Raw genomic sequence first — 55680 nt, 5'->3', positions numbered from 1 at the left:
GCTCACCCGCGGAAAGGGGATCGAAGTTCTCCCCTCTCCGTGAGGAACGAACGGGGAGGGGCCGGGGGAGGGGCACCGCGCGGCGGCGGACCAGCGCGGACAACACCACGGGAGGCGGAATGCGGGGCGACAAGGACGGGGCGCGGGGCAGGGAGGGACGCGGCGAATGCTGACGCTGATCGAAGGCGGGCGCGTATACGACCCCGATCCGCGCGGCGTGCAGTCGGTGCTGCTGGCCGACGGACACGTGGGCAAGGTGGGCGACATCAACCGCAAGGCGCTGGAGTCGCTGGGCGCGGAGTACCAGATCATCGACGCCAGCGGCTGCATCGTGGTCCCCGGCCTGATCGATCCCCACATCCACCTGCTGGGCGGCAGCGGCGAAACCGGCTTCAGCACGCAGACGCCGGAGTTCTTCATCAGCGAGATCGTCCGCTTTGGCATCACCACCGTGGTGGGCACGCTGGGCGTGGACACCACGATGAAGACCATGCCCGGGCTTCTCGCCAAGGTCAAGGCGCTCAAGGAGCACGGGCTTAACGCCTTTTGCTGGTCCGGCGGCTACGACGTCCCGCCCGAATCCATCCTGGGCACCGTCCGCGAAGACATCATGTTCATCGACGAGGTGATCGGCGCGGGCGAGGTGGCCATCAGCGACGAACGCGCGCTGGAGCCCGACACCCGCGACCTTGCCCGCACCGCCACGCATGCGCACATCGGCGGCATGCTGGCGCGCAAGGCGGGGCTGATGCACGTGCACGTGGGCGAAAGCAAGCGGCGCCTGGAGCCCCTGCGCAAGGTGTTCGATGAACACGACGTGGCGCCGTGCTGGGTGTACGCCACCCACATCGAACGCACCGAAGCGCTGATGGATGAGGCCATCGAGCTGGCCAGGCGGGGGATGCCGTGCGACATCGACGTGGTGGAGCGCGACCTGCACCGCTGGCTACGCCACTGGCGCAAAAACGGCGGCCCTACGGATCTGCTCACCGTCTCCTCCGACGCGTCGATGACCAGCCCGGCCGGCGTGTGGATGCAGCTGCGCGACTGCGTGCTGAACCACGGCTTCACCCTGGAGCAGGTGCTGCCGCTGGCCACCCGCAACACCGCCCGCATCCTCAAGCTGCGCGAAAAAGGCGAGCTGCGGAAAGGGTGCGCCGGCGACATCCTGCTGCTGCAAAAGGATACGCTGGAGATCGTCCACGTCTTTTCCCACGGCAAGGTGGTGGTGCAGGACGGCGAGGTGGTGGAGACGGAGGCGTGGCTGGAGGATTCCGATCGCCACATCCACCTCATGGGGACAAAGGACGAGGAGTGACCGGTGTGAGCGGGATCGGCGCGACCCTCGGGGCCCTCTCCCCCGACCGGCCTTTTGCTCGTTCCTCGCAACGGCGGTTGACCCTTCCCCCAACTTCGGGGGAGGGGTGGTGACGGAAGGTTTTCTCGCGCTTCGACCCGCGGAAACGGGATCGAAGTTCTCCTCTCCCCCCTGCAGTTCGGGGGGAGAGGCCGGGAGAGGGGGGCGCCCGCGGACGAAGTTCGATCCTGTTCGACGTCACCCGAATCCAGCGGCAACATGCAGTTCTCCCCTCTCCGTGAGGAACGAACGGGGAGGGGCCGGGGGAGGGGCACCCCGCCGACACAGTTCAGTGCTGGTGAGCGAGCCGCGGATACACACAACGGAGGGCTGAATGCCGGGTGGCGAAAACAAGGTGGAGGCGCGGGCCAGGGAGGAGCAGATGCGGACGGAGCGCGACGAGCTTCCCGCCCGCGGCGCCCGCCTGCTGGTGATTGGCGGGGCGGAAGACCCGGACGAGGACGACATGACCATCCTCCCCAGGCTGGTGGAGATGGCGGGCGGCAAGAACGCGCGCATCATCATCTGCTCCTCCCCCTCCGAAAACCCGGAGGAAAAGGTGGATACCTACGGCGCGCTGTTCGAAAAGAAGATCGGGGTGGCGGAGATCATCCCCGCGCCCATTACCGACCGGCACCAGGCCGAGGAGCCGGAGCTGGTCGATGCGGTGCAGCGGGCCACCGCCGTCTTCTTTACCGGTGGCGATCAGCTGCGCCTGACCGCCCTGATCGCGGGGACGGATTTCTGCGAAAGCATCCGCTCGCGCCTGTACGGGGATGGCCTGGTGGTCGCCGGCACCAGCGCCGGCGCCGCCGCCATGAGCAGCGTGATGATCATCGGCGGGCCGGAGAAGGGGACGGTCAAGCGCGAGGACGTGAGCCTGGCACCCGGGCTGGGCTACTGGCGCGACACCGTGGTCGACACGCACTTCAACCAGCGCGGCCGCGTAAGCCGGCTGATGACCATCTTTGCCCACAACCCCAACGTGCTGGGGATCGGCATTGACGAGAACACGGCCATCGACCTGGTGCCCGGCGACCGGTTTACCGTGGTGGGCGAGGGGGTGGTGATGGTGTTCAACGGGCGCGTAACACACAGCAACGCGCCCGATGCCGGCGACGCCGACACGCTGGCCATTACCGACGCCGCGCTGCACACGCTGCCGCACGGCTACGGCTTCAACCTGCGCACCAAGCGCCCCATCCTCCCCTCCGGCGACGAGATCGCCCCCAACCCTCCGCGCTGACGGCGGAACAGCGGTCACGCGGAGGCGCGGAGAAGGCGGAGGCGCGGAGGAAAAGAAAAGGGGACGTGGATGATGAGCATCATCCGCGTCCTCTGGCGTTGTGACGGGCATCGACCTGCGTCCGCGCGGGGTGCCCCTCCCCCGGCCCCTCCCCGTTCGTTCCTCACGGAGAGGGGAGAACTTCGATCCCGTTTCCGAGGGTCAGCCGAAGCGCCCCGCACCCTCCGCCGCCACCCCTCCCCCGAAGTTGGGGGAGGGGTCGACCGCCGTTGCGAGGAACGAGCAAAAGGCCGGTCGGGGGAGAGGGCCCCCGCGGGTCGCGCCACCCCCGCTTCCTTCACCCCTTCCCTTCACCCGCTCACCCGTTCACCCGTTCACCTTCACCCCTTCCCGCGCCGCCCGCAGCAGCCCCCGCAGGCGCAGCTCCGAGCCGGCCTCCCAGTCCGGGGGAATGGGGACGAGACGGAACTTTTCGCCTTCCGTCTCGAAGCTCAGCCAGCCGTGCTCGAAGCCCGGCGCCACGATCTGGGGCTTTTGCGGAAAGGTGTCCCACACGCGCCAGCTGCGTCCCTGCTCGTCCTGGAACTCCCGGTAGGCCATCGCTCGTCTCGTCGGTGCGCGCGGGGCGCGGTCAGGGGTGCAGGTCGGGGTCGGCGGCGGCAACCAGCAGCGCCAGCTTCAGCTGCACGGCGCCGTCCAGCGAGCGCGGGTCCAGCCCCGTAAGGTCGAACACGCGTTCTAGGTGGTTGCGAACGGTGTGGCGGTGCACGCCCAGGCTGGCGGCGCTGTCGGCCACGGACATGTTGCTTGCCAGGTACACGCGCAGCGTTTCCACCACGGCGGGCTGGTCGCGCAGGGGCTCAAGCACCAGCGCCGCCAGGTTGCGCCGGCTGGGGCTGCTGGGGGCAAAGAACGCCGCCGATCCCAGTCCCCGCAGTTCGTGCACCCCGTGCCCCTCACGCAGCCGCGGGCCCAGCCGGGCGGCGTAGATGGCCTCGCGGTACGAGCGGCGCACCGCCAGCACCGGGCTTACCGGCAGGTGCGGCTCGCCGATCCCCACGTGCACGTCGGCCGGGGACAGCTGCGCACGGATGCTTTCCGCCATCTCGCGCAGCCGCGCCTTGGACTCGCGCGGATGGTACTCAGGCAGCACCACCCACTGCGTATCGTCCAGCTGGCCAAACGGGGTGGTGCGCGCGGCGGGGCCCAGCAGGCGTTCCAGCAGTTCCAGCGGATCGGTGGCGATGGCCCGCCCCGCCGGCTGCGCGGGCGCCATCAGCACCACCGCCACGCGCTGCACGCACAGGTTCCAGCCATAGATGGCCGCCACCACCCGCGCGTGCATGGCCTCTTCGCGCGAGCCGCGCAGCAGCCGGTACAACAGCCAGCCGGGGTTGATGTGCTCGCGCCCCAGCGACGAAGCCGCCTCGGCAAAGTCCAGCGCCAGGCCAATGGCCACGGCGCAGGTGCGGGCCAGCGCACGCACCCGTTCCGGCGGCCCGTGCGCCATCAGCACGCCCGCGATGCGCCCCGACAGGCGCACGGGGACAAACACGCCGGGCTCGTCGCCGGGGGCGCTCCACTCGCCACCCGTCTGCAGCGCCTGCCCGTCTTCCAGCACGGGCACCACCCGCCGCTCCACCCGGCCGGCCAGCCGCCCGCCGGTGGAAGCCACTACGGTGCCGTGCAGGTCCGTGAGCGTGAACGGCACATCCAGCTCCGCCGTCAGGCGGTCAAGCAGGTCGCACGCGGGCGCCGGGAGAATTCCCCCTTTGCGTGCAGGGCGGTCCATGCGCTCTTCTTCCCCTGATCCCGGGTCTACGCGGGCCCGAACGCCCGGGCCCGATCCGTTTCCTGCGCCACGCGACACTAGCCCCCGCGCCGCGCGCCAGCAATGGCCCCACGGGCGACGGATGGCGCAATCCCCCTCACCGGAGCGGCGAACCGGCGCGGTGTGACGCCGCCGGCGCGCGCTCGAGGGCGGGCTCGAGGGGAGCAGAATGAGGCGGACGACGCAGCTTCAGGGAACACCTTCATCCAAAGTGCCGTCCGTGTGTTCAGCCGCGCAGATACAGGGGTTTTGGCTTGCTGATCGTCTCACCGGCGGCCGCTTTGGGGGGTGTGCGCGACGCGTGTGCCCAATGTTTGCAAAGGTCCGCCGCCCCCGATCTTTTCGGCGGATGATTCTGGGCCGGGCGCGGGTGCCCGGCCGGCGGTAACCACGAGGCAGGAGGATGCAGGGATGAGGTTGCAGGGATTGATGATCGCCATCGCGGTGGCGGCGCTGCCGATGGGTGCGGCTGCCCAGGACCGTGAAGCGAGCGACGACAACGACCGTGCGGTGCACGCGTTCCTCAGCGCGGTGGACCTGGGCGAGGTGCAGAGCTCCATGCTGGCCACCCAGCGCGCCACCAACGCCGAGGTGCGCAGCTTTGCGCAGAGCATGATCGGGGACCACAGCAACGCGCTGCACACCCGTGAGATGCTGATGCAGACGGAGAACAGCGGCCTGGTGCAGCGCATGGCGCCCGGCCGCGAGCCGGGGGTCATGCCCCACTCCAGCCCGGCGGCCGGCGGCATCGCGGGAACGCCCAACTCGGTGAACGCGGCGGCCGGCGTGCCGGCCTCCAGCGGCGGCAACGGCGCCGAGGTGGCCAGCGGACAGAACGCCCACAGCAGCCCCACGGCCGCGGGCGTGGCCGGGCAGGTGGCGGCTTCCGGCGGCAACGCCCACACCGGTGGCGAGCACGCGGGGCACGGCAACATGCAGGGCGGCAGCGCGCAGGCGAACGGCGCCATGCACGGCGGCATGGCGATGGGCGGACTGCCCCCGGGCGTGACGCCGGCCATGGTGCAGCAGCTCGAGGCCATGCTGGCGGCGCACCCCATGAGCCGTCCGGTGATGGAGGCCAACATGCGCAACATGCAGGTGCTGCAGGGCGTTACGGGCCCGCAGTTCGACAAGTCGTACATGGACGCGCAGATCGGCGCGCACCGCTACGCGCTGTCGAACATCGACCGCATGCTGGCGCAGACCGGCGCGCTGGGCGACGACATCCGCGCCTCGCTGCAGGGCATGCGCACCGCCGTCGCGTCGCACCTGCAGATGGCCGAGCAGATCCGCGGCCGGCTGCAGTGAGGTGAACGGGTGAACGGGTGAACTGGTGAGCGGAATCACTCGTTCATCCTACCTCGCCTGATCGACCGTCTGGATGAAAAGCGTGGCGGCGGTCCCGGGGTCCGCCGCCACGTTCGTCTTTGATGACCCGTTCCGCGCTCCGCCCGCCTCGATCAAACCCCTTCTTCCACGCTCGACATTGTCATTCTTAAGGAGGCGCCTCGCCACACCTGGCCGATGCAGAGAACCCTGGCGCCGGCTGAGAAATCTATGCCCTGCTGCGCGTGATCTGCCGCCGCACGCCAGTCCTTTCCGCACCGCCGATACCGCGAAACCAGCCTTCGGAATTGGATCAGATTTAACCATCTCGAAACGAACTGCGACTTGCGCCGCGTCATCAATCCTTGCGAACGTTCGTTTAAGGAGCTGGGCCCGCGGATGCGGGTGCAGGCCATCGAAGGCCGGGGCGTGACCACCCCGGGCCAGACATTCCACGTTGGTTCAGGAGCCGGGAATGAGGATGACGATCGGAGCACGCACCCTGGCGTTCGCCGCCGCGCTCGCCGCCACGCCGGCAGCCGCGCAAACGGTGACGCCGCAGGAGAACGACCGCACGGTGCACGCGTTCATGAGCGCGGTGGACGTGGGCGAGGTGCAGACGTCCACGCTGGCGCAGGAGCGCGCCGCCAATGCCGAGGTCAAGGCGTTCGCCGCGGCCATGGTGACGGAGCACGCGGCCGCGCTGCACGCGCGCGAGGCGCACGTGGCGGAGGAGGGCACGGGGCTGTTCGAGGGGCAGATGACGCACGGCGCCGCGGCCGGTCCCGCGGGCGGCGACGCGCACGCCGGGCACGGCGCCGCCGCGGCGGCCCTTGCCCCCGCGCAGCTTCAGGCGATGCAGGCCACGCTGCAGCAGCACGCCGCCAGCCGCAATCTGGCGACGGCCGGCGGCACCAACCTGCAGGTGCTGCAGGGCATCAACGGACCGCAGTTCGATGCCACCTACATGGACGCGCAGATCGCCGGCCACCGGTACGCCCTGAGCGCGCTGGACCGCATGATCGCGCAGGGCGGCGTGACCGACGAGATGCTGGCCATGATGCGCGCCACCCGCACCAGCGTCGCCGCGCACCTGGAGCAGGCCCAGCTCATCCGCGGCCGGCTGCAGTAGGTGTGATGGTGTGATGGTGTGATGGTGTGATGGTGTGATGGTGTGATGGTGCGGGCGGCGGATGAATGTCCGCCGCCCGTTGTTCGTGGATGCAGATGACTCGCTGGCGCGACGGGAATCGGACTGCATCCACAGGGGTGCCCCTCCCCCGGCCCCTCCCCGCTCGTTCCTCGCGGAGAGGGGAGAATCGATCCCGTTTCCGAGGGTACGTCGAAGCGCCTCGCGCCGTCCGCCACCACCCCTCCCCCGAAGTTGGGGGAGGGGTCGCCAGCCGTCGCGAGGAACGAGCGAAAGGCCTGGCGGGGGAGAGGGCCCCCGAGGGTCGCGCCACCCTTTCCCCCTTCACGCTTCCCCCGTCCGCCTGCCCTCGCTCTGGACCTGATCCTGCAGCACCGACCGTCTCACGGCCGAACGAAACGACGCGCAGGAGACGACATCCGATGGCCGACGCAACCATGCCCCCGAGCGGCGCCGAGCTGATCGCCGAGCTCAACGACCTGCTGGCGCTGGATCACGACGCGGTGCAGGCGTACTCGCTGGCCATCGGCGCCATCAGCACCGCCGAGTACCGGGAAACGCTGGCGGGATTCCGCGGCGACCACCAGCGGCACGTGGATCAGCTTACGCAGCTCATCCAGAACCATGGCGGCGTCCCCGTGCAGATGCCGCATCTGCCCACCGGCGCCTTCAAGCTGGCCGTGCAGGCGCTGGGCACCCTGGGTGACGACCGCGCCGTGCTGATGACCTTCAAGGCCAACGAGGCGCAGGTGCGCGACAAGTACCGGCGCCACGCCAACCGCCCCCACACCGAGGCCGTCGCCGTCATCCTCCGCGCCGCCGCCGCGGACGAGGAGCGGCACTACACCTGGGCCCAGCAGGCCGTGGAGCACCTGGGCGTGGATCGCGGCGGCCTGCTGGACACCGTGCAGGAGGTCGTCGAGAACGTCCACGCCCGCACCGCCGACGCCGTGGAAGCCGCCGGCCGCCGCGTCGCCGAAGCCGTCGACGGCGTCCGCCCCGGTGGGCCCTCCCCCGGCGGCGCCTGAGAGCGCGCCACCCCCTCCCGCAAACACCGCGGGAGGGGGGACAAACGGCACGGGCGGCGGTGTGTTGCGGAGGATTAGCCTGGATGGTGCGCCGCCAGGTCCGAACGTCCCGGTCCGCCGACCTGCCGGGCCGTTTCGCGCGGAATACTGGGCGCGCACCTGGCCTGCCTTCACGACCGGGCCGCCAATCCACGAAGGTGGATTTCGTGTAGTTGTTGCTGCGAATTTATTCGCCCGTGCCGAGGCGTGCGGATATCTCACCTCGGATGGCCTACCCAACGTGGCCTCCTCCGCACTCTCGCACTCCATCACCCGTTCACCCGTTCACCCGTTCACCCGTTCACCCCTTCACCCGTTCACCCCAGTCTCCCAACTGGCCCACCCCTTGCGGCCCGCCGCGCGAACCGCCGGTTGGACCCATCGCCGGACCACTCACAGAATCCCGTCAGCGAGCCACGATGCCGGAGCAGATCGACGCAAGCCGCAGGGTCATCATCGAGTACGTCGAGCCCGAGCTGGACTGCGGGCGCTACCCCGTAAAGCGCGAGGTGGGCGACACTGTCACCGTGTTCGCCGACATCTTCAAGGAAGGCCACGACGCCATTTCCGCCGCCGTCTGGTACCGCCCGGAAGACGAGGAGACCTGGCTGGAGTCGCGGATGAAGTTTCACGACAACGATCGCTGGACCGGCGCGTTCACCGTGGACCGCAACTGCCGCTGGCTCTTTACCGTGGTGGCGTGGACGGACGTGTTCGGCACCTGGCAGAGCGACCTGCGCAAGAAGTACGACGCGGGCCAGGAGGTGCTGCTGGAGCTGTTCGAAGGCGCGCAACTGGTGGCCGCGGCCGCCAGCCCGCTGGCGGCGGGGCCGGACCGCGAGCGGCTGATGCAGTTTCTGGAAGAGATCGTGGGCGATCCGGGGCTGGCGGCCGGCGGCATCATCCCCCGCGGCGCCTGGGAGACCTTTCGCGCGGACGTGGAGGAAGGGTCGCACCTCACCCTGGCCGAGCGCGTGGCGGCGGCGCTGGACCCCGCGCTGCTGGAGCTGATGGAGCGCTATCCCCTGCGCAACGACCTTACGCGGTACGAGCGCGAGGTGCCCATCCAGGTGGACCGCGTGGCCGCGCGCTTCGCCGCGTGGTACGAGCTGTTTCCGCGGTCGATGTCGGACGATCCGGCGCGCCACGGCACCTTCGACGACGTGATCGCCAAGCTGCCGTACGTGCGCGACATGGGCTTCGACGTTCTGTACTTTCCGCCGATCCACCCGATCGGCTTCAAGTTCCGCAAGGGAAAGAACAACACGCTCAATCCGGGTCCGGACGAGCCCGGCGTGCCGTACGCCATCGGCAGCGAGGCGGGCGGGCACAAGGCGGTGCACCCGGAACTGGGGACGCTGGAGGACTTTCGGCGGATGATCGCCGCGGCGCGCGAGCACGGGCTTGAGATCGCGCTGGACTTTGCCATCCAGGTGTCGCCGGACCACCCGTACGCCGCGGAGCACCCGGGCTGGTTCTACATCCGCCCGGACGGCACCATCATGTACGCCGAAAACCCGCCCAAAAAGTACCAGGACATCTATCCCCTGAACTTTTACGGGGAAGACTGGGAGGCGCAGTGGGCGGAGTGGCGCGACGTGATCCTGCACTGGGTGGAGCAGGGCGTGAACATCTTTCGCGTCGACAACCCGCACACCAAGCCGGTGCAGTTCTGGGAGTGGATGATCCGCGAGGTGCAGCGCCTGCATCCGCAGGTCATCTTCCTCTCCGAGGCGTTCACGCGCCCCAAGATGATGCGCGTCCTCGCCAAGGCAGGGTTCACGCAAAGCTACACGTACTTCACCTGGCGCAACTTCAAGGGTGAGCTGATCGAGTACTTTACCGAGCTCACGCAGGGCTCCATGAAGGAGTACTACCGGGGCAACCTGTTCCCCAACACGCCCGACATCAACCCCGAGTTTCTGCAGCGGGGCGGACGGCCGGCGTTCATGATCCGGGCGATCCTGGCCACTACGCTGTCGTCGGTCTACGGCATCTACAGCGGCTTCGAGCTGTGCGAGGCCACGCCGCTGGCGCCGGGCAAGGAAGAGTACCTGGACAGCGAAAAGTACGAGATCCGCGCGTGGGACTGGGACCGCCCCGGCAACATCCGCCCGCTGATCACACGGCTCAACGAGGTGCGCCGTCAGAACCCGGCGCTGCACGAGTACGACAACCTGCGCTTCTATCCGGCGGACAACGACAACATCCTGTTCTACGGCAAGATGACGGAGGACCGGACGTCGATGGTGTTCGTGTGCGTGAACCTGGACCCGTTCGCCGCGCACGAGACCATGCTGCACTTTCCCCTGCCCGACATGGGGATCGGCTGGCACGACCCGTGGGAGGTGGAGGAGCTGCTGACCGGCCAGCGCTTCTTCTGGCACGGCGGCAGCCAGCACATTCACCTGGAGCCCGGCGCACCGGGGCGGATCTTCCGCGTGCGTGCCTGGCGCAGTTCGGAGAAGGGCTTCGACTACTTCATGGAGCCGACGCTGGTGTAAGGGTACGAAGGTACGAAGGTACGACGGGACGAGGGTACGGTACGTGGCGGCGGGAGCCTTCTCCATGGCTCCCGTCGCCACGTTGCGTAAAGGGGGGCTGGAGAGAAGAAAGGCTTGCAGCACTCGTGTAATGCTAGTACACTAGCATGTGCTAGTGTACTAGCAGGCATTCCCTGCCGCCCCACACCCAGCCTTCCACGCGAAATGATCTCCATCATCCACAGGACGACCGCCCTTCTGGCCGCGCTGCTGCTTGCGGCGTGCACTGGGGGACGCACGCCGTCCGCCGCCTCATCGTCGTCGTCCCTCCCGCCCGCGCTGGCCATCACCAACGTGACGGTGGTGGACGTAGCCGGCGGACCGTCCCGCCCCGGCGAGACGGTGGTCGTCTCCGGCAACCGCATCACCCATGTGGGGCCGGCGGCGGGCACGACGGTGCCCCGCGGCGTGCGCGTGGTGGACGGGACCGGCAAGTACGTGATCCCGGGGATGTGGGACATGCACTCGCACGTCGTGGGCTACGGGCCGACGGCGCTGGAACTGTACCTGGCGCACGGCATAACCGGCATCCGCGACATGGGTGCGGAGCGGTTTGCCGACGCCAGGGCGCTGCGAGACAGCATTGCCGCGGGGCAGCGGCCGGGACCGCGCATGCGCATCGCCAGCCCGGTGGTAGAGAACCAGCGCTGGCTGGCGTGGACCCAGCGGATGAGCCAGCAGGCGGGGACGCCGTGGCGCCTGTACGAGCGCTTTGGCGCCGGGTCGCCGCAGGACGCGGAGCGGTGGGTAGATTCCGTCGTGGCGCTGGGCGCGGACCACATCAAGGTGCGCAACTGGCCTGATACGGCCATCAGCCGCGCATTGATGGCGCGGGCGCGCCAGCGTGGGCTGCAGGTGGCCGCGCACGCCAACGAGCCCTTTCCCCGCACCGGCGTAAGCAGCTACGAGCACGGCATCTGGCCACCCCTGCGTGTCTCCGACGCCGCGCGCGACTCGCTGTGGCGCCACTTTGCGGCCAACGGCGCGTCCGTCGTCCCCACGCTGGTCACCTGGCCCATCCGCCTGGATTCCCCCGACACGCTGCTCGCGAAGCTGGCTGAGGGGCGCGTCGCCGGGCTGTGCTACGTGCCGGCGGACGCGCTGCGGGAGTGGCGGGACCAGCTTGCGGAGCTCAAGCAGGAGAAGGGGCAGATCGACTGGCGCGAGGTGTACCGCGGCGAGGTGCGCAACGTCGCCGAGATGCACCGTGCCGGCGTGCCCCTGATGACGGGAACGGACATCGGCGCGCCGCTGCTGGTCCCCGGCTTCAGCCTGCACGACGAGCTGGCGCTGCTGGTGCGCGACGCCGGGATGACGCCGCCTCAGGCGCTGCAGGCCGCCACCCTGACCCCCGCGCGCGTGATGGGCCTGGCCGACTCGCTGGGGACGGTGGAGGCCGGAAAGCTGGCGGACCTGGTGCTGCTGGATGCCGACCCGCTCGCCGACATCGCCAACACCCGGCGCGTGCACGCCGTGGTGGCCAACGGCCGCTTGCTGGACCGCGCCGCCCTGGACCGCCTGCTCTTCGGCGCCCGCAAAGGCACCCCCGAAGCCTGCGCCCGCGAAGGCGCCGCGGCTGCCGGTACGTGAATCCGGCCTCCTCTCGGCGCCTTCCCACGCCAGGTCATCCTGAGGCTGCGGGAGGCGCCGCGTTGTGCTCTATCGTCGCGGCGTGCCCTGGCGCCGGCCGAAGGACCTTGCCGGCAACCGTGGGGCTGGATCTCTGCCTGGAAACCTGCGCTTCGATCGCCGCGAGAAGGTCCTTCGGTCGCGCGCAAATGTTTGCGTAACTGCAGGGTTGCCGGTGGTGCTCCCTCCGGATGACCGGCTTTTCTGTGTACTTCCGAGGCCTGGATGCCGGATCCGCGGCGGAGGCGTGTGCGACGTGTATCCCCTCTCCCACGCAGTTTGTGGGAGAGGGGCAGGCGAGGAACGAGCCGGGGTGAGGGTCCCAGCGGCGCGCGGCGTGCATCGGCAGAGTGGCGTCCGCTGGATGAACCCGAGAACACGAGACGATACCCGAAATGCGCACGCATCGCTGGATTCCCACGCTGGTCCTGCTCTCCGCGCTTTCCCTGGCCGCCTGCAACGGCGATGACGCCGAGGGGACGGAGCGCGGTGGCACGCAGGTGCAGGACCCCGAGGCCGGTGCCGAGAGCGACGCCGACGGCCGCCCGATGATCGGCAGCGAGTCCGCCCAGCAGCACGGCACCATCGTGAACGACACCGCCCCGCACCGTCCCGGCACGCCTTCGACGCCGTGAGCTGAGCCGAAAGAAGGATCTCACGCGGAGACGCGGAGGGCGCGGAGACGCGGAGAAGTGCGCGCGGTTATTTGCCCGTCTCCCGGCGCAATCTGCCGGAGAGAGGGCGACCGTGAAGGAAATGAACGAGCCCCTGCGGCCAGCCAGGCCGCGGGGGCTCCGTTCGTCATCCACCTTCACCATCACACCATCACACCATCACACCATCACACCATCACACCCGTTCACCCCCTCACCGTCGCGGACTTCGGTTCTGCGCGGGGTTGCTGGGGTTCGTCTGTCCGCCGGCGGCTGGCGTGCCGGTGGCGGAGGGCGCGGCCTCGGCGGGGGCGTTCTGGCCGGGCGCTACGTCGTTCTTGGGCGCGCCGGGCTCCGCCGGCTCCGGACGGCCGGCCTTGGCGGCCTGCGCGGCGGCGGGGTCCGTCACGTCGCCGCGGGCCTGCGCCACCGCCTTGGCGCGCGCCGCGCTCACGCCCTCGCGCTCAAAGCGCTGCAGCCAGCTCATCACGTCCGCGGGGGGCGTGTAGTTCTGCTTGCCCTGCGGCTGCGCCTCGCCCGTGGCCAGCCCGGCGACGATGTGCTCGTAGTTGCTGCCGGGGTGCCAGAGCACCCAGTCTTCCAGCCCCACGTCATACACGCCCTGCTTTTGCTGGCGCAGCTGCTCGGGGCCGTACTTCTGGTGGTTGCGCCCCAGCCACGGCGCGCTGAACGCCTGCAGCCAGGGCATGATGCGCGCGGGCTGCACCCCCGCGTCGCGAAGCTGGTCGCTGCGCCAGCGCGCCATTCCCGCGCTCTTGAACAGCACCTCGTACGGCATCAGGTCCGGCCGCTGCACGCCGGGCAGGTGCGTGGGAAAGTAGTGCGACGGGTACATCATGGGCAGAATGTGGTCGGCGATGGCGCTGATCGTCTCCCACTGCTGCCCGATGTTCACGTCGCCGCCCTCGTTGGGCGACAGGCCGAACACGTCGGCCGTCACCGTGACGCCCAGCGGATGCAGCCGGCGCTTGGCCTCGTTCAGGAACGCGGCGATGGCGTCGGTGCGGTCGCCCTTGGCGCGGGGATGCACCTGGTTGGGAAGCGAGCGGTACGGCTCGGCAAAGCGCACGTAGTCGAACTGGATCTCGTCGAAGCCCAGCCGCGCCACCTCTTCGGCGATGTCGAGGTTGTAGTCCCACACCCGCTCGTCCCAGGGGCTCACCCAGGTGTTCCCCGCCTTGTCCACCCACAGCCCGCCGCTGGGGTTCTTGACCGACCAGTCGGGCTGCGCTTTGGAGAGGATGGGATCCTTGAAGACGACGATGCGGGCGATGACCCAGATGCCATGCGCGTGCAGCGTGTCGGTGAACGCCTTGGGGTTGCGGATGGTGATCTCGCTGTCCTCCGTCATCTCGTTCTGCAGCGTGAGGTTGCTCACGTAGTGCAGTCCCCGCTCATCCTTCACGTCGACGACGAACGCGTTGATCTCCGTCTGGTCGGCGATCTCGATCAGCCGCTTGCGGTGCGTGCCGCTGCCGGCCTTGTACGCGTTCACGTACAGCCCGCGGATGATGGCCGGTGCCTTGGTGCGCGGCGACGGAACCGCCGCCTGCCTGGGTGCACCTGCCGCGCTGTCCCCCGCGGCGGCCGCGGCGCTGTCGCCGCCCTTTGCGGCGCCCTTTTCCCCGCCCGATTCTCCGCCGCACGCGGCCAGCAGCACCGCAAGCGAAGCGACCGCCAGATGGCGGATGGATACGATGGACATGCCTGCCCCGTCTGGTGTTGGAGGGTCCCGCCGAGTTCGCGCGTCAAACTTCGTGCGCGGGGCGGGGGGCGGCAAGGTTCACGCCGAAGGGGCGTGCGGAGAGTGCGAGAGTGCGTTAGTGCGTGAGTGCGTTAGTGCGGAGGACGGAAACGATGGCGGGCTTCGGCGGGGGCCCTCACCCGCTCGCTTAGGCTCGCACCCTCTCCCGCAAGCGGGAGAGGGTATAAACGTCGCAAATTCCGGCGGCGCGAATCCGCTGTTGCGATGCCTTCGACGCACCCACGCCGCGCGCAGGCCCTTGCCGCTTCGAGCGGGTGAAGCCCCGCCGGGCGAGCTCCGCGAGCCCAGGGCGGGGCTTGTGGCCGTCATAGCCGCGGGTTTTAACCCGTGGTGGGCGAGGGACAAGGCTTTCCGCACACGGAAGAGGGCGGCCCCCCACACCGGGAAGCCGCCCCATCCACCGTCATCCATCAACCGTACTTTCGTACTCCGTACTCTCGTACTTCCGCACTCACGCACTCACGCACTTCCCTACCGCCCACCCGGCGTCCAGACGTTGTTCCGCCGGTTCACGTCGGGAAAGTACACCTCGGGATCCAGCTCCACGCGGGCTACCGGGCCATCGACCGGGATGGTCACCGTCACCGAGCGGGTGGAGGGGTTCAGCCACCGCTCGATGGGGATGGTCTCCGTCACCCGCTGTCCGCTGGCCGTCGTGACCAGGATGTCGGTGGGGGCGGGGACCTGGCCCAGGTCGCGCACCGTCACCTGGATGCCGTTCGGGGTCTGCGTCACGCTGCCGATGGTCTGGTCGAAGGTGACCGTGCGGTACCAGAACGGGTAGAAGAACCAGTCCAGGTCGCGCCCCGACACGCGCTCCATGGTGTTGAAGAAGTCCCACGGATAGGGGTGCTTGAACATCCACTCGTTGGCGTACGTGCGCATTGCCTGCGACATCACGCTGTCGCCCAGCACGCGCTGCAGCGAGCGCATCAGCGTTCCCGGCTTGAAGTACGCCGACACGCCGAACGGCTCGCCGAACACCAGGTCGATGTGGCGCATCAGCGGCACCTCGCCCTTGTCGCCGGCGATGTTCAGGTACGCTGTGCGCGGCTGCTCCCACGGGTCAAAGTCGGGGAACAGGTCCTCCACCGCCCGCGACTCGTTGTAGGTGGTGAACCCCTCGTCCATCCACGCGTACGCCGCCTCGTCCTGGCCCACCATCATGGGGAACCACTCGTGCCCCACCTCGTGCGAGATCACCTGGTACAGCTCCAGCCGCGCCGTAGGCCGCCCGATGAAGACGATCATCGGGTACTCCATGCCGTAGATGGGCCCTTCGCTCACCGTGATCTGCGGATACGCGTACGGCACCAGCGCCTCGCTAATGAACTCGGTGCTGTGCTCGCCGAACATGGCCGCCTCGTTCCAGTTGGGCGCGCCGGGACGGAAGAGCGAGTTGACCATCACCGTGCGCCCCGCCACCTGCGCGCGGCGCGCGTCCCACTGGTAGCGGTTGCTGGTGGCCCAGGCAAAGTCGCGCACGTCGCGCGCGGCAAAGCGCCAGGTGACGCTGCCGTTCTCCCCGTTGGTCGTGGCGCCGGTGGTGCCCCACTCGGCGCTGGGAAGGACGGTCACCGTCTCGTTGCCGGCGGCGGCTTGCGCCAGGCGCTGCCGCACCTCGGGGCGAAGGATCTCGCTGGCGTTCACCAGCTCGCCCGTGCCGCCCACCGTCCAGCCCGCGGGAAGGGTAAGCGCCACGTCAAAGTCGCCGTACTCCAGGTAGAACTCGCCGTTTTCGCGGTACGGCGTAATGTCCAGCCCCACCACGTCGTCGTACACGGCGATCTGCGGATACCACTGCGCCACCTGGAACACGCGCCCGCCCAGCGCGTCCTCGAAGCCGGTGCGCGGCGCGTTCATCGGCGGCACGCGGTAGTTCCAGTCGATCTCGAACACCGCGCTGTCGCCCGCCGCGATGGGGCTGGGCAGGCGCACGCGCGAGATGGTGCCCGTGGTCAGGTAGCCAGTGGACGGGCGGTTCTCGCGCTGGTTGGCCTCGTACTGCTGCTGCGTAAGCGGCCCCAGCGGCGCGCCGTTGAAGTTGAACTTGGTAAGCGTAAGGCCGCCGGTGTTCAGCGGGCTGTTGCGCCCGGTGAACTCTTCGGTGAACAGGTTCTGGTACAGGTTGAATACCACCTGCCGCAGCTCGTCGGGAGAGCGGTTGTGGTAGACGATGCGCTCTGTACCCGTGACGCGCCGCGACTCGGGATCCAGCGACGCGTTGATGGAGTAGCGCACCCGGTTCTGCCAGTACCGGGCACCCGGCGCGCCGGTCGCGCTGCGGGTGTTGTTGCGCACGGCCGTCACGTAGCCCTCTTCGGGCTGAATGGTGCGCAGGTACGGACGCCCGGCCGTGTCCAGCGCGGCGCCCTGCGGCAGCGGCGCCACGATGGGCTCGCCGGCGGGGGCGCACGCGCCCAGGAGGAGCGCGGCCAGCAGGGCCGCGCGCTTGATCGAATGGATGGACAACACTGATTCTCCCGGTCTGATGTACGGGACTGCGACCGCGCGAAGGTCTGTCAAAACTCTTGCCACGCCGCGCGCACCGGCGATCTGCCGTCGCGCCGCCCTGCCACGCCGCTCGCGCCGCGTTTGTGACGAACCACCCGTTCCCGCGCCCAGCCCCGCGATGAACCGCAACTCGTTTTGATACAGATGTTTACATCCGTCGGGACTGCCGGTTCCCATCCGCCGCTGGCCCGCGGCGAAGCCCTGGGGAGGGCGGTTCGTCCTTGGTAGACACCCGCGCCGGGCGTTCCCCCTACGGCAGGCGGTCCCGCAGCAGCGCGATCACGGCTTCGGGGTTGTCGGTGTTGATCCAGTGGCCGCCTTCCAGCCGGTGCAGAAACACGCGCCCGTTGGCCGTCCCCGCCATCTCTACCCGCCGCTCCGCCTCTTCGTCCAGCGAGTTGCTTTCCGTCGCCTTGACGATGTGGATCTCCGCCTCGCCCGGCGGGTGCACCAGCGTTTCCCACAGGTCGGTGCGAAAGTAGTCGCGCAGCATCTCCTCCATCACGTCCCAGTCGATTCGCCACCGGTAGCGCCCCTCGGCCGGCTCAAGGTTAATGGCCAGCCACTGCGCCAGCCCCTGCTCGTATCCCGCGGCCTGGATGGCGGCCACGGCTTCGGCGCGCGAGGGGAACTCCGGCGGCAGCGCCCGCATGGATTCGATGATGCGCCACGCGCTCCCCTCCGGCTCGCGCACGGCCAGGGTTGAATCCATCACCCACACCTGCTTGAGCTCCTGGCCGTGGTGCCGCGCGTAGACCAGCGACACCTTGCCGCCGAACGAGTGCCCCATCACCGCCGCGGCGTGAAAGTCCAGGTGCGCCACCAGCCGGTCCACGTCCGCCGCGCTGGCCGCCAGCGTGTGCGGGCCCGCGAACCCGTGCGACTGGCCGTGGTTGCGCAGGTCGACCAGGAGGATGCCCCACTCGGGCCGCGCCTCCACCAGCCGCCGCGCGATGGTGCCCCAGTTGCGGCCGCTGCCGTAGATGCCGTGCAGCATCAGCAGCCAGCGCTGCGGCGTGGCCCCGGCGCCAGTCACGCGCGCGTGGTTGAGGATCGGCTGCTCCTGCGTCGTCATCTCGTCATCCCGTTTCTGAATGTGTCAGGTGCGCGGCATTCTAGCGGATGGACTGTTCGCGCGCGACGGACAGCAAAAGAGGATGAGGTACAGAGGAACAGAGAACGAAAGATAGACGCAGACGAAAACGAGGCGATCCATCATCCCCGCTCTTTTCCTCTGTATCTCCGGTTTTCTCTGTTCCTCTGTACCCAATCCTCGGTTTCGTCCCGTCCGCACACCTGGCAAGCAGAGGTTGACAGACGATGTGGATCCATTTATCTTAGCGCTGTAATTCTTAGCTGATGGGGGTTGGATGAGTCAGGAAACGGAGCGGGCGCTCAAGCTGTGGGTGGTGCTGTCGCGGGCGCACGCCGCCGTGGCCGCGCACTCGCAGGCCGACATCGCCCGCAGCGGGCTGACCCCCGCGGAGTTCGGCATTCTGGAGGCGCTGCACCACAAGGGCCCCATGCTGCTGGGCGAGGTGCAGAAGAAGATCCTGGTCACCAGCGGCGGCGTTACCTACCTGGTGGACCGGCTGGCGGCCAAGGGGCTGGTGGAGCGGCAGCGTTGCGACCGCGACCGGCGCGCCTACTACGCCGCGCTCACCCCGGCGGGCGAGGAACTGATCCGCGAGATCTTTCCCCGGCACGCCGAAGCCATCCGCACCGCGATGGCCGGGCTGACGGAGGCGGAGAAGGACCAGGCGATCGCGCTGATCCGCACGCTGGGCCACCACGCGGCGGATACGGATACGACCAAAGGATGACGGGCTTTCTTGTGCGTGTTTATCTTAGAAATTGAATTTCGTTACAACGCTGTAGCAAGTGCGGCGGCAGATCCGGCCCAATGCCGGCCGCACCATGAGGGACGGGCCAGACCGAAACGGACCAACCGGGAGAACCGACCATGAGCATCGCCGAGAGCACCACCACGACCTGGACCATCGACCCCGCCCATACCGGCGTCGAGTTCTCGCTCAAGCACCTGATGATCAGCACCGTGCGCGGCCGTTTTGGCGCCGTGTCGGGCACCATCGTGCTGGACGAGGCCAACCCGGCGGCGTCGACGGTGACGGCCGAGATCGACGTCACCAGCATCGACACGCGCCAGGAGCAGCGTGACGCGCACCTGCGCAGCGCCGACTTCTTCGACGTGGAGAAGTTCCCGTCCATCAAGTTCACCAGCACGCGCATCGAGCGCGACGGCGACCACTTTGACGTGTACGGCAACCTGACCATCCGCGACGTGACCCGCGAGGTGGTGCTGCACACCACCGACGAGGGCCGCGGCGGCGACCCGTGGGGCGGCCAGCGCGCGGGGTTCAGCGCCACGACCAAGATCGACCGGCGCGACTTCGGGCTTACCTGGAACCAGGCGCTGGAAACCGGCGGTGTGGTGGTGGGCAACGACATCAAGATCACGCTCGAGGTCGAGGCCGTAAAGCAGGCCTGACCTTCGCGGCCGGGCACGGCACAACGCCCCTCTCCGCACGAGCGGGGAGGGGCGCTTTGATGGATAATGCAGGTCACGAATCCGGGCGGGTCCGCACCTTCGAACCCCGTCCGTTCGTACCGTACTTTCGAACTCTCGTACTTTCGTACTTCGTACTCACCGAGGAGGCCGGGATGCAGCTCGCCACGCAGGGCTTTCACCACGTCACCATGGTCGCGGCCGACGCGGCGCGCACGACGGCGTTCTACCGCGACGTGCTGGGGCTGGAGATGGTGAAGCAGGCGGCGGACTACGACGATCCGGGCGCGCACCACCTGTATTTTGGCGACCGTGACGGGCGGCCGGGGACGCTGCTGACCTTTCTGGAGTGGCCGCGGGCGCCCAAGGGCCGGCCGGGGATTGGCGGCGTCCACCACACCGCGCTGGGGGTGGAGACGGACGAGGCGCTGCTCAGGTGGAAGCGGCGGCTGACGGACGCGGGCGCGCACACGTCAGGCCCGTACGACCGGGGCTACTTCACCAGCCTGTACTTTCGCGACCCCGACGGGCAGATCATGGAGATCGCCACGGCCGGGCCCGGCTACGCGATCGACGAGCCCGCGGAGGCGCTGGGGCGCGAGCTGCTGCTTCCGCCCGAGCGCATCGTGCGGGGCCACCGCGACGAGGCCGCCATCGCCGCGCTTACGTGGCCCGAGCCGGTGCCGGAGATTACGCCCGACATGGTGCTGCACGGCATTCACCACGTCAGCGGCATCACGGACGACCTGGGGCGCGCGGGCGAGTTCTACGAGCAGGCGCTGGGGCTGCGGATGGTCAAAAAGACCACCAACCGCGACGACGCCACGATGCTGCACTACTTCTGGGCCGCGTACGACAGCAAGACCATCGCGCCGCATAGCTCGTGGACGCTCTTCGGATTTCAGCCGGACTGGAACCGCGCGCGCGGCGGCACCGGCCAGACGCACCACATCGCCTTCCGCGCCCGGGACGAGGACGAGCTGCGCGCCTGGCGCGACCACCTGCAGTCGCGGCAGGTGCCGGTGAGCAACGTGCTGGACCGCACCTTCTACCGTTCGATCACCTTTCAGGCGCCGGACGGCCAGCCGGTGGAGATCTCGACCGACGGCCCCGGCTTCGGGCCGGCGTAGGCAGGAAAGACGGGATCGGCATGGGACCGGCGCGGAATCTTCCGCGCCGGTCTCTGCGCAGGTGCGGACGGCCGATGCGTCGTGGCTCCACGCCCGCCCCTGGCGGCACCCGGAGCGTCCGCGTAACGAAACTCTCGACACGGCGCGCGAGACGACGCAGATTGCCATCCCGTTCGCGCCTTTTGGCGTGGTGGTCTTCTCCTTCCCCGGGAGTCAGGCATGAACCGAGTTCTCCCTCTCCTTTGCGCCGCCCTGTTGGGCGTGGGCGCGTGCAAGGACGGCGGCACGCCCACCGTCCCCAAGGAGAACGCAGACCTGGTCGTGCACCTGAGCGTGGGCGCGTCGCCGGCCACCGTAGAGACGGGGCCGCAGGCGCAGCAGCTCATCTCGTGCACGTTCACCCTGTTCGCGCTGGCCAGTGGCGACCTGGCCGCGCGCGCGGACTGGACGGGCGGCATGGTTCGCATGTTCACCGGCTTCGACACCCAGGCGGTCGACTCGATGTCACTCAGCTCTTCCGATCTGACCGAGGTGTTCGGGGGACCGTTCAGCCCGCTCCTGGACGGCGTCGCCCTGCTCGAAGCGACTGCCTCCGCGCCGTTCTCGATTGTGGCCGAGGTGTCGTACCGGGTGCAGAACACCGACGCGCGCCGTGTGGCAACCAGCGCCCCCGCCACGTGTGCCCCGTCGCCAGTGGCGAGCCGCACGGGAAGGGTCTCCGCCTTTTCGGTGTCGCCTCCACGGGCTGCGCCATCCCGCCGGGGAGGCAGGCTGCACTGACGTGTTTCGCACCGCATCCAGAAGCGGCGCCTTCCCCAGCCGGGGGAGGCGCCGCGTTGCATTCAGCGGGTCAAGGATGAGACCGAGGTACACCCGCGGTTCCTCCACCGCGCACCCCTGGGGGCCCTCACCCGCTCGCTTAGGCTCGCACCCTCTCCCGCAAGCGGGAGAGGGTATAAACGTCACACCTGATTGCGGCGTTTTGATCCGGCTTTCGTGATGGCGTCTGACTGCGTGTCGACAACCTCAGCGGAGAGTTCGCCCTGATTGTTCCGCGGGTCCGGCTCGCAGATGAAGGTAATCCGCGTCGCGATATCTTCACCTTTTTAGCCAGGCTGCGGCCAGCCGGGCGTTTTCGAGCAGTTCCTGGAATGCGTTATCGTCCATGCGCCACCTCCGTTGGGCTCTGACCCGTTCGCACGGGCTCCGCCGCGGTTCTGGCGATGAGCGTCAGGACGGAGCGCATGTCGGAGAGCACTTCTTCGTTGCGGAAGCGGAGGACGCGGATGTCGCGGGCCTGCAGGTGCGCCGTGCGCGCGGCATCGCGCTCCTGCTGCTCCGGTGCGTCGTGGACGTCGCCGTCGAGTTCCACGCACAGCCGCACTTCGGGGCAGTAGAAGTCGAGCACCAGCCCGTCGAGCGTGTGCTGGCGGCGGAAGCGCAGCCCGTTGACGGCGCGGTTGCGCAGGACGCGCCAGAGCGCCTTTTCAGCAGGTGTGGGGTTCTTCCGCATCTCCCGCGCAGCCTGCCGTACCTCGTAGGACGTGTTCCGCGACATACCATGACCGCGCACCAGAGCCGCAGTTTATACCCTCTCCCGCTTGCGGGAGAGGGTGCGAGCCTAAGCGAGCGGGTGAGGGTCCCCGCGGCGCGCACAGAATCTATACGCGGTTTATCTGTTGTTCAATCCGTACGCTTTTCACGCCACCGGCGGCACGCCTTCTACTACTGCACCACCCTCCGCACCTCGCCCACCGCGACGGCGGCGCCGCCGCGGCGGGGGTCGGCAATGGCGGACTGGTAGCCGTTGGGAAGCACGATGATGGACTGCACATCGCCCTGGTAGCCCTCGCGCTCCGCCAGCGCGTGGCCCATGGCGCGCAACCGGGCCGCCGTGGCGGCGGAAAGGCCGTCGTTCTCGTACCGCAGGCTGTCCGGCAGGTGCTGGTGGTGCAGGCGCGGGGCGGCGGTGGCCGTCGTCACGTCCATCCGGAAGTCCACCACGTTGCTCACGATCTGCGCGATGGAGGTGATGATGGTGGCGCCCCCCGGCGTCCCCGTCACCAGCAGCACGCGGCCGCGGGGGTCCAGCACGATGGTGGGTGTCATGGCGCTCAGCATCCGCTTGCCGGGCGCCACGGCGTTGGCCGCGCCCTGCACCAGGCCGAACTGGTTGGGGACGCCCGGCTTGGCGGTAAAGTCGTCCATCTCGTTGTTCATCACGATGCCGGCGCCTTCGATCGTCACCAGGCTGCCGTACAGCGAGTTGATGGTGGTGGTCACCGCGACGGCGTTGCCGGCCTCGTCCACGATGGAGTAGTGCGTGGTGTGCGTCCCCTCGCGCGGCGGCGCGCCCAGCCCCGGCGCCACCTGCGGCGACGGCGTGGCGCGGTCCAGCGCGATGGTGGCGCGCCGCTCCGCCGCGTATTCGTCGCTGATCATCCGCTGCGTGGGCTGCGGCACGAAATCCGGATCGGCCAGATACGCGTTGCGGTCGGCGTAGGCGCGGCGGGCGGCTTCGGCGAATACGTGCACGTGCTCGGGGGACAGGTATCCCATCGAGCGCAGGTCGTATCCCTCCAGGATGTTCAGCATCTCCGCCATGGTCACCCCGCCGGAACTGGGCGGCGGCATGGAGATCACCTCGTGGCCGCGGTAGCCAAAGCGCAGCGGGTCGCGCCAGACGGCGCGGTAGCGGGCCAGGTCCTCGCGGGTGATGAGTCCGTTGCCGCGCCGCATCTCCGCCTCAATCAGCTCCGCCGTGCGGCCGCCGTAAAAGCCGGCCATCCCGTCCGCGGCGATGCGGCGAAAGGTGTTGGCCAGGTCCGTCTGCACCAGCCGGTCACCCACGCGCGGGGGCCGGTTGTTGGGGAGAAAGATGCGTGCGGTCTCGTGAAAGCGGCCGATCTTGTCCGCGTTGCTGCGCAGCGAGTTGGCCAGCCGCTCGTGGACCACGATCCCCTCCGCCAAATTCACCGCCGGCTGCACCAGGTCAGCCCAGGGCAGCGTGCCGAAGCGCTTGTGCGCCTCCCACATTCCCGCGACCGAGCCGGGAACGCCTGAGGCCAGGTGCCCCATCAGCGACCGGTCGGTCACGTTCCCCGCCGCGTCCAGGAACATGTTCGCCGTCGCGGCCATCGGCGCCGCTTCGCGAAAGTCCAGCGACGCGGTGGTGCCGTTCGCCATCCGCACCACCATGAAGCCGCCGCCGCCGATGTTTCCCGCCTCGGGGTTCACCACCGCCAGGGCAAAGTGCGTGGCCACGGCGGCGTCCACCGCGTTGCCGCCCCGCCGCAGGATCTCGGCGCCTACCTCCGAGGCCACGCGGTCGGTGGTCACCACCATCCCCTTCTCGGCCACCACGGGCGACATGGAGCCGTTGGGGAAGGCCCAGTTGGGGGCAAAGGTGACGGTGTCGCCCTGTGCCGCGTCAGCCCGCGACAGCCCCGAGGGGCCGCAGGCGGGGACGGACAGCACCAGCGGGGCGAGCAGCAGAGCGAGCGCGCGCGAACGGATCATCGGTATCAGCCGTGTAGCAGGACTCTGGTCGTGGCGGGGGAAACGCCGTAGCTTTCAAACTACAGGGAATAGGGAACAGGGAATAGGGAATAGCCGGCGGGGATTCGCACGGGCTGCGGCGGACGGTCGCCTGCACACCCCGGCTTATTCTCGCATTGCACCTCAGGAACATCGCCGAGCCCGGCTCCAGGAGCGAACGAATTCGCCGCTGGGAGATCGCAAAGTCCACCTTCGTGGACTGTGGCCGCGAGTACCGGCCGCGTCGAAATGCGAGAATGCCGGCCGCCGTACGGTTGCGGACGCGCAGGTGCGTGGGATGCCGCACACTCCCGGGCCGCCGAGTCCACGCAGGTGGACTTTGTGCAGTTGTAGCGGCGAATTCATTCGCTCCTGCGGGGGGGGACGCGCCGGAATCCAGGGAGTCACACATGGGAGCGGCAGGCCCCTTATCTTGATGCTGGTCCTGGGGCACTTGATCTCCGGCACTGGACACTCGTTCTCCTCTGGGGCCCGAAGCGTGCGGAGGCTTGCGTTCTCCCGCGAAACCGCGCACGTTGCGGACTCGCCCAGAGATACGATTCCCACGATCCACCGGATGACCAAGCCGCCGCTGGACCCCCGGCTGACCGAGCAGCGCAACCCCGCCACCGCGGAGATCGACCGCCTTTCCGCGCTGGAGATCGCCCGGATCATCAACCGCGAAGACCAGCGCATCGCGCCCGCCGTGGCCACGCAGCTGGACTGCATTGCCCGGGCGATCGAGATGGCGGAAGACACCTTCCGCGCCGGCGGACGGATGGTGTACGTGGGGGCGGGAACGTCGGGGCGGCTGGGCGTGCTGGACGCGTCGGAGATGCCGCCCACCTACGGCACCGATCCCGCCATGATCCAGGGGATCATCGCCGGCGGGTACGGCGCGCTGCTCAAGGCCGTCGAGGGCGCCGAGGACAGCCGCGAAGACGGCGCCGCGGTGATGGACGAGCTGAAAGTGGGGCGCGACGACTTCATCTTCGGCATCGCGGCGTCGGGGACCACGCCGTACGTGCACGGGGCGCTCACCCGGGCCAAGCAGCGCGGCGCGAAAGCGGGCTTTCTGCTCTGCACGGAGCCGGAAGAGTGGATGCTGCAGGTGTACGACGTCGTCATCGCCGTGCTGGCGGGGCCCGAAGTCGTCACCGGCTCCACGCGGATGAAGGCGGGGACGGCCACCAAGCTGGTGCTCAACATGATCACCACGGGCGCCATGATCCGCCTGGGCAAGGTGTACGGCAACCTGATGGTGGACCTGCGGGCGACCAACCAGAAGCTGGTGGACCGCAGCGAGCGCATCCTGATGGAAACGCTGGACCTGGAGCGCGAGGACGCCCGCGACCTGCTGGCCCGCAGCGGCGGCAGCGTAAAGACGGCCATGGTAATGCACTGGACGGGCACCGACCGCGAGCACGCCGCGGAGGAACTGGCCCGCGCCGGCGGCCGCCTGGGCGACCTGGTGAAGATCGACGCGCGATGATGGAGGGGGATCCGCGCACCCTCCCCGCTAGCCCGCCCAGCGAGGTGGAGTGGGAAGACCTGCTGGTGCGCCTGGAGATCATGCCGCGGGCGCTGCGTGTGGCCATGGAAGACGCGTCGGCGGATTCCGACGCCGTGGCGCGAGCCCTCCGCTCCGGTGTGGCGATGGAGGCGGTGCTGCAGGTGATGCTGGAGGCCATGGTGGACGGCCGTGACCTTTCCGCCCCCGACGCGAAGGGAGCGGGGGTAAGCCCGTCGGGGAGTCCGCAGGAGCTGCTGGCGGAGTACGCGCGGCTGCGGATGCGCAATTTCGTCATGGTGCAGCGCCGGGGGCTGAACGTGTGGGAGTGGACGGTGCGTGGAGGTCCCTTTCACGGCGCCACGGCGTACCAGCTGTTCCAGTTCGCCGCAAAGTCCGATGGCGCGCTGCTGGCCGCCATCCGCCGCGCCGGGCGTGCGGAGCCCGCCGCGTGAGGATCGTGGGGCTGATGTCGGGCACCTCGCTGGACGGCGTCGACGCGGCGCTGGTCGACGTCGGGGGCAGCGGGACGGACGACGTGACGGTGGACGTCATCCACTCCCTCACCCTCCCCTACGACGAGGCGCGGCGCACGGCGATCCACGACGCCATCGTGGCGGGGACGGCGGAGGCGCTCTGCGGCCTGCACGGCGACCTGGGCGAGTGGCTGGCGGAGGCCGCGCTCGCCGTCTGCGCGCAGGCGGGCGTCGACGTCGCCACGGTGGACGCGGTCGGCTCGCACGGGCAGACGGTGTGGCACCGGCCGCCGGCGGAGGGAAGGCGCGGCGCCACGCTGCAGCTGGGGGACCCGGCGACCCTCGCGGAGCGGACGGGGCGCACGGTGATCAGCGACTTCCGCACGCGCGACGTGGCGGCGGGGGGGCAGGGGGCGCCGCTGGTGCCGTGGGTGGAGCAGCTGCTGTTCGCCCTGCCGGACCGGGCGCGAGCGCTGCAGAACCTGGGCGGCATCGGCAACGTGACGCGCGTGCCGCCCAAAGGGAGCGCCGAGCCGGTGTGGGCGTTCGACACCGGACCCGCCAATTCGCTGATCGACGCGGCGGTGGAGCTGGCGACGGACGGGCGCCACCGGTACGACCGCGACGGGCGGCTGGCGGCGCGGGGGACGGTGGACGAGGCGCTGCTGGCGGAGCTGCTGCGCCACCCGTACTTCGCCGCGGAGCCGCCCAAGTCCACCGGCCGCGAGGAGTTCGGCCGGCCCTTCGTGGAGCGCCTGGTGCAGGCCGTGGCTCCGGAGGGCGACCAGGACTGGATGGACCTGGTTGCCACCCTCACGGAGCTCACCGCCCGCACGGTGGCCGACGCGTACGCCCGCTGGGTGGTGCCGCGCGGCGTGGACGAGGTGGTGCTGAGCGGCGGCGGGGCACGCAACCCCGTCCTGTCCGGGCGCATCCGGACGTTGTTGGAACCGCTCCCGGTGGTGGACGGAGCGACGCTGGGCGTCGATCCCGACGCCAAGGAGGCGGTGGCGTTCGCGGTGCTGGCGTGGGCGCACCTGCGCGGCATTCCCGCCAACGTCCCAGCCGCCACGGGCGCGGCCGGTCCGCGGGTGCTGGGGTCGCTTACGCCCGGCGCCTGATCCACATCTCCCGAGACGTACGATGCAGCAGACGCGCATCCACTTCCTGACCGGCATGGTCCGCGGCGCCCTGGCGCTGGCGGGCCTGGCGGCGCTGGGAGGATGCGCGCTGATGCAGACGTCCGCGCCGCCGCGCTACGGCAACCGCCCGTTCGTCAACGAGGTGGTGCGCATTCTGGACGTGGAGGAGCCGTCGCCCGCGTTCTACCGCGAGCGGGAGCGGCTGGTGGTGATGGGGCCGGAGCTGGACGCCGTGCTGATCGGCCTGGTGGAGGACGAGTCGCGCGACGAGAGCGTGCGCGCCAACAGCGTGGTGCTGCTTGCGGAACGGCGCGCGTCCGGCTCCATGCACCTGCTTCGCCGCCAGCTGGCGGCCAGCACCAGCGACCTGGTGCGCGCGGCGGCGGTGCGCGGGCTGCAGCGCTTTGCCCCCGACTCCGCCGGCGCGCGCAACGCCCTGCGCGCGGCGGTGGGCGACGCCAGCCCGCGGGTGCGGCTAATCGTGCTGGAGCGGCTGGAGGTGGAGGATGCGCCGCTGATCCGCGCGCTGCTGTCCCGCGAGGACGACCCGCGGGTGCGCACCATCGCCCGGCAGCTGCTGGAGCTGCTGGAGGCGCGCGGCGCCCGGCTGGTGCGCGACCCCCGCGGCGACCTGCGCACCTCGGGGCGCGAAGGTGCGCCGCAGATCGTCTTCAACCCCACCTGGCGCGACTCGCTGGGCGGGGTGGAGATCGGCGGGCTGTGGGTGGAGATGCCGGGGTCCACCACGCTGGTGCCGCTGGCGCAGGAGGTGGAGGTGGTGGGCGAGGTGGTGCCGGCGTTCTTCAACGTGGAGCGCACGGTCGTCGCGTACGAGGCGGGGGGCGAGGTCCGCATCCGCGACCTGCGCAGCGGCGGAACGCGCGTTCTGGGCCCCGGGGCCGCGCCGCGGGTGATCCCGCTTACGGACCACATCGTCTACGTGCGCCCGCGGCCGGACGGCTACAAGCCCGTGGGTGACGCGGCCACGGTAACGTACGACGTGATCCGCGCCTCGCTGCTCGCCGGCGCGCCGGAGGTGATCGGCAGCCTGGAGGCGCGGGTGCGCCCCGAGGTGCACGCGGGGGCCTCGCCGGTGCGGTGGATGGTGGTGGGCGAGACGAGCAACGGCTTCGTTCTGCGCGGCCCGGGGGTGCGGCCGTTCGTGCTGCCGGGGCCGTATGAGACGCCCGGGCCGCAGCGGTGAAACGGCAGGGAATAGGGAACAGGGAATAGGGAATAGCCTGCAACGGCCCTCACCCGCCGGTCCGGCGCCCTTCGCGCGGGACCGGCGGTTGCGTAGGGGGTGGATGCGGGACCTTCGGCAAGCTCCGCGCAGGCCCCCTCCGGGCCGGCACCACCGGCCCACCTCCCCCGAAACTGCCGGCGGGGGTTGGGTGTGGGGCAGGTGGCGGTGAGTTTCGGAAGGTTGGGCGCGGGATGGTGGGCCGCCCCCCTCCCCGGCCCTCCCCCGCAAACTGCGCGGGGGAGGGAGGTGCGACGCACCTTGCCGAAGCGGGGTCTGTTCTCCTCTCCCCCCTGCAGTTCGGGGGGGAGAGGCCGGGAGAGGGGGGGCGCCGGCGGACGAAGTTCGATGCTGGTCGTCGAGCCCCGATCCAGCGGCCACACGCAGTTCTCCCCTCTCCGTGAGGACCGACCGGGGAGGGGCCGGGGGAGGGGCACCCCCGCGGACGCAGCTCGATGGCGTTCGCCGAGCCCCGAACTGTCGGCAACCCAACCTCCCCCAGGGGTTTTGGGGGAGGTGGGCCGGTGGTGCCGGCCCGGAGGGGGCGCGCAGGGCCCGGCCGATACGAGTCATCCACAGACACACATCTCCAGCTGGAGTGATGGTTTGAACGTAGCGCGGCTGCTGCTGCCCGCGATCCGCTGGGACGCGGAGAGCGGATTCGAGGGGTACCGGGAGACGATCGAGCGGGGGCTGGAACTGGGCGTCGGGGGATTCATCCTCTTTGGCGGAGAGGCCAACGCGGTGCGCGCGCTCACGGACGAGCTGCACCGCCGCTCGCTGCACCCGCTGCTCATCGCCAGCGACCTGGAGCGCGGGGCGGGGCAGCAGTTCCGCGGCGCCACGCCGCTTCCGCCCGCCGCGGCGCTGGGCTGGCTGGACGACCAGGCGCTCACCGAGCGCGCGGGCGAGCTTACGGCCCGCGAGGCGCGCGCGCTGGGCGTAAACTGGATCTACGCCCCCGTCGCCGACGTGGACCTGGAGCCGGAGAACCCCATCATCGGCGTGCGTGCGTTCGGTTCGCGGCCGGAGGGCGTGGCGCGGCACGTGGCGGCGTGGGTGCGCGGATGCGCCCGCGGCGGCGCGCTCTCGTGCGCCAAGCACTTTCCCGGGCACGGCCGCACGGTGGGCGACTCGCACATCGAGCGCCCCGCCGTCCACGCTTCGCGCGAAGAGCTTGAGGAGGACCTGGAGCCCTTCCGCGCCGGGATCGCCGCCGGGGTGGACTCGCTGATGACGGCCCACGTCGTTTACCCCGCGCTGGACGGCGCCGGGCCCGCAACCCTCTCCGCGCCGATCCTGGAGGGGCTGCTGCGCCGGGAGATGGGCTTCGGCGGGCTGGTGGTGACGGACGCCATCATCATGGAGGGGATGACGGAGGGCGGCAGCGAGGCCGCTGCTTCGGTGCAGGCGCTGGCGGCCGGCTGCGACCTGCTGCTGTATCCGCAGGACAACGACGCCGTGATCGCCGAGGTGCAGGCGGCGGTGGAGGACGGCCGCCTGCCGCGCGAGCGGATCGCGGAGGCGCTGGGGCGGATCGCGGCGGCGGCGGAGCGGGTGGCGGGGCCGGTGGATGCGGAATGGGGAGCGGATGAGGACCGGCGCTGGGCGCTGGAGATCGCGGTGAAGAGCCTGCGCGCGTGCCGGGGCGAGCCGCGGTTGCCGGCGGGCCGCGTACGCATCGAGGAGGTGGAGGATGACGGGGGCGGACCGTGGCCGCCGTATCCGCGCCTGGCCTTTCCCGCGGCGTTGCGTGCGGCCGGCGTGGAGATCGCGGACGACGGCGAGCCGATCGTCGCGCTCTACTCCGACATCCGCGCCTGGAAGGGGCGCCCCGGCATCAGCGCCGCGGCACAGGAGCGTGTCCGCGCCATCACGGCGCAGCATCCGGACGCGACTGTCATCCTCTTCAGCCATCCCCGCCTTGCCGCCGACATCCCCACGGCGAAAAACCTGCTGGCCGGCTGGGGCGGCGAGGCCATCATGCAGGAGGCCGCGGTGGCGTGGCTTACGGGCCGGCACGGCGGGATGGTGGGGCTCGCGGGCGGGCTGGACCGGTAGACGAGGGGTGAGGGAATAGGGAATAGGGAATAGGGAACAGCGGGATGATGGAAGTCGCGCCTTCCCGCGATCTCGTTCCGAGGCCCGGCCGCACCATTCCGCCCGTCCGCGCCGCCGGTTGCAGGGCCGGGGAATCCCGCCTCCAGGAGCGAATGATCCAATCACGGATCGACCCCGACGATTCTCCCGGTAGCGGACGCGCCGGTGCATGGGACGCCGCACACGGCCGGGCCGCCGAGTCCACGGAGGTGGACTTTGTGCAGTTGTAGCGGCGAATTTATTCGCTCCTGCAGGCGGACGGCACGTGACTGGTGCAAATTCTCGCTGGCATCATTCGCTCCTGCGCGGACTGTAGCCGCACCTGCGCGGCGCGGCGACGGATCGCGAGCATCGGAGAGCGGAATCCTCGGGCAACGCAGGTGTTCTCGGCAGGGCAGGGATCCAGTGGCGCCTCGTTCGAAAATGACAGGTCCGGTGGCGGATCGAGACAAAGGCGTCCCGTGGGACGCCTTTGCTGCGTCCAGACGCATCGGTGCTTAGTCCACCGATCCCGCTATTCCCTATTCCCTATTCCCTATTCCCTGCGGTTTCCCCGACCTCTGGCGTCCAACTTGCGCACGGCGGCGCCGTAGATCCCGGTCCCCACCCCACCCCACGCTCGCGAGGAAACCCTTGAACGAGCATCGATCCACGTCCATCCTGCGCGTCTTCGGTCAGCCGAAGATGGCGGCGCTGCTGTTCCTGGGCTTTTCATCCGGCCTGCCGCTGTTCCTTACCAGCAGCACGCTGCAGGCGTGGATGACGGTGGAAAAGGTGGATCTCACCACCGTCGGCCTCGTAAGCCTGCTCAGCATCCCGTACTCCTTCAAGTTCCTCATCGCGCCGCTGATGGACCGCTACATTCCGCCGTTCCTGGGACGGCGTCGCGGATGGCTGGTCATCACCCAGGTCGCGCTGTTCATCTGCATCGCCGCCATGTCGATGCACGACCCGCGGCGCGGGCTGCAGTTGCTGGCCATCAACGCCCTGCTGATCGCGTTCTTCAGCGCCGCGCAGGACGTGGTGGTGGACGCGTACAGCATCGACGTGCTGGAAGAGCGCGAGATGGGCGCGGGCGCGTCGCTCAAGGTGATGGGATACCGCCTGGCGCTGGTCGTCACCGGCGGCGTGGCGCTGATGCTGGCGGACCGGATGTCGTGGCCCACGGTGTACCTGGTGATGGCGGCGCTGATGCTGATCGGCATCGGGGCGTCCATCGTCGCGCCGGAGCCGGTGCTGCGCGAGGGGCCACCGACCACGCTGTTCAACGCGGTGGTGCTGCCATTCAAGGACTTCATTCAGCGCGCGGGTGTGGGCATCGCGGCTCTGCTGCTGCTGTTCGTGGTGCTGTACAGCCTGTCCGACCGCATGGTGCAGAACATGACCGTGCCATTCCTCCTGGCGCAGGGCTACACGCAGACGGACATCGGCGCCATCCGCGGCGTCATCGGGCTGATCGCGACCATCGTGGGCGTGCTGGCGGGCGGGGCGCTGGTGGCGCAGCTGGGCATCAACCGCTCGCTGTGGGTGCTGGCGGCCATCCAGATGGGGAGCAACCTGGCGTATTACTGGCTGTCGATCACCGAGCCCGGCCGCGCCAAGCTCACCACCGCCATCGTCGTCGAGAACTTCGCGGGCGGGCTGGTGACGGCGGGCTTCGTGGCGTTTCTGATGTCGCTGTGCAGCAAGCAGTTTTCGGCCACGCAGTACGCGTTGCTCAGCAGCTTCATGGCGTTCGCCCGCGACGTGCTGGTGGCGCCGTCGGGCGGCATCGCGGAGCGGACGGGGTGGCCGCAGTTCTTTCTGATCACCATCGCCGCCGGCATTCCCATCCTGCTGCTGCTCCCCATTATCGCGCCGTGGACGCGGGAGAATCCGCGCGGCGCGGCGCCGCATTCCGGCGAGGTGGCGCATGCCGGAACGGCGTCGGAGCCGTGGGACGGTGAGCGGGTGAGCGGGTGAGCGGGTGAACGGGGTGTGATGGTGTGATGGTGTGATGGTGTGATGGTGTGATGGTGTGATGCGGGTGATGCGGGTGATGCGGGTGATGCGGGTGGATGGGTCGACGGGTGAACGCGAAGACGGGATGAAGAAGACGATGATTCGTATCCGCCCGGCCGCCTTGCTGGCGCTGGCGCTGCTGGCCGCCTGCTCCGGAGGAGGCCGCCGCGCCGCGCCCGCTCCCGTGCCGACGCCGTCGGACCCATCGCAGACAGCTCCGATGACCCATCCCGGTGTCGATCCGCCGATCCGCAACGACCTGCCGCCGGTGCCGGCCCGCCAGGGCGCGCTGCGCATCGACGTGACGTATCCCGGCGACAACGCGGCGCTCGCGACGGCGGACAGCAACTTCATCTTCGGCAGCGTGGGGACGGGCGGCGCAACGCTGACCATCAACGGCGCCCCCGTGGAGGTGGCCGCGAACGGCGCGTTCCTGGGCTTCGTGCCCGTGCCCCGCGACGGCGTGTACCGGCTGCGCGCTTCCGCGGGCGGGCAGACGGCGGAGGTGGAGCGGCGCGTGCGCGTGCCGTCGCAGGGTGGGGCCGCGGTGACGGGGATCGCCGCCGGCTCCATCTCGCCGCGCGGGACGATGACGGGGTACCCGGGCGAGCGGGTGACGGTGCGCTTTCGCGGCGCGCCCGGCGCACGCGCGCAGATCCGCATGCCGGACGGCAGCACCTACCCGCTGGCGGAGACGCGGGTGATGGAGCGCGCCGAGGGCTTCATGCAGGACCAGGCTGTGGCGGCGCGCGAGGTGTCGGAGTACGCGGGCACCTTTCCCATCACCGCCCCCCTGCGCGCCCCCGGCGACACGCTGCGCCCCACGCTGGTGGCGCAGGACGCGGCGGGGCCGGCGATCATCGAGTTCGCGCACGGGACGGAAACCTCGCGCACGCCGCTGCCGCTGAACGTGGGCGTGCTGCGCGAGGGGGATACGCGGCTGGCGATCGCATCCGCCACCCGGCCGGGATCGATGGCCATCGGCACGGCGATCCCGGGGTCGGGGACGCCGTACCACTGGTTCTTTCCCAACGGCACCAGGCTGACGGTCACCGGCGAGCGCGAAGGCGTGTACCGCGTGCGCCTGACGAGCGACCTGTCCGTGTGGGTGGCCGCGGGCGACGTGCGGCTGATGCCGGAGGGCGCACCTCCCGCGACCGGGACGGTGGGCACGGTGCGGGTGGATCCGGAGCCGGGGCACGTGGACCTGCGGCTGGTGACCAGCGACCGGCTGCCATTCGAGGTGCGGGTGGTGGATGACCGGTGGATGGAGGTCCGCGTGTACGGCGCGGAGTCGCGCGCCAACTGGCTGCACTGTGGCACGGAAGATCCGCTGGTGCGCCGGGTGGAGTGGCAGCAGGAGCGTGACGACCTGTTTGTCGTCCGGATGGAGCTGGCCGAGGCGGTGTGGGGATACCGCGCGTTCTGGGACGAGCGCGGAAGCCTGGTCGTCCGCGTCCGCCGCCCGCCGCGGATGGACGGCGCGCGGCCCATGCAGGGGCTGCGGATCGCGGTGGATGCGGGGCATCCGCCCGGCGGCGCCATCGGCCCCACGGGGCTTACGGAGGCGGAGGCGAACCTGGCCATCAGCAAGCAGCTGGTGCGCATGCTGCGCGACGCCGGCGCCGAGGTGCTGGAGACGCGGCCTGACGAGCAGCCGGTAGACCTGGGCGTGCGCCCGCAGCGCGCGGCGGAGTGGGACGCGCACCTGCTGGTTTCCGTCCACAACAACGCGTTCCCCGACGGCGTGAATCCGTGGGAGAACAACGGCACCAGCGTGTTCTACAACCAGCCGCAGTCGCTGGATCTCGCGCGCCACATGCAGCGCGAGCTGCTGCGGGAGATCGGGCTGCGCGACCTGGGGGTGGCGCGCGCGGACCTGGCGCTGGTGCGGCCCACGTGGATGCCGTCGGTGCTCACCGAGACCATGTTCCTGATGGTCCCGCAGCAGGAAGCCGCCCTGCGCGACCCCGCCGTCCACGAGCGCATTGCCCGCGCGCACGTCCGCGCGATCGAGGGATTTCTGCGGGAGCGGATGGAGGCGGGAGCGGGGCGGTAGGGCCGCATTGGAAGCGACCCGCGGGGCGCCCCCTCCGCTCGCTCAGGCTCGCACCTCCCCCGAGAAAGACCAAAAGAGACTGGGGGAGGTTGGGTGTGGGGCAGGGGGCAGGGTGCTTCGGATGGTTCCGCGCGGCGCCCCCTCCGGGCTCGTAAACCTCGCCCACCTCCCCCGAAACTGCCGGGGGAGGTTGGGTGTGGGGCAGCCTGTGGGGTGCTTTCGGAGGGTCAGGTGCGAGATGGTGTGCCGCCCCCCTCCCCGGCCCTCCCCCGCAAACAGCGCGGGGGAGGGAGGTGCGACGCACCTGGTCGAAGCGGGATCGAAGTTCTCCTCTCCCCCCTGCAGTTCGGGGGGGAGAGGCCGGGAGAGGGGGGGCGCCCGCGGACGAAGTTCGATGCTGGTCGTCGAGCCCGGATCCAGCGGCCACACGCAGTTCTCCCCTCTCCGTGAGGAACGAACGGGGAGGGGTCGGGGGAGGGGCACCCCGCGGACGCAGTTCGATTCCGTTCGCCGCGCCCGTTCGTCCGAAATCAATGTCCATCGAAATCCACATCCCATGACCCGATTGCGGGCCTTTCTCCTCGCCCTGTCGCTCGTCCTGATCCCCGCACTCGCGCCGCCTGCCGGTGCGCAGGTAGCCCCGGATGCGCACTGGCACACGTTCGACACGCCGCACTACCAGGTGCACTACCAGGACGGGCTTGAGGCGCTGGCCCGGCGCGCGGCGGCGCGGGCGGAGGAGGCGCGGGTGGCGCTCACCGAGGCGTTCGTGCAGCCGCCGCGCGGGCGTGTGCACCTGGTGATCGCCGACAACCTGGACTACGCCAACGGGCTGGCCAGCCTGTTCCCCCGCAACCGCGTGGTCGTCTATGCGCACGGGCCGGTAGAGGAGCCGTCGCTGGCGTATTCGTTCGACTGGCTGGAGGTGGTGGTGAGCCACGAGCTGGCCCACGTCCATCACCTGGACTACGCCAGCCCGCTCATCCGCGGCCTTCGTTCGGTGCTGGGGCGCAACCCGATGCTGTTCCCCAACGCCAGTGTGCCGCAGTGGACCACCGAGGGGCTGGCCACGTACCTGGAATCCCGCCTCACCGGCGCGGGCCGCGTGCGTGGCAGCTTTCACGAGATGATCCTGCGCACGGCGATCCTGGAGGACCGCTTCTTCGCCATCGACCGCGTGACGGGGCGGCCCACCACCTGGCCGTCGGGCAATTCGGCGTACGTGTACGGGTCGATGTTCGAAGACTACCTGTCGCAACGCTACGGGCCGGAGCGCGCGGGTGCCTTCGTGCGCACGGTGGGCGGGCGGTGGATTCCGTACTTTATCGACGAGGCGGCGCGCGATGCGTACGGGGTCACCTTTTCCCGCGCGTGGGGCGAGTGGCGCGACTCGCTGCACACGGCGTACGCGGCACGGGCGGACTCGCTGCGGGCGATCGGCCTTACCGAGCCGGAGCAGCTGACGCGCGAGGGGCGGGTGACGCAGTTCCCCCGCTGGTCGCCGGACGGGACGCGGCTCGCGTTCGCGCAGGCCACGGGGCGCGACGATCCGGCGACGCGCATCCTGCACACGGATGGGCGCATCGAGACGATCGCCGCGCGAAAGACGGTGGGGCCGCTGGCGTGGCTGCCGGACGGGAGCGCCCTTGTCACGTCGCAGCTGGACCTGGTGGATCCGCATCGCATCTTCAGCGACCTGTACCGCGTCCCGGTTACCGGCGGCACGCGGCGCCTGACGCGCGCGGAGCGATGGTCGGAGCCGGACGTGTCGCGCGACGGGCGCATCGTGGCCGTGCGGGGCGGGGGTGAGGCGAACGCGCTCGTGCTGGCGGATGCGGAGGGGCGCGAGATGCGGACGCTGGTACCGGCGGCGCCGGACGTGTGGTGGTCGGCGCCGCGCTGGTCGCCGGATGGGGGGCGGATCGCGGTCTCGCGGCAGCGGACGGGCGGACTGTACGACGTGGTGCTGCTGGATGCGGACGGCCGCGTCATCCGCGAGCTGACGCAGGATCGTGCGCTGGACATGAACCCCACGTGGTCGCCGGACGGGCGCTACGTCGTCTTTTCGTCGGACCGCACCGGCATCACCAACCTGTACGCGTACGACCTGACGGCCGGCAGGCTGCTGCAGGTGACCAACGTGCTGACCGGCGCCTACCAGCCGGACGTGTCGCCGGACGGGCGGTGGATCGCGTTCGCGTGGTACCGTTCGGACGGCTACCACATCGCCCGCATTCCGTATGATCCCGCGACGTGGCGCCCGGCGCCGCCGCTGCGCGAGGACGCGACGCGGCCGGGGCCGGACCCCGCGCGCTACGCGGCGACGGCGGGCGGTCCCTCGCGGCCCTACTCGGCATGGCGCACCCTGCCGCCGACCACGTGGAGCCCCATCCTGGTACCGGACGAGGGCGAGTTGGGGGCTGCGATCGGCATCGGTGTGGGGGGGAATGACGTGCTGGAGCGCCACCGCTACGCCGCCGCCCTCACCGTGCGCAGCGAAGCGGGGCGCGTGGAGGGGAACGCGGGCTACATCTACGCCGGGCTGGGGGTGCCGGTGCTGGGCGCGTCGGCGTTCCTGGACTGGGACGTGGCGCGCGCGGCGAACTTCTTCGTCCGCCCCGGCGGCGACACCATCCGCACGGCGCTGCTGGAGCGCGAGCGGTCGGTTTCCGTGGTCGCGACCTTTCCGCGGCCGCGCTTTCGCTCGTACAGCTGGCTTAGCGTGGGGCTTAACCTGCGCCAGCGCCGCTTCAGCTGGGACGATGCGGAGCAGGCGGCCGGTGCGCTGCCGCCGGAGCTGGCGCCGGACCTGGGCGCGGTGCTGACGGTGGGACGGTCCACGGCGCGCGGGTTCGACTTTTCCATCAGCCAGGAAGAGGGGTGGACCAACAGCCTGACGGTGGAGGGGCGCCGCTACACCCGCGCGCTGGGTGACCAGACGGAGCCGCCCGGCTACATTCGCGTGGCCGGCCGCTCGCAGCGGTACGACGCCTTTGGCCGCGGCGGCCTGTTCGCGCGGCCGGTGCTGGCGATGCGGGTGCTGGCGGCGGCGGACGTGGGTTCGCGCAGCCCCGGCTTTTTCGTCGGCGGGCTGAGCGGCGGCGGCATTGGGCTGCCGCTGAGCACGGGGTTGGGGATTGGCGGCGAGCTGGACTTTCCCGTGCGGGGGTACGCGGAGGGTGCGCAGGTGGGTGACCGCGCCATCTCCGGCAGCGTGGAGTACCGCCAGCCCATCGCGCTGGTGGAGCGCGGATACAAGCTGGTGCCGGCGTTCCTGGACCGGCTGTGGGGCGCCGCGTTTGTGGACGGCGGCACCGCGTGGTGCCTGGACGACTGCCCGCGCTTCCTTTCCCCTACCCGCGAGGCGAAGCCGATCTTTTCCGTGGGCGCCGAGCTGGCTGCGGAGCTGACGTTCTTTTTCTACGGCGACTTTACCGTCGTGGGCGGATTCGGCGTGCCGCTGAGCGAGGTGGACACCGGCGCCGGGCCCGAGCGCCCGCGGCCCCTGGGGTACGTGCGGTTCGGGCGAAGTTTTTAGCGGCCCGTGATATCCCGCAGTGGTATGGCCCGCGCCCACCGTTCTGTTTGAGCGGTGGGCGCTCGTTTCTGGCCCGATCTCGAACACGTCTGCTCGTGCGTGGCCCCGTCAGAACGCGCGTTTCTGAACCGATCCCAAACACGGATGCTCACTACTGGCCGTGTTCTGGCGCGGGATTGACCGGGCGGTGAGACGCGGGATATTCCGTCATTCCATCCCTGCCCACACGTTGCTGAGCCCCAGAGATGATGACATATTCGATGCTGGATTCATCTACACGCGAGCAGCCGATGTTCAGAGTCAAAGGTGCGACCACAATTGCCACGGTGACAGACCTCCGCCGGTCCGCGAACGAGCTGCTTCAGCGCGCCGAAGCGGGCGAGAGCGTGGTCGTGCAGCGAAACGCCGAGGCCGTGGGTGTGCTCGTGGGATATGAAGCGTTCCAGAAGCTGCAGGCGGTGGCCGAGCGGCTGGAGGATCTGGAGCTGCTGCTCCTCGCCCGTCGGCGGGAGCGCGCGATTGAGCGTGGCGAAGATCGGCTGATCCCGCTGGAAGAGGTGATGCGGGACCTGGGGATGGAGCCCGGCGCCGGCGACGAAAGTTGACGCGCCCATGGCTCGCTACAGGATCTACGTCGCGGAGGCGGCGCAGAAGGAGTTGAAGAAGCTCGGCCCCGCCGCGGCCAAAGAAATCCTCACGCAGATCGAAAAGAAGCTCGGCGACGAGCCACAGGCGTACGGGCGGCCGCTCGCGGGAGAGCTTGGAGGCTACTTCCGCCTTCGCGTCACCGGCTACAGCGTCGTCTACAAGGTCGTCGAGGATAGGGTCTGGGTGATTGTGCTCGCCGCCGGAAAGCGTGATGAGGGCAACGTCGACAACATCTACGACTGGCTCACGGGTGATCTGCTGAGCAAACGGCTCGAAGCGCTTCTTCGGGATATCGAGAACGACGGTGACGACGAGGGTTGACCCGAGGCGGGTGGGGCGCGCCGTATCAAGCCCCACCCGTTCACCCGCTCACCCGCTCACCCGCTCACCCGTTCACTCTCCGCCCTCCGCCCGGCACGGAACCTGAACAAGCAACCGGCACAAGCAGTTACGCGACCCGCAGACCAGGAGATCGCCATTATGGCCGGAAAGCGACCCGACCAGCACAACATCGACCCGCGCGAAGCCGGCGCGACGGACTACAAGAACCTTCCGCAGACGGGCCAGGGCAACAGCAGCCTGGACGACACCGTCCTGAAGGACCGGGAGCGCCTGTCGGAATCCATGGCCGCCGGCAACAACACGCCGTTCAACTTCGGCAAGCCGGCTCCCTCCGTGCACGCGCGCGCGGGACAGCCGGTGGATGACGACGATGCGGCGGGCGACGAGGGCAAGGCGCGCGAGGCCCGCGGCAACACCGACCCGCGTGACGAAGGGGTGGGCGCATGACGACGGAGCGCGACGCCGGTCCCGGCCCGCGCAAGGAGATCGGCGGCGCGGCAAGCTCGCAGGTGCATCCGCCGCACGTGACGGAGAACGACAGGGGGGCGCAGGCGCAGGAGAGCACCCAGGCGCCCAACACGGTGCCCCTGGCTCCGGCCAACGCGCACGGCCAGGACCTGGTGGAGGCCGACAAGCAGGTGCGCCAGATCGACGACGAGTCGATGTACGGCAACCGCCCTGGCGAGGACAAGGACCGCAGCAAGACCGACTCGCCCTGAGGGGGTGAACGGGTGAGGGGGTGAACGGGTGAAAGGAGCCCCGTCCGGCAAGCGAAAGCGAGCCAGGGCGGGGCTTCCGGTCTTTCGGCGGCGGAGTTCGGGCGCGCGCTGGGCTTCGAGGCCATGTGCCGGCGCGGTCAAAGACACGATCCGGTTGGGTCGATCTGCTACCCTGGCCGCTTCGGCGCGGAGGCGTGTCAACCCCGTGACCGGGCATCCGCACGCCGTTATCTTTGGCGCCCGCTGGGGAGAGGGGACAGGGTACGAGGGACAGGTTACAAGGCGTAGCTGCGGGTCCTCGCCGCGCCGGCCTCCCACGAGCATTCCGACCGTAGATTCCGCGGTCGCGCGCCGGCCCTGGAGGTGGCGAGGCTGATGAGCGGCGCTCCTTCGAAATGACAGTGTATCGCGCAGGACTATCTGAAGCGCGATCGAAGTTCTCCCCTCTTCCGCGCAGTTTGCGGGAGAGTGGCCGGGGGTGAGGGCCCCCCGGCGGCAGCGCAGCCGCCAGTCGCCGAGCCCGGATCCCAGCCTCACCCAACCTCCCCCAGGGTTTTTTGGGGGAGGTGCGACCCTAAGCGAGCGGAGGGGGCGCCGGCGGACGCGCCTCGAACCCTCTCCGTGCCATCCTGGCGGTCCCGCCGCCGGGCAGAAGCGAACGCCCGTCCACCTTCGCCGCGTCCTGCCCGTCCGCTCCGGCATACATCAGCCCCGCCACGCCTGAACAATCGCTCGAAACAGATGGTGAGGGGTATCAACGGCATGCACGTTGCGAGTGCGAACAGAAGCCTTGACCCCTATATGTAGTGGTACTACCTTGCTCGTCCGCTAGATGTGGTGCACGGATTCGCGGCTCCCCCGGCCCGGCTCTGCTGCCGAAAGGTGTTGCAGCACATCTGTTTTTCGTCGTTCGCGTCGCCAGAAACCGCCAGCACCAGGAGTCCTCAGGATGAACCCTCCCTCCACCGCCGCCACGGTTCCCGTATCCGGCGTAAGCCTGCCCCGCGCCGAGCTCAGCGACAACGCCCGCATCGTCCTGGGCAAGCGCTACCTGCGCAAGGACGAGAACGGCAAGCCGGTGGAGGAGCCGGAGGAGATGTTCTGGCGCGTGGCGCTCACCATCGCGCGCGCGGACGCCAAGTACGGCGCCGGCGAGGCCGAGGTGCACGCGCTGGCCCGGGAGTTCTACCTGCTGATGACGCGCCGGCTGTTTGAGCCCAACAGCCCCACGCTGATGAACGCCGGCCGCCCGCTGGGCCAGCTGAGCGCCTGCTTCGTTCTGCCCGTGGACGACGCGCTGAGCAACAACCAGAGCGGCGTGTACGACACGCTCCGCTCGATGGCGGTGGTGCATCAGTCGGGCGGCGGCACCGGCTTCTCCTTCAGCCGCATTCGCCCCGAGGGCGACATCGTCCGCAGCACCACCGGCGTGGCCAGCGGGCCGGTGAGCTTCATGAAGCTGTACGACGCGTCCACCGAGGTGGTGAAGCAGGGCGGCACGCGCCGCGGCGCCAACATGGGCATTCTGCGCGTGGACCACCCCAACATCGAAGAGTTCATCGACTGCAAGCAGGACATCACGCAGATCACCAACTTCAACATCTCCGTCGCCATTACCGACGCCTTCATGCGCGCGGTTGAAAAGGGCGAGGCGTACGACCTGGTGAATCCGCGCACCAGGGAAGTGATCGGGCAGAAGGACGCGCGGCACATCTTCGACAAGATCGTGCAGAACGCGTGGCGCACGGGCGAGCCGGGGGTGTTCTTTATCGACCGGGCCAACTTCTACAACCCGGTGCCGCACCTGGGCAGCTACGAGGCCACCAACCCCTGCGGCGAGCAGCCGCTGCTGCCGTACGACGTGTGCAACCTGGGCAGCGTGAACGTGGGCGCGTTCTACCGCGCCGACGTGCCGGCCACGGAGCACTGGAGCGAGCGCATCGACTGGAAGGAGTACCGCCGGGTGGTGCACCTGTCGACGCACTTTCTGGACAACGTGATCGACGCCAACAAGTACCCGCTGGACGAGATCACCAACCTGGCCAACAACATCCGCCGCATCGGGCTGGGCGTGATGGGCTACGCCGACCTGCTGGTGCGCCTGGGCATCGCCTACAACAGCGAAGAGGGTGTGGAGGTGGGCCGCCAGATCATGGACTTCATGGATTCGGAGAGCAAAAAGGCGTCGGAAAAGCTGGCCGAGACCCGCGGCGTGTTCCCCGAGTGGGAGCGCAGCATCTGGGGCCCGGACGAGACGGCGGCCCGCGCGCCCAACGGCGACCGCATTCGCCCCATGCGCCGGCTGCGCAACTGCAACGTGACCACCGTCGCGCCCACGGGTACCATCTCCATCTTCGCCGGGTGCTCGTCCGGCATCGAGCCGCTGTTCGCGGTGGCGTTCATGCGCAACCAGGCCGGCAGCCTGATGCCGGACGTGAACGAGGACTTCGTCAAGGTGGCCAGGGACGGCGGCTGGTACAGCGACGACCTGATGGAGCGCATTGCCCGCGAAGGCCACATCCACTTCAGCGAGGTGCCCGAGGCGATTCAGCGCGCGTTCAGCACGGCGCACGACATCACGCCCGAGTGGCACGTGCGCGCGCAGGCGGCCTTCCAGGAGCACTGCGACAGCGCCATCAGCAAGACGACCAACTTCCCCAACGAGGCCACCGTTGAGGACGTGCGGAAGATCTACGAGATGGCGTTCAACCTGGGGTGCAAGGGCGTCACGGTGTACCGCGACGGCTCGCGCGACGGCCAGGTGCTCAGCACCGGCGCCACCAAGACGCCGGCGCAGGTGGCCGAGGACGCGTCGAAGGTGAACGAGGCGCAGGCGGAGCTGGCCGAGGCGCGCGAGCGCATGGCCAAGCTGGAGCGCGAGATGACGCGCCTGCGCGGCGAGCTTAGCCAGGCGGAGCACGTGAACGCGCAGGCGCGCCGCCACAAGCGCAAGCGCCCCACCGTGCTCAGCGGCACCACCCGCAAGATGAGCAGCCCGCTGGGCGACGTGTTCGTGACCATCAACGAGGACGAGGGGCGCCACCCGTTCGAGGTGTTCGCCACGCTGGGCAAGGCGGGCTCCGTGGCCATGGCGGACGTAGAGGCGATCGGCCGGCTGATCTCGCTGGCGCTGCGCTTTGGCATCCCGGTGAACGACGTGTACAGCCAGCTGCGCGGCATCAGCTCGGACCGCGCCATCGGCTTCGGCGACAACAAGGTGCTGTCGGTGCCCGATGCCATTGCCCAGGCGCTGGGCCTGCGCGAGCGCGAGAAGCAGGGGATTCAGCAGGAGCTGATCCCCGAGGCGGTGGGCGGGCAGACGGAAGTCGTAGCGCTGCCGGAGTCGCTGGAGACGCAGCCGCAGCTGCCCTTCAACAACTACGCGGCCGAGGCCGAAACCTTCATGGGCACCTGCCCCGACTGCAGCAGCCAGCTGGAGTTCGCCGAAGGCTGCAAGAAGTGCCACGCCTGCGGGTACTCCGAGTGCGGCTGATGCGCGGCTGATGGACAAAGGCCCGCGGCTCCCCTGAGCCGCGGGCCTTTTCGCGGGATCTGGTGTGATGGAGCATGAGGATGAACTACGTTGCCGTAAGCTCGTCGAACATTGCCGCGATTGCGTACGATGAAGTAAGCCAGATCCTTGGCGTTCGTTTTCGTACGGGCCGCGAGTACTGGTACCACCGGGTGCCGGGATCCGTCTCTCTGAATCTTCTCAGGGCTGGTTCCAAAGGCAGCTACCTGGCGGCGTTCGTGAAGCCGCGGTATCGCTGCACGCGGGCTTGATGGCGGTGGATGGGGTTTATCGCCGCTCACCGGGAACGCCTGACCGGGAGGACGGACTTGGCGCTATTCCGCGGAAAAGAACCTTCCCAGGGCCTCCTCGCGCCCGAGATCCTGGTTACCCGGGCGGAGATCCGTTCCCGCTACCCGGACACCATGCTATTCGCCGTAGTCGGTTTCTGCCGCTGGTGCACCCAGGAGGCGTGGCTGATCAGGCAAGAGGTTCAGCCCGACGCGTGGATGATCCTCCATACGAGCTCCTACCTGGGGGAGGTCAGAAACGGTGGGCACGGCCAGTTCGCGGGCAACACCGGAATGAAGCCGGAGGTGCTGGACGACGTTCAGGCGGGACTGGAAAGGCTGGGCCTGAGCGAGCTTCACGCCATCTTCCGGCGGTTCAGAACCGCGCTCGAAGCCGATCCGGCCCTGAAACGGAAGGTCATGGCGGGCGGTGGGTTCGGCGACATCCCGGATGTGATCAGGGACCTCGACGACGCCTTCTACGAGTCGGAGGATCCGAAGCGGTTTTACCCCCGGGCAGAGAGCTGGCTGAGGAACGCGCCCACCGTTGTTGCACTGACCCCGCGTGAGATCCGGGCCCGGCAGGCGGCGATCCTGGCAAGCAACACGCTGTTGGACCGGCGCCGCGCCCAGGCGTCCCGGCGACCGTTCCGGAAGGTCGTGGTCGAAGCGGCCCTTCGGCTCTGGGACGTGACCGGTCTCGGACGGCCCCGCGAAAGTGTGCTGGATCGGGCCAGGCGCGCGGTCGCCGCGCGGCCGAATTGGGCGCAGGAGGTCCACGACGCGCTGGCGGCGCTGCTGCCGCCGTTTGACACGGCGGTCCAGGACGGGGACGATAAAAAGGTGGACGAGATCTTTGCTGCCTACCGTGAGATCCATGCGCGATACCGGATCGATACGACGTCCCGATGGCCCGGCGACCTCCGAACCTACGCCTACAAGCTGAAGTATGCCGGTGAGCGGCTGGGCCGGGTGGACCTGCTCGAGCAGGCGGCCGAAGCCTGGAACCACGCCATCGTCGCCGGACCGTGGACAAACGATTACGACCCGGGCGGAGCCTGGCGCTCGCTGGGCCAGACCCGCGTCGAGCTTGGGCGGCTGGACGAGCGGCACGTGCCCGCCGTCCGGAACGCGCTCGATGCGTTCGATAGCGCCATTGCCCTCGACTCGGGGGACGCGGGGAAAAACGCAACGTTCGGCTATCTGGCGACCGACCTGTTGGGCCGGGCGGAGGCGCATCTCGTCCTCGCGACCAAGCAGGACCGTGCTGAGCACCTTCAGGCCGCCAGGGATGCGATTGTCGAGGCCTGGCCGCTGCTGCGGAGTTCGGGGCGCGGCCACTGGAGGGCGGTCGCCGCCGAGCTGCTGACGCTGCTGCCGGCGGACCAGGTCCGCCCCCGCGACCGGGCTCGCGCCCTCAACGCCCTCGGCAGGGAGATCGCCAGGGAGCTGGATGAGGACGGCGGCCCCCGCGGCAATCCGGTGCGCCTCAAGCGCCTCCGCCGGATGCGTGCGGCGCTCGCCGGCGATCCCGAGCCGCCGGACTGAGCGCGGCGGCGCCAGACCGGGACGCTGGAGCCGCGGCAGCTGTCGCTGATGAACTACGCGGCTGGGGCCGAGACCTTCATTGGGCACCTGTCCCACTGCAGCAGCCAACTGGAAGTCGCCGAGGCTGCAAGAAATGCTACGCCGACGGGAGTTTTACGGCACTTCTGGCGCAGCGAACTCCGCATGGCCATATTTTCGAAACTCACCAGCGGTTCAAGTCTTCGAGAAAAGTTTCTGATGAAAACCCAATCCCGGCGTGCAGGGAACATCCTCGGCTCTGTGCGTGCTGAGAATGACACAGCGATGCTTGCCAGAGCATTTGTTGAAACCGCTGAGTATCGTGCTTTGATTGAAACACAGGACTTCAATTTCGTTGTGGGTCGGCGGGGAACCGGAAAAAGTGCACTTTTCGACCGCGTGAATGAACACTTCCAGCGGCACGGAAAGGTATTTCTGTACGCTGCTCGTCCGCAGGAGTATGAAGCTTTGGCGCTGCAGCAGTCATTCGCGCCGTATGCTACGACGTACTCAGAGATGCGGGCGCTGTCGCGACTCGTTTGGAAAGTCCACCTGCTGCTCTTGGTCGCCGAGTCGCTTGTCGCGCACTACAAAGCTGAGAGAAGCGATCATTATTTTTTTCTTCGCGATTTCCTACTAGACCATAAGCGCCTTGTTTCAAACACGGATGCAACTCGTTGTGCCGAGATTATTCGTTACGTGGCCGTAGATCAAACGAAGAGCAGCGATCTGTTGGCAGGAATTGCGGGACAATTCCAGATTGCCAGACTACAACGCGCTGTGCAGTCGATTCTTAAGGAACTCAATAGAACTGCAGTAATTTTATATGACGGCCTTGATGAAGGATGGAGTTCGGATGCGCCGAGCACAGCTGTGGTAGGCGGATTGGGTTTGGCTATCGCTGATTTTTCCGATGCTAATTCGGGAATTCACGGTACGCTCTTTATCCGGGACAACATGTTTCGTGCGCTTGCGCATTTGGATAATGATTTCTCACGCCACATCGAAGGTAACACGCTCCGTCTCCACTGGGATGAGGAGACGCTATTCCAATTAGTAGGGGAGCGGCTGAAGGTTGCGCTCGGGCTTGAGAGTATGGAGAATATTGGCCGGGTGTGGAATCGCTTCGTCGAGCATAGCCTACAAGGGCGAGAAGGTTTTGAACTCTGTCTGCGACTGACGTTGTACCGCCCTCGGGATATTCTTGTCCTCCTGAACCGTGCGTATGTTGAGGCCTCCCGGCATCAACGCGACCATGTTTCTGAGCGTGATATTGATGCAACTGCTACCAGTATATCGCATGATCGGCTGCAAGATCTTGTCAAGGAGTATCAAGCGGTTCTTCCTGGACTCCGCGAGTTTATTGAACTTTTTCACGGCGCCCCTGCCACACGACCTATTTCGGAAGTGCTCTCTGTAGTGGATACAGCCGTTGAGATGGACGCATATATTGAGCAGGAGAAAAGCGACTTCGCAATATTTGGTTCCGGTAAACAGATCCTCCACGCATTATTCGGAGTGGGGTTTATTGGGTTTGAAGACAAGTCGTTGGAAGGACGGTTCGCCTTCAATCACGATGGATCGGGTACACGAATCGAGACGATTGGGGAAGAGTCTGCATGCATGGTCCACCCTTCTTATTGGCGCTCACTGGAGATTGAGCCGACGCTGTCTGCTGCTCAAGTCTCTGTAGAAATTGGGGATGATTACAAGCCGTTGGATCCCTCACAAGTCAAGGACATTAGGACGCGACGCCTTGGTCAGGTGATCTCGGAATTGCCAAATCTGGAGGAGGGAGCCGCTGATGCTGTCAAGTTTGAGGAGTGGGTTGGTCAAGTTATCAAGATTCTCTTCGCGGGCCGGCTGTCGAACCCCGAGTTGAAGCCAAATGCCGATGCAATCCAGCGTCGTGATTTAGTTGCTACAAATAGCGCATCGGAGGGATTTTGGAAAAGGATTCTCGATGATTATGGATCACGTCAGGTAGTCTTTGAGATCAAAAACTATGCTTCCCTTAAGACTGAAGATTTCCGTCAGGTGCTTAGTTATACCACAGGAGAGTACGGCCGGTTTGCGATCATTGTGTATCGATCTGAGCATGAGTGGCCGAGCAATACAGAGCAAGGTTGGATACGAGAACTCTACCATAACCATGATCGTCTTATCATGCCCTTACCCGCTTCCGTATTGTTGAGGTGCTTGTCCAAGCTTCGGAATGCTGATCGCTTTGACTACACTGAAAATACGTTGAACAAACGGGCTGATACGATCGTTCGCTCATACCTCAGCCTGCGACATATGCCGGCGTTTAACGAATCCAAAAAGCGGAGGCCGAATCGGAAACGGAGGTGAGGATGATAAGAGGCTGCTTCACGTCCGACCTTCAGGATTCGCCGGCCGGTCATAATAAGAATACCGATTGTGCAGCTAGATTGATCACAAGTCCGCGTCGAGCGGCCCTCACCGCCGACGCGCTGGGGACGCGGCAGACGACCCATCACCGCGTCTTCGTCTGGGGAGAGGTTGGCTGGCCAGCGCGAGTTATCTGATTCTCCGACGCGCGCGACCAGTAGCGGCGCGGCGTAACTGGTGGAGAGGCACGCGGACGAGATGCAGCGGTGTGTTGAGCGGCTGCGAGCGTCCGTGGCCGCGCATCCCGGTGAGGCGCCGGAACCTTGCACCGGACGTGGAGATACACCCATCACCGATCATCCGCTCCTCACCTGGGCTCCAATGCGTAAGCTGATTTTGAACGCCGTCATGGCAGTGATCTGCGCCGTCGGTGCGCCGTCCGCAGCCGATGCCCAGTCGCGGAGAGCGGTCCCGGAGCTGGCACCGCCCCAGGCGGTCGCATCGACCCCGGTGGTCGCACCGGCGCACGCCGGGTTGGGAGCTGCCGCGGAGGTGCGCCAGGACTTCTTCTCGGCGGCGGCACTCGGAACCTTCCGCACCCCTCGCAGACACCCGCTGCTGATGCCCGCCGTCGGCGCTCTCGTGGGTGCCGCGGGAGTGACCGGGCTGATCTTCCACGCGTGTTCCAATACCGACTGCATCCTGGATCCGGTGACCCCTGTCGTAGCTGGGGCCGCGGCCGGCGCGGTGGTGGGAGGCGTGATCGAGCTGGGCCTTCGCGTGGCCGGACGGTAGGCGCGGATACGCCTCGGCCGAAGGGCGGGCTCGGCGCCGGCGGGGTGGGAGGCGGTGGCGGCGGAGCTGGCGGAGAGGCACGCGGACGAGTTATGGCGCGGGTGGCGGACCTGCGTGCAATCGCGAGCGATCTACGTCCGCCGAACAGAGTCGCCTTCTAACGAAACCAGTGGTTGCCGACGGTCCGGGTGCAGCTCACACGCTTCCTTCACCTGCCCGTATCGCACGCGCGCGGACCGTGAACCGTGACGCCGGAGAGGACGTCACGCACGGCAGGTCCGTATGTGAACGCACTCTCTGATCCAGACAGTTAAGAAGCTTGACGTACGGTTGCCGCCTTACTAGGCTTGTATCGATGACTCTGCGCCCGGCCGTCTACTGCTGTCATCCCCGTTACACGACCCGGCCCAGGGGTCGCGTCCGGGGGCCCGCGCGCGCGTAGCTACACGCGCGTTACGGCCAGCGCGGAAGCGGTCCGTGGAAGCTTTCACGGGCCGCTTTTTCCTTCTCCAGGAGTCCCTCCCGATGCAAACGATGACCGCGCCCCCGCCCTCCGCTGTCGCATCCCTGATCGACCCACAGATCTTCAGGCGCCAGGATTGGCACAGTTATACCGCGGAGGACCACGAGGTCTGGAGCATCCTGTACGAGCGCCGCATGGCGGAGCTGCGCGGGAACGGCAGCCGCGTCTTTCTGGAGGGGGCCGAGGCCATTGGCCTGCGCCCCGACCAGGTGCCGGATCTGGCGGACGTGAACCGCCGGCTGGACGCGCGCACCGGCTGGAACGCGGTCCCGGTCAAGGGCTTCATCCCCGCCCGCGACTTCTTCCGGTGCCTGGCCGAGCGCCGCTTTCCCACCACGGTGATCGTCCGGCCGCGGGAGCAGCTGGAGTACCTGCCGGAGCCGGACATCTTCCACGACGTGTTTGGCCACGTGCCGCTGCACGCCGACCCGGTGTTCGCCGACTTTCTGCAGGGCTTTGGCGCCGTGGCCGCCGAGGCGCGCACGGAGGAGGAGCTGACGCAGATGGCGCGGCTGTTCTGGTTTACGGTGGAGTTTGGGCTTACGCGTGAGGACGGCCAGGTAAAGGTGTACGGCAGCGGCCTGATCTCGTCCGCGGGCGATGCCGCCAACGCGCTGGGTCCCAAGTGCGACCGGCGGCCGTTCTCCCTGGACGCCGTGCTGGCGCAGCCGTTCGAGATCGACCACTTCCAGGACGTTCTCTTTGTGGTGGAGTCGTTCGACCAGCTGTTCGAGGCCGTGGAAGAGGCGAAGCGGCGCATCTGCAACTGACCCTCGCTCCGGGCTGGAGCGCGGGATGGAAAGAGGCCGCCGGCACCCTGCCGGCGGCCTCTTTCCATCCCCGCCGCAGTTCACCGCAGCGTATCTGCAATGCCGGCCGTTCGGTGGGTTCGGCAGCCTTGTGAAGCCGCGACGGCGGATTGAGGGATCCTGGCAAACGCGCCAGGGCCCGCGTGGCGATGGATCAGCGTACGACGCCGCATGCGTAGTAAGGATCGGCCCAGTCGCAGGTGCCGATGTTCCTGCAGGTGGCGTCGTATCCTTGCGTGCAATAGCCGTCGCAGCTGGCGTAGCACGAAGCTCCGCCGGTGTTGCACGCGGCATCGCAGGTGCCGCCGCACGAGGCGTCGCAGGTGCCCGCGCACGAGCCGCCACATGTGTTGCATGTCCCGGCGCAGGTGCCGCCGCAGGTGTTCTGGCCGCAACTCGCGTCGCAGGTGGGGCAGCCGGGGCAGGTGCAGTTGGTGTAGCAGGTACACTGCTCGCCGTACACGGTGCCGCGCGGCCGCTGCGGCGTGGTGGTCTGGAAGGAATCTACGGTCAGGTCTTCCAGGTGCAGCTTGAGTTTGCTCCGCATGGGGCCTCCTGACTCCGGGTGGTTTCGAAAGCGTTACGGCCCAAAACGTTGGATGAGCTGCCGGTAGGTCTCTCCCATTCGTGGAAGGAGTGCGGACGAGAATTGATTTATGAGGCACAAAATGTGTGTAGCAACCTTCGTGCTCGGAGGAGGACGGACCTGCCGGCCATGACGGAGGTTGAACGAAAGGATACAAACAGTGGGGCAGGTCGCCGGCTCGGCGCTGGATTACCCCGCCAATGCGAAGTGGATGAATACCTTCGGCATCACGCCCCGCGGGCGCACGGCTATCGAGGGCACGCCGGTCGCTCGTCCCGCCAGGCGCGGCGTCCATCCCTCACCTCCACAGTCCGTCCCGCCGATGCACTGAAGTGCTTGACCCGGTGCCGCACTTCGGTTACCCATTGATAGGCGCCGCGAAGACCCCGTGGTGGCGCATTCCAATCTGCATCCCTAAGACGATGCACGTTCAGCTCTCCGCCCGTATGTGTGCGTGTCGCACCATGCGCGGCCTCCGTTGTCGGGGGCCGGGGCGGGGAGCCTTTGTCTTTGCGCGCAGAACGCCGACGCCCGGCGCCTGACCGCGAACCCAGAGCGACACACCTGCCCCGGCCCGCCGACAGCGGACCGGGTTTTTGCGTTCGGAAGCGGCGCGGAAGGTCGGACGGCGGGAGCGGACCGGGGCGGCCGGTGCCGCGGGATCTCTGGAACCACCATCAAACGGGCAGACGATGAACCACTGGATGACGTGTTGTTGTTGGCGCAATCGGGCCATGGCGATGTGTGCCGTGGCCGGGGCCGGCCGCCGCGCGCACATCCATCCGCCGTACGGATTTGTGTGATTCAGCGAGCTACCGATCAGTGCCGCCCCCGGCCACGTCATCCACCGATGCCGTGGCCGTTTTGTTTGCCGTGCAGCGCCGGGACCCGCCTTGCACCGGGACCCACCCCTCGACCCCGACAGCCGCCGCGCGGGCGGGATGAACACCGGAGATGAGCGGAAAGGACCCCGATGAGCACGAGCGTAGACGAAGCGGCACTCAGCGAGGTGGAGCGGGTGAAGCACGAGAGCGGGGGGCTGCGCGGCACCCTGCCCGGTGAGCTGGCCTCCGACGCCACCCACCTGTCCGACGAAGCGAAGCAGCTGCTGAAGTTCCACGGCAGCTACGAGCAGGAAGACCGCGACCAGCGCCGGGAGCGCAAAAAGGCGGGGCAGGAGCCGGCGTACTCGTACATGGTGCGCTCCAAGCTCCCCGGCGGCACCCTGAGCGCGGACCAGTACCTGGTGCACGACGCGCTGGCCGACCGCTACGGCGACGGCACCCTTCGCGTCACCACGCGGCAGGGCTTCCAGTTCTACGGCATCGTCAAACAGGACCTGCGCGGCACCATCCACGATCTGAACCAGGCGCTGGTCACCACCTTTGGCGCCTGCGGCGACGTGGTGCGCAACGTGGTCAGCTGCTCCGCGCCCGTTGCGGGGTCGCTGCGCGCCGAGGTGGCGGAGTGGGCGCGAACCCTGTCCGACGCGCTGCTGCCGCGCACGCGGGCCTACCACGAGATCTGGGTGGAGGGGAGCCAGGTTACGGTCGATGAAAAGCCGGTGGACGATCCGCTGTACGGAACCGCCTACCTGCCGCGCAAGTTCAAGATTGCCTTCGCCCTCCCCGACGACAACTGCACCGACGTGTTTTCCAACGACCTGGGGCTGGTGGTGATCGCGGACGGGGACCGCATCGAGGGATTCAACGTCGTCGTGGGCGGCGGGCTGGGGCAGACGCACAACAAGCCGGAGACGTATCCGCGGCTGGCCAGCCCCCTGGCGTTCATCCAGCCGGACGCGCTGATCGAGGTGGCACGGGCCATCATCGGCGTGCAGCGGGACTGGGGGGACCGCACCAACCGCAAGCGCGCGCGCCTCAAGTACCTGCTGGATGAGCAGGGCGTCGACTGGTTCCGCGGCCAGGTAGAGGCCGCCCTGGGGCGTCCCCTGGTGCCGTACCGCGACGTGGAGGTGACCGGCTACCACGATCACCTGGGCTGGCATGCGCAGGGGGACGGGCGCTGGTTCCGCGGCGTGTGGATCGAGAGCGGCCGCATCCACGACGAGGGGGAACTGCGGCTGCGGACGGCGCTGCGCCGCGTGGTGCGGGAGTTCGGGCTCGACGTGTACCTGACCACGCAGCAGAACCTGCTGCTGGTGGGCGTGGCGGCGGACGACCGGGACGCGGTGGACGCCATCCTGCGCGCCCACGGCGTCCCCGCGCCCGAGGGGCTGGCGCAGGTGCGGCGCAACTCCATGGCCTGCCCCGCCATCCCCACCTGCCCCCTGGCCGTGGCCGAGGCCGAGCGCGCGCTCCCCGGCCTGGTGGCGCAGCTGGAGCAGGAGCTTGCGGCGCTGGATCTGGCCCAGGTGCCGCTGGCGGTGCGGATGACCGGCTGCCCCAACGGGTGCGCGCGCCCCTACACGGCCGACCTCGCCTTCGTGGGCCGCTCGCTGGGCAAGTACCAGGTGTACGTGGGCGGCAACCTGGAAGGAAGCCGGCTGGCGGAACTCTACGCCGACCTGGTGCCGCTGGACGGGATCGCCGCGCTGGTGCGGCCGCTGTTCCAGCGCTTTCGCGACGAGCGGCTTCCGGGCGAGCGCTTCGGCGACTTCTGGGCGCGCGTCGGCCTCGTCCCCCTCCCCTCGGTCACGCCCGGCGGCGGCTTTCGTCCCCACGCGGCGATTCCCACGCACGCCGCCACCATCCCCGTCCACGCCGCCGCGCCGGAGACCGTGTCATGAGCACCCTTCTGCCCGACCCCGCCGCGCCGGGGAGCACCGCGCCGTACGCCCTGCTTTCCGCGGACCACGTGGCCAACGCCGCGCGGGCGCTGGAGCACGCCCCGGCGGAGCACGTGCTGCGCTGGACCGTGCGGACGTTCCCCGCCTCCCGGTTCGCCATGGTTTCCGCGTTTGGGCCGGGGAGCGCGGTGCTCATCCACCTGATGGCCGAGATCGGCGCGTCGGTCCCCGTGCTGTTTGTCGACACGCTGCACCACTTTCCCGAAACGCTGGCGCACGTGGAGCGGGTGCGGGCGCGGTACGGGCTGGACCTGCGCGTCTACCGCCCGGAGCTGGACCGGGACGAGATCGAGGCGCGGTACGGCCCCGCGCTGTGGGAGCGTGACCTGGAGCTGTATCAGCAGATCACCAAGGTGGAGCCGTTCCGGCGCGGGACGGCGCAGCTGGACGGGTGGATCACGGGGCGCCGCCGCGACCAGTCCGCCACGCGCGGCGTGCTGCCGGTGGTGGAGGGCGGCGAGCGGATCCGCGTGAACCCGCTGGCCACGTGGACGCGGCGGGACGTGTGGGACTTCATCCGGCGGCACGACCTGCCGTACAACCCGCTGCACGACCGGGGCTACACCAGCATTGGCGACGCGCCGCTCACCACGCCCGTGCGCCCGGGCGAGCACGAGCGGGCGGGCCGGTGGCGGGGCGCCGGCCGGCTGGAGTGCGGCATCCACATCGCCCCCCACCGCGACGTCCCCGCGACCGCCGACACCGCGGCATGATCCGGAACACCAGGAGATGATCTCACGCGGAGACGCGGAGGGCGCGGAGGCGCGGAGGAATGAAGAGAGGGATACGGATGATGGCTTTCATCCCCGTCCTCCCTCGTTTCCTCCGCCGTCTCCGCGCCCTCCGCGTCTCCGCGTGACCCCCGCCGTTTCCCAACCCGGCGTGCGCGGAAGATCTCAGGAAGCGGATTGAGATCGATCGAGCGCGCCGGGCGGGGAAGGGTCTGCGCCGTCGCCGTCTACTGCGCGCCGGAGATGTCGTTGGGGTCGATGTCGCCGTCCTCGTCGCAGTCAAAGGCGCCCAGGTCCGTCACCACCTCGTTGTTGCCGCGGTAGATGTTGGCGCCGGTGTTGGGCTCGAACACCGCGCCCACGGAGGTGTTCTGCAGGTTGTTGCCCTGGAAGGTGTTGTAGCAGGCGCCGCGGATGGCGATGCCCACGCCGCCCGCGTTGCTGATGCGGTTGGCCTTGATGCTCACGCCGCTGATGGAGACGCGGTTGGCCGCGCGCTCCGCGAACTCGATCCCGTTCAGCAGCGTGCCGTCGATGCGATTGTGCTCCACCCGCGAGTCGTACACGTTGGTCAGCACCACGCCGTGCGACCAGTCGCCCAGAACCTCGTTGTGGGTGATGGTCACGTCGCGCCCCTCGCGCACGCGGATGGCGCCGTAGATGGACTCGTAGCCGCCGTCCGTCTCGATCACGTTGCGCGAGATGAAGGTTCCGTCGGCCGAGGCTTCGGTGTAGCCGCCGGTGGGCACCGGCGAGCCCGAGCCCGGGATTCCCTGGATGTGCACGCCGTAGCGCGTGTCCTCGCCGATCCAGTGGTTGTCCGTGATCACCGTGCCCTGAATGCCCACGGCGTAGAGGCAGAAGTAGTAGCCGCAGTACACCTCGTTGCCGGTGATGCGGATGTCCTGGTAGCCGTCGTCCTCATCGGGGAGCGAGTTGAACGCCGCGTAGCCGTACTCGGCGTCCAGCTTGAGCCCGGAGACGGTGATGCGGTCGGCGCGCAGCTCGATCAGGATGTTCTCGTAGCCATAATCGAAGCTGATCCCCGCGCCCGGCTCCGCGCAGGTAAGGGTGACGCCTTCGTTGTCGATGACCACCGCGCTGTCGACTTCGATGTTGCCCGAAACGGCCACCACGTCGCCGTCCTGCGCGGCGGCCAGCGCGGCCCGAAGCTCCGGGTCGGTGTCGACCACAAAGGTGGGTGACGCGGGGCATTTGGCGGCGTTCGCCAGGCTGGGGCCATCGGCCGGGGCGGTGGGGGCGGGGGGCTGGTCGGCGCAGGCGGCGGCCAGCAGGACGGTGAGGACGAGGGTGGGGGCCAGGGTGTGGCTTCGCATGGGGCGCTCCGTGGGGAAGGAGATGTCCGTGCGGCGGCCTGACAGCGCGGCCGCATGGGGATGCGGCCAGGCACGGCGCGGATGGGGACGCCGTGCTGGCGCGGGAGAGCCTGTGTCAACGCGTTGGCCAGCGGAAACGTGACGGGTGAAATCCAACGAGTGCAGCGCGGACGGCGGCATGCTGATCCGTCCTGATCCGGAAACGGCAGGTGTCACGCGGAGACGCGGGGGGGGGGGGGGCGCGGCGGGGTAAAGTGTGGGGCCGGACGCTGGCCTCAACCGGGGGCGCGTTAGTTT

Annotated in this window: 41 protein-coding genes; 32 read left to right on the top strand and 9 right to left on the bottom strand. The window is 68.8% G+C overall.

What is annotated here, in order from left to right; all coding sequences use genetic code 11:
- Positions 1–166: 166 nt before the first annotated feature.
- Positions 167–1318, top strand: a complete 1152-nt coding sequence (locus ACOJUJ_RS23965; protein ID WP_420129448.1) for an amidohydrolase family protein — start codon at positions 167–169, stop codon at positions 1316–1318.
- A gap of 373 nt (positions 1319–1691) precedes the next feature.
- On the top strand, positions 1692–2603 hold the full coding sequence (locus ACOJUJ_RS23960; RefSeq protein ID WP_420129447.1) for a cyanophycinase: 912 nt from the start codon (positions 1692–1694) through the stop codon (positions 2601–2603).
- 366 nt (positions 2604–2969) lie between these two features.
- Here the strand turns inward: ACOJUJ_RS23960 and ACOJUJ_RS23955 are convergent, their stop codons facing one another.
- Positions 2970–3203 carry a hypothetical protein gene (locus ACOJUJ_RS23955; protein ID WP_420129446.1) on the bottom strand — a complete coding sequence of 78 codons (234 nt, stop codon included), beginning with the start codon at positions 3201–3203 and terminating at the stop codon, positions 2970–2972.
- A 31-nt stretch (positions 3204–3234) separates the two neighbouring features.
- On the bottom strand, positions 3235–4395 hold the full coding sequence (locus tag ACOJUJ_RS23950) for a PucR family transcriptional regulator (protein ID WP_420129445.1): 1161 nt from the start codon (positions 4393–4395) through the stop codon (positions 3235–3237).
- A 468-nt stretch (positions 4396–4863) separates the two neighbouring features.
- On the opposite strand from ACOJUJ_RS23950, the gene ACOJUJ_RS23945 reads away from it, so the two are divergent.
- From ACOJUJ_RS23945 to ACOJUJ_RS23920, 6 genes are all read left to right on the top strand, one after another.
- Positions 4864–5742: a DUF4142 domain-containing protein gene (locus ACOJUJ_RS23945; protein ID WP_420129444.1), complete on the top strand. Its 879-nt coding sequence runs from the start codon at positions 4864–4866 to the stop codon at positions 5740–5742.
- Positions 5743–6241: 499 nt separating this feature from the next.
- Complete coding sequence (locus tag ACOJUJ_RS23940) at positions 6242–6892, top strand: DUF4142 domain-containing protein (RefSeq protein WP_420129443.1); 651 nt, start codon at positions 6242–6244, stop codon at positions 6890–6892.
- A gap of 440 nt (positions 6893–7332) precedes the next feature.
- Positions 7333–7938 carry a ferritin-like domain-containing protein gene (locus tag ACOJUJ_RS23935; protein ID WP_420129442.1) on the top strand — a complete coding sequence of 202 codons (606 nt, stop codon included), beginning with the start codon at positions 7333–7335 and terminating at the stop codon, positions 7936–7938.
- Between the two features lie 458 nt (positions 7939–8396).
- Entirely contained in the window at positions 8397–10481 is a 2085-nt protein-coding gene (locus ACOJUJ_RS23930; protein ID WP_420129441.1) for an alpha-1,4-glucan--maltose-1-phosphate maltosyltransferase, read from the top strand.
- A gap of 204 nt (positions 10482–10685) precedes the next feature.
- Complete coding sequence (locus tag ACOJUJ_RS23925; protein ID WP_420129440.1) at positions 10686–12110, top strand: amidohydrolase family protein; 1425 nt, start codon at positions 10686–10688, stop codon at positions 12108–12110.
- Positions 12111–12544: 434 nt separating this feature from the next.
- On the top strand, positions 12545–12784 hold the full coding sequence (locus ACOJUJ_RS23920) for a hypothetical protein (RefSeq protein ID WP_420129439.1): 240 nt from the start codon (positions 12545–12547) through the stop codon (positions 12782–12784).
- A 232-nt stretch (positions 12785–13016) separates the two neighbouring features.
- Here the strand turns inward: ACOJUJ_RS23920 and ACOJUJ_RS23915 are convergent, their stop codons facing one another.
- The 3 genes from ACOJUJ_RS23915 to ACOJUJ_RS23905 form a co-directional block, all read right to left on the bottom strand.
- A complete protein-coding gene (locus ACOJUJ_RS23915) occupies positions 13017–14528 on the bottom strand; it encodes a putative glycoside hydrolase (protein ID WP_420129438.1) in 1512 nt (503 codons plus the stop codon).
- A gap of 531 nt (positions 14529–15059) precedes the next feature.
- Positions 15060–17060 (bottom strand): M1 family metallopeptidase, encoded by a 2001-nt coding sequence (locus tag ACOJUJ_RS23910; protein WP_420129437.1) that lies wholly within the window; start codon positions 17058–17060, stop codon positions 15060–15062.
- A gap of 292 nt (positions 17061–17352) precedes the next feature.
- Positions 17353–18177: an alpha/beta hydrolase gene (locus ACOJUJ_RS23905; RefSeq protein WP_420129436.1), complete on the bottom strand. Its 825-nt coding sequence runs from the start codon at positions 18175–18177 to the stop codon at positions 17353–17355.
- Between the two features lie 295 nt (positions 18178–18472).
- Between ACOJUJ_RS23905 and ACOJUJ_RS23900 the strand changes: the two genes are divergently transcribed.
- The 4 genes from ACOJUJ_RS23900 to ACOJUJ_RS23885 all read left to right on the top strand — a co-directional run bounded on the left by ACOJUJ_RS23900 (position 18473) and on the right by ACOJUJ_RS23885 (position 21539).
- Positions 18473–18925, top strand: a complete 453-nt coding sequence (locus ACOJUJ_RS23900; protein ID WP_420129435.1) for a MarR family winged helix-turn-helix transcriptional regulator — start codon at positions 18473–18475, stop codon at positions 18923–18925.
- 140 nt (positions 18926–19065) lie between these two features.
- Positions 19066–19611: a YceI family protein gene (locus ACOJUJ_RS23895; RefSeq protein ID WP_420129434.1), complete on the top strand. Its 546-nt coding sequence runs from the start codon at positions 19066–19068 to the stop codon at positions 19609–19611.
- A gap of 173 nt (positions 19612–19784) precedes the next feature.
- A complete protein-coding gene (locus tag ACOJUJ_RS23890; protein WP_420129433.1) occupies positions 19785–20759 on the top strand; it encodes a VOC family protein in 975 nt (324 codons plus the stop codon).
- Between the two features lie 219 nt (positions 20760–20978).
- Complete coding sequence (locus tag ACOJUJ_RS23885; RefSeq protein WP_420129432.1) at positions 20979–21539, top strand: hypothetical protein; 561 nt, start codon at positions 20979–20981, stop codon at positions 21537–21539.
- Between the two features lie 376 nt (positions 21540–21915).
- Here ACOJUJ_RS23885 and ACOJUJ_RS23880 read toward each other — a convergent pair whose 3' ends face one another.
- Both ACOJUJ_RS23880 and ggt read right to left on the bottom strand, forming a co-directional pair.
- Entirely contained in the window at positions 21916–22317 is a 402-nt protein-coding gene (locus ACOJUJ_RS23880) for an endonuclease domain-containing protein (protein ID WP_420129431.1), read from the bottom strand.
- 167 nt (positions 22318–22484) lie between these two features.
- Positions 22485–24278, bottom strand: coding sequence for a gamma-glutamyltransferase (ggt, locus tag ACOJUJ_RS23875; protein ID WP_420129430.1), 1794 nt, complete (start codon positions 24276–24278; stop codon positions 22485–22487).
- Positions 24279–24873: 595 nt separating this feature from the next.
- Here ggt and murQ point away from each other — a divergent pair.
- The 18 genes from murQ (at position 24874) to ACOJUJ_RS23785 (ending at position 49881) form a co-directional block, all read left to right on the top strand.
- Positions 24874–25788 carry an N-acetylmuramic acid 6-phosphate etherase gene (gene murQ, locus ACOJUJ_RS23870; RefSeq protein ID WP_420129429.1) on the top strand — a complete coding sequence of 305 codons (915 nt, stop codon included), beginning with the start codon at positions 24874–24876 and terminating at the stop codon, positions 25786–25788.
- Positions 25785–26261: a hypothetical protein gene (locus ACOJUJ_RS23865; protein WP_420129428.1), complete on the top strand. Its 477-nt coding sequence runs from the start codon at positions 25785–25787 to the stop codon at positions 26259–26261. The genes murQ and ACOJUJ_RS23865 overlap by 4 nt, the downstream gene beginning before the upstream one ends.
- Entirely contained in the window at positions 26258–27403 is a 1146-nt protein-coding gene (locus tag ACOJUJ_RS23860; protein ID WP_420129427.1) for an anhydro-N-acetylmuramic acid kinase, read from the top strand. The genes ACOJUJ_RS23865 and ACOJUJ_RS23860 overlap by 4 nt, the downstream gene beginning before the upstream one ends.
- A gap of 22 nt (positions 27404–27425) precedes the next feature.
- On the top strand, positions 27426–28628 hold the full coding sequence (locus ACOJUJ_RS23855) for a HEAT repeat domain-containing protein (protein WP_420129426.1): 1203 nt from the start codon (positions 27426–27428) through the stop codon (positions 28626–28628).
- A 645-nt stretch (positions 28629–29273) separates the two neighbouring features.
- Complete coding sequence (locus ACOJUJ_RS23850) at positions 29274–30728, top strand: glycoside hydrolase family 3 protein (protein WP_420129425.1); 1455 nt, start codon at positions 29274–29276, stop codon at positions 30726–30728.
- Between the two features lie 672 nt (positions 30729–31400).
- Complete coding sequence (locus ACOJUJ_RS23845) at positions 31401–32729, top strand: AmpG family muropeptide MFS transporter (protein WP_420129424.1); 1329 nt, start codon at positions 31401–31403, stop codon at positions 32727–32729.
- Positions 32730–32865: 136 nt separating this feature from the next.
- Positions 32866–34827 (top strand): N-acetylmuramoyl-L-alanine amidase, encoded by a 1962-nt coding sequence (locus ACOJUJ_RS23840; RefSeq protein ID WP_420129423.1) that lies wholly within the window; start codon positions 32866–32868, stop codon positions 34825–34827.
- Positions 34828–35383: 556 nt separating this feature from the next.
- A complete protein-coding gene (locus tag ACOJUJ_RS23835; protein WP_420129422.1) occupies positions 35384–38365 on the top strand; it encodes a hypothetical protein in 2982 nt (993 codons plus the stop codon).
- Positions 38366–38610: 245 nt separating this feature from the next.
- Complete coding sequence (locus ACOJUJ_RS23830; protein ID WP_420129421.1) at positions 38611–38970, top strand: type II toxin-antitoxin system Phd/YefM family antitoxin; 360 nt, start codon at positions 38611–38613, stop codon at positions 38968–38970.
- A 7-nt stretch (positions 38971–38977) separates the two neighbouring features.
- Positions 38978–39334, top strand: coding sequence for a type II toxin-antitoxin system RelE family toxin (locus tag ACOJUJ_RS23825; protein WP_420129420.1), 357 nt, complete (start codon positions 38978–38980; stop codon positions 39332–39334).
- A 159-nt stretch (positions 39335–39493) separates the two neighbouring features.
- Entirely contained in the window at positions 39494–39802 is a 309-nt protein-coding gene (locus ACOJUJ_RS23820; protein ID WP_420129419.1) for a hypothetical protein, read from the top strand.
- A complete protein-coding gene (locus ACOJUJ_RS23815) occupies positions 39799–40074 on the top strand; it encodes a hypothetical protein (RefSeq protein WP_420129418.1) in 276 nt (91 codons plus the stop codon). Before ACOJUJ_RS23820 ends, ACOJUJ_RS23815 begins: the two co-directional genes overlap by 4 nt.
- 949 nt (positions 40075–41023) lie before the next feature.
- Positions 41024–43567: a vitamin B12-dependent ribonucleotide reductase gene (locus tag ACOJUJ_RS23810; RefSeq protein WP_420129417.1), complete on the top strand. Its 2544-nt coding sequence runs from the start codon at positions 41024–41026 to the stop codon at positions 43565–43567.
- Between the two features lie 80 nt (positions 43568–43647).
- On the top strand, positions 43648–43857 hold the full coding sequence (locus tag ACOJUJ_RS23805; protein ID WP_420129416.1) for a KTSC domain-containing protein: 210 nt from the start codon (positions 43648–43650) through the stop codon (positions 43855–43857).
- A 57-nt stretch (positions 43858–43914) separates the two neighbouring features.
- Positions 43915–45423 (top strand): DMP19 family protein, encoded by a 1509-nt coding sequence (locus ACOJUJ_RS23800; protein ID WP_420129415.1) that lies wholly within the window; start codon positions 43915–43917, stop codon positions 45421–45423.
- 48 nt (positions 45424–45471) lie between these two features.
- On the top strand, positions 45472–47793 hold the full coding sequence (locus tag ACOJUJ_RS23795) for a P-loop ATPase, Sll1717 family (protein WP_420129414.1): 2322 nt from the start codon (positions 45472–45474) through the stop codon (positions 47791–47793).
- A gap of 381 nt (positions 47794–48174) precedes the next feature.
- Positions 48175–48588 (top strand): hypothetical protein, encoded by a 414-nt coding sequence (locus ACOJUJ_RS23790; RefSeq protein WP_420129413.1) that lies wholly within the window; start codon positions 48175–48177, stop codon positions 48586–48588.
- A 525-nt stretch (positions 48589–49113) separates the two neighbouring features.
- Positions 49114–49881 carry a phenylalanine 4-monooxygenase gene (locus ACOJUJ_RS23785; protein ID WP_420129412.1) on the top strand — a complete coding sequence of 256 codons (768 nt, stop codon included), beginning with the start codon at positions 49114–49116 and terminating at the stop codon, positions 49879–49881.
- Between the two features lie 193 nt (positions 49882–50074).
- Here ACOJUJ_RS23785 and ACOJUJ_RS23780 read toward each other — a convergent pair whose 3' ends face one another.
- Positions 50075–50467 (bottom strand): hypothetical protein, encoded by a 393-nt coding sequence (locus ACOJUJ_RS23780; RefSeq protein ID WP_420129411.1) that lies wholly within the window; start codon positions 50465–50467, stop codon positions 50075–50077.
- A 1012-nt stretch (positions 50468–51479) separates the two neighbouring features.
- Between ACOJUJ_RS23780 and ACOJUJ_RS23775 the strand changes: the two genes are divergently transcribed.
- Both ACOJUJ_RS23775 and ACOJUJ_RS23770 read left to right on the top strand, forming a co-directional pair.
- Positions 51480–53255, top strand: coding sequence for an NADPH-dependent assimilatory sulfite reductase hemoprotein subunit (locus ACOJUJ_RS23775; protein WP_420129410.1), 1776 nt, complete (start codon positions 51480–51482; stop codon positions 53253–53255).
- Positions 53252–54028 (top strand): phosphoadenylyl-sulfate reductase, encoded by a 777-nt coding sequence (locus tag ACOJUJ_RS23770; RefSeq protein ID WP_420129409.1) that lies wholly within the window; start codon positions 53252–53254, stop codon positions 54026–54028. The genes ACOJUJ_RS23775 and ACOJUJ_RS23770 overlap by 4 nt, the downstream gene beginning before the upstream one ends.
- A gap of 245 nt (positions 54029–54273) precedes the next feature.
- Here the strand turns inward: ACOJUJ_RS23770 and ACOJUJ_RS23765 are convergent, their stop codons facing one another.
- Entirely contained in the window at positions 54274–55383 is a 1110-nt protein-coding gene (locus tag ACOJUJ_RS23765) for a NosD domain-containing protein (RefSeq protein WP_420129408.1), read from the bottom strand.
- Positions 55384–55680: the final 297 nt, after the last annotated feature.

The organism is Longimicrobium sp., assembly GCF_048594345.1.
GTDB lineage: Bacteria > Gemmatimonadota > Gemmatimonadetes > Longimicrobiales > Longimicrobiaceae > Longimicrobium.
The sequence above is the reverse complement of the archived record's forward strand: the minus strand, read 5'-3'. Positions and strand labels throughout refer to the sequence as shown.

What these genes read in the sequence shown, in the direction of transcription:
- ACOJUJ_RS23770 (WP_420129409.1), top strand. Translation starts at nt 53,252, where the DNA reads ATGAGCACCCTTCTGCCCGACCCCGCCGCGCCGGGGAGCACCGCGCCG.
- ACOJUJ_RS23785 (WP_420129412.1), top strand. Translation starts at nt 49,114, where the DNA reads ATGCAAACGATGACCGCGCCCCCGCCCTCCGCTGTCGCATCCCTGATC.
- ACOJUJ_RS23805 (WP_420129416.1), top strand. Translation starts at nt 43,648, where the DNA reads ATGAACTACGTTGCCGTAAGCTCGTCGAACATTGCCGCGATTGCGTAC.
- ACOJUJ_RS23855 (WP_420129426.1), top strand. Translation starts at nt 27,426, where the DNA reads ATGCAGCAGACGCGCATCCACTTCCTGACCGGCATGGTCCGCGGCGCC.
- murQ (WP_420129429.1), top strand. Translation starts at nt 24,874, where the DNA reads ATGACCAAGCCGCCGCTGGACCCCCGGCTGACCGAGCAGCGCAACCCC.
- ACOJUJ_RS23900 (WP_420129435.1), top strand. Translation starts at nt 18,473, where the DNA reads ATGAGTCAGGAAACGGAGCGGGCGCTCAAGCTGTGGGTGGTGCTGTCG.
- ACOJUJ_RS23930 (WP_420129441.1), top strand. Translation starts at nt 8,397, where the DNA reads ATGCCGGAGCAGATCGACGCAAGCCGCAGGGTCATCATCGAGTACGTC.
- ACOJUJ_RS23950 (WP_420129445.1), bottom strand. Translation starts at nt 4,395, where the DNA reads ATGGACCGCCCTGCACGCAAAGGGGGAATTCTCCCGGCGCCCGCGTGC.
- ACOJUJ_RS23835 (WP_420129422.1), top strand. Translation starts at nt 35,384, where the DNA reads ATGACCCGATTGCGGGCCTTTCTCCTCGCCCTGTCGCTCGTCCTGATC.
- ACOJUJ_RS23885 (WP_420129432.1), top strand. Translation starts at nt 20,979, where the DNA reads ATGAACCGAGTTCTCCCTCTCCTTTGCGCCGCCCTGTTGGGCGTGGGC.
- ACOJUJ_RS23865 (WP_420129428.1), top strand. Translation starts at nt 25,785, where the DNA reads ATGATGGAGGGGGATCCGCGCACCCTCCCCGCTAGCCCGCCCAGCGAG.
- ACOJUJ_RS23945 (WP_420129444.1), top strand. Translation starts at nt 4,864, where the DNA reads ATGATCGCCATCGCGGTGGCGGCGCTGCCGATGGGTGCGGCTGCCCAG.
- ACOJUJ_RS23915 (WP_420129438.1), bottom strand. Translation starts at nt 14,528, where the DNA reads ATGTCCATCGTATCCATCCGCCATCTGGCGGTCGCTTCGCTTGCGGTG.
- ACOJUJ_RS23815 (WP_420129418.1), top strand. Translation starts at nt 39,799, where the DNA reads ATGACGACGGAGCGCGACGCCGGTCCCGGCCCGCGCAAGGAGATCGGC.
- ACOJUJ_RS23840 (WP_420129423.1), top strand. Translation starts at nt 32,866, where the DNA reads ATGATTCGTATCCGCCCGGCCGCCTTGCTGGCGCTGGCGCTGCTGGCC.
- ACOJUJ_RS23880 (WP_420129431.1), bottom strand. Translation starts at nt 22,317, where the DNA reads ATGTCGCGGAACACGTCCTACGAGGTACGGCAGGCTGCGCGGGAGATG.
- ACOJUJ_RS23940 (WP_420129443.1), top strand. Translation starts at nt 6,242, where the DNA reads ATGACGATCGGAGCACGCACCCTGGCGTTCGCCGCCGCGCTCGCCGCC.
- ACOJUJ_RS23890 (WP_420129433.1), top strand. Translation starts at nt 19,785, where the DNA reads ATGCAGCTCGCCACGCAGGGCTTTCACCACGTCACCATGGTCGCGGCC.
- ACOJUJ_RS23820 (WP_420129419.1), top strand. Translation starts at nt 39,494, where the DNA reads ATGGCCGGAAAGCGACCCGACCAGCACAACATCGACCCGCGCGAAGCC.
- ggt (WP_420129430.1), bottom strand. Translation starts at nt 24,278, where the DNA reads ATGATCCGTTCGCGCGCGCTCGCTCTGCTGCTCGCCCCGCTGGTGCTG.
- ACOJUJ_RS23955 (WP_420129446.1), bottom strand. Translation starts at nt 3,203, where the DNA reads ATGGCCTACCGGGAGTTCCAGGACGAGCAGGGACGCAGCTGGCGCGTG.
- ACOJUJ_RS23965 (WP_420129448.1), top strand. Translation starts at nt 167, where the DNA reads ATGCTGACGCTGATCGAAGGCGGGCGCGTATACGACCCCGATCCGCGC.
- ACOJUJ_RS23825 (WP_420129420.1), top strand. Translation starts at nt 38,978, where the DNA reads ATGGCTCGCTACAGGATCTACGTCGCGGAGGCGGCGCAGAAGGAGTTG.
- ACOJUJ_RS23895 (WP_420129434.1), top strand. Translation starts at nt 19,066, where the DNA reads ATGAGCATCGCCGAGAGCACCACCACGACCTGGACCATCGACCCCGCC.
- ACOJUJ_RS23905 (WP_420129436.1), bottom strand. Translation starts at nt 18,177, where the DNA reads ATGACGACGCAGGAGCAGCCGATCCTCAACCACGCGCGCGTGACTGGC.
- ACOJUJ_RS23920 (WP_420129439.1), top strand. Translation starts at nt 12,545, where the DNA reads ATGCGCACGCATCGCTGGATTCCCACGCTGGTCCTGCTCTCCGCGCTT.
- ACOJUJ_RS23780 (WP_420129411.1), bottom strand. Translation starts at nt 50,467, where the DNA reads ATGCGGAGCAAACTCAAGCTGCACCTGGAAGACCTGACCGTAGATTCC.
- ACOJUJ_RS23765 (WP_420129408.1), bottom strand. Translation starts at nt 55,383, where the DNA reads ATGCGAAGCCACACCCTGGCCCCCACCCTCGTCCTCACCGTCCTGCTG.
- ACOJUJ_RS23830 (WP_420129421.1), top strand. Translation starts at nt 38,611, where the DNA reads ATGATGACATATTCGATGCTGGATTCATCTACACGCGAGCAGCCGATG.
- ACOJUJ_RS23935 (WP_420129442.1), top strand. Translation starts at nt 7,333, where the DNA reads ATGGCCGACGCAACCATGCCCCCGAGCGGCGCCGAGCTGATCGCCGAG.
- ACOJUJ_RS23775 (WP_420129410.1), top strand. Translation starts at nt 51,480, where the DNA reads ATGAGCACGAGCGTAGACGAAGCGGCACTCAGCGAGGTGGAGCGGGTG.
- ACOJUJ_RS23960 (WP_420129447.1), top strand. Translation starts at nt 1,692, where the DNA reads ATGCCGGGTGGCGAAAACAAGGTGGAGGCGCGGGCCAGGGAGGAGCAG.
- ACOJUJ_RS23795 (WP_420129414.1), top strand. Translation starts at nt 45,472, where the DNA reads ATGAACTACGCGGCTGGGGCCGAGACCTTCATTGGGCACCTGTCCCAC.
- ACOJUJ_RS23790 (WP_420129413.1), top strand. Translation starts at nt 48,175, where the DNA reads ATGCGTAAGCTGATTTTGAACGCCGTCATGGCAGTGATCTGCGCCGTC.
- ACOJUJ_RS23810 (WP_420129417.1), top strand. Translation starts at nt 41,024, where the DNA reads ATGAACCCTCCCTCCACCGCCGCCACGGTTCCCGTATCCGGCGTAAGC.
- ACOJUJ_RS23925 (WP_420129440.1), top strand. Translation starts at nt 10,686, where the DNA reads ATGATCTCCATCATCCACAGGACGACCGCCCTTCTGGCCGCGCTGCTG.